Raw genomic sequence first — 55,708 nt, forward strand, 5'->3', positions numbered from 1 at the left:
CTGGTGGAACGCACACGCGGCAGGCGCAGCCCGGCGCCGAACACGTCGCGCAGCAAGGTTTGCACGGGGCCCGCAAAATCCAGCAGTCCCACGAAAACGAAGGCCAACACGTAGGCCGGAATTGCAAAGGGCAGCATCAGTGCCCAATCCAGCCAGCGCCGCCCGGGGAATTCGCAGAGGCTGGTCAGCCAGGCCAGGCTTACGCCCAGCAACGTCACGCCAAGGCCGACGCCGAGCACCAGAGTCAGGGTGTTACCCAACAACCGGGGCATCTGGGTGTCCCAGAGGTGGGACCAAATCTGGTGGTCGACGCTTTGCCAGGACAGCAACAGCACGCTCAGCGGCAGCAGCACCAGGGCGGCGACGCTGAAGACCGGCAGGTACCAGCGGCGTTGGGCGGGATGGGCCAAGAGCAAATTCCCTGGGAATTGAGTATCTGAAAGCAGACATAAAACAGTGTGGGAGGGGGCTTGCCCCCGATGGCGGTGAATCAGCCACTGATGATTAGACTGACACTCCGCAATCGGGGGCAAGCCCCCTCCCACATTTTGATCTGCGGCGATTTACAAAATCAGTTCCAGCCGGCGCGATCCATCAAGCGGATAGCCTCGGCCTGGCGCTTGCCCGCCACTTCCACCGGCAAGGTGTCGGCCACGAATTTGCCCCAGCTCGCCACTTCTGCCGACGGCGGTACCGCTGGGTTGGCGGGGAACTCCTGGTTCACATCGGCGAAAATCTGCTGCGCCTCGGGCGTGGTCATCCACTCCACCAAAGCCTTGGCCGCCGCCGGGTGTGGCGCGTGCTTGGTCAGGCCGATGCCCGACAGGTTCACATGCACGCCACGGTCGCCCTGGTTCGGCCAGAACAGCTTCACCGCCAGGTCCGGCTTCTGCTTGTGCAGGCGACCGTAGTAGTACGTGTTGACGATACCCACATCGCATTGCCCGGCATTGATCGCCTCCAGCACCGCAATATCGTCGGAGAATACGTCGGTGGACAGGTTATTCACCCAGCCTTTGACGATTTCTTCAGTCTTGCTCACGCCATGGGTTTCGATCAGCGTGGCGGTCAGTGACTGGTTGTAGACCTTTTTCGCCGTGCGCAGGCACAGCCGGCCTTCCCACTGCTTGTCGGCCAGGGCTTCGTAGGTGGTCAGGTCGCCCGGTTTTACCCGGTCGGTGGAATAGGCGATGGTGCGCGCGCGCAGGCTCAAGCCGGTCCAGGCGTGGGCCGAAGAACGGTATTGCAGCGGAATGTTCTTGTCGATCACCTCGGAGGTGAACGGCTGCAGGATGCCCATCTGCTCGGCCTGCCAAAGGTTGCCGGCGTCGACAGTGAGCAGCAGGTCGGCGGTGGCGTTTTCGCCTTCGGCCTTGATGCGCTGCATCAGCGGCGCTTCTTTATCGGTGATGAATTTGACCTGTACACCGGTCTTGCGGGTGTAGGCGTCGAACACCGGCTTGATCAGTTCGTCGATGCGCGAGGAGTACACCACCACTTCGTCGGCGGCCTGCACGACGGTGCTGCCGATCAGGGTGAGTGCCAGGGCAGTCAGGAGGCGCTTGGGTGCCAACATGGGTGCGGTCGCTCATTTGCAAAAAGAGCGCAAATGATAAGGACTCACATTTGGTACCGCTTGCTGGAGGCGTTACCAGATGTTGCACGGCCGGAGGTATGCGTGAGGGCTGGCGGCCTCATCGGGGGCAAGTCGAATCGTCGCACCGCCCCTCCCACATGGGGCAGCATTTCAATTTACGGTTTGGCCAGGTCCGGGAGGTCGCCGGTCAAGCCCAAGGCCTGGCGTACAAACAATGCCTTGGCTTCCGGCAGTTGGTCGACGATTTTCAAGCCGGTATTGCGCAGCCAGCGCAACGGCAGTTGATCGGCCTGGAACAAGCGCTCGAAGCCTTCCATTGCCGCCATCAGCGCCAGGTTATGCGGCATGCGCCGCCGCTCGTAGCGGCTCAGCACCTTCACGTCCGCCAGACGCTCGCCACGTTCGTTGGCCGCCAGCAGCACTTCGGCCAGCACCGCAGCATCGAGAAACCCCAGGTTCACGCCCTGCCCCGCCAGCGGGTGGATAACGTGGGCCGCATCGCCAATCAATGCCAGGCCTTCGGCCACATAGCGTTTGGCGTGGCGCTGACGCAACGGCACGCAGACGCGCGGGTCGGCGCTGATCACGTTGCCGAGGCGCCCTTCAAAGGCGCGCTCCAATTCATCACAAAAGCGTTCATCGTCCAGGGCCATCAGGCGCTCGGACTCCGCCGGCGTGGTCGACCACACAATCGAGCACCAATCCTCTTGCCCATCGCGCACCAGCGGCAAAAACGCCAGCGGGCCGTTATCGGTGAAGCGTTGCCACGCCGTGCGCCGGTGCGGCTGGCTGCTGCGTACGCTGGTCACGATGGCGTTATGCAGATAATCCCATTCACGGGTGGGCGTGCCGGTCAGGCGGCGCACCGCCGAGTTGGCGCCGTCGGCGGCGACCACCAGCGGCGCGCGCAGCTTGCGCCCATCGGCCAGGGTCAGCAGCCAGTCATCGCCGGAACGGCGCATCTGCTCCAGGCGCGCATTGGCCAGCAGCCCCAGGTCGCAATCATGCAGGCGGTCCAGCAAGGCATCCTGGACCACGCGGTTCTCGACGATATGCCCCAGCACTTCGGCATGTACGCTGGCCGCCGAGAAGTGGATCTGCCCAGTGCCGCTGCCGTCCCACACGTGCATCTCGCCATACGGGCTGGCGCGGCGCTGGACGATGCCGTCCCACACGCCAAGGCGCTCCAGAATGCGCTGGCTGGCGGCGGACAGCGCACTCACCCGCGGTTCAAACGGCGCTGCCGGTTCGAACGGCTTGACGCTCAACGGACTGCCGTCAAGCAGCAACACCTGCAGGCCACTGCCCTGCAACGCCAGCGCCAGGGCGCTTCCGACCATTCCGGCCCCGACAATCAGCACATCTGCGTGCATGTCCATAGTCAAGCCTGTCTCGCTGGCGGCTTGCGCCGCACGTAAAGGGTTTTGTCGACCCGCGCCACCAAGGTGCCGCAGCCGTCATGAATCTGGACCTTGTCGCAGCCCGGGTTCTCCATCAGCCACTTACGCATCGGAGCGCGTGCCCAGGCCCATGGCCTGGCGGGCGAACCAGCGTTTGGCCGGCGGTAACAGGTCCAGGCCGAGCAGGCCCATGTTGCGCCCCAGCGCCACCAACGGTTGCCCGCTGCCGAACAGGCGTGTGACCTGGTCGGAGAAACCCACGGTCAGATGCTGGTCCAGGCGCTGACGCTCGCGATAACGTTGCAGTGTCGCCAGGTCACCCGGCACTGACGGCCCGGCCAGCAAGGCTTCGGCCAGGGCGTTGGCATCACGCAGGGACAGGTTGAAACCCTGCCCGGCGATCGGGTGCAGGCTATGCGCGGCATTGCCGAGCACCACCAGGTGCGAGCGCACTTGTTCTTCCGCTTCCACCAGGGTCAGCGGATACAGATGCCGCGCGCCCACTTGTTTCAGGGTGCCCAGGCGATAGCCGAACACGCCCTGCAATTCGCTCAGGAAACTGCGCTCATCCAGATTGGCCAGGCGCTGGGCGTCCATGCCGATGCGGGTCCAGACCAGCGCACAGCGGTTGTCGGGCAGCGGCAGCAAGGCCATCGGCCCCTCATCGGTGAAACGCTCGAACGCTTCGCCATTGTGGGCTTCGCTCGGGGTGATATTGGCGATCAGCGCGCTCTGGTTATACGGGCGCGTCTTCACGCCGATGCCCAGTTGTTCGCGCAGGCCCGAGCGGCCGCCGTCGGCCAGTACTGCGAGGTCGCATTCGAGCACGGTTTCATCGTTGAGGGTCAGGCGGTAGCCGTCGGGCAGCGGCTCCATGCGCGTCACTTCCGCCGGGCAGCGCCAGCTCACCACGTCCTTGTCCAGGCCTTGCCACAGGCATTGGCCCAGCCAGGCGTTTTCCACCACGTAACCGAGGGCCGGCACCCCCTCTTCCAGGGCTGACAGACGCGCGGTGGAGAAGCGTCCACGGTCGGACACATGAATCTGCTTGATCGGCTCGGCGCGACGGGAAATATCCTGCCACACGCCCAGGCGCTGATAGATCTGCCGGGCACCAAAGGACAACGCCGAAGAACGCGCATCGTAGCTCGGCTGATAGCTGTCACCCGGCGCGAAGGGTTCGATCAGTGCGATTTTCCAGCCGCGCGCCTTGGCCCCGGCCTGCAACGCCAGGGCAAGGCTCGCGCCCACCAGACCGCCGCCGATGATCGCCAGGTTGACCCGGCTCATCGGGCAGCCGCCATCAGTGCTTCGATCTCGGCCACCGTCTTGGGCACCGCGCCGGTCAGGATTTCACAGCCTTGCTTGGTCACTATCACGTCGTCCTCGATGCGTACGCCAATGCCACGCCACTTCTTCGCTACGTTCTGGTTGTCCGGTGAAATATAGATCCCCGGCTCCACGGTCAAGGCCATGCCGACTTCCAGCACGCGCCATTCACCGCCCACTTTGTACTCGCCCACGTCATGCACATCCATGCCCAGCCAGTGGCCGGCGCGGTGCATGTAAAAGGCGCGGTAGGCTTCGCTGGCGATCAACTCGTCAACGTCGCCTTGCAGCAACCCCAGCTTGACCAACCCGGCAGTGATGACCTGCACGGTCGCCTCATGCGCCTGGTTCCAATGCTTGTTCGGCGCGATCTGCTTGAAGGCGGCTTCCTGGGAAGCCAGCACAATTTCGTAGATCGCCTTCTGCTCGGGCGAAAACTTGCCATTGACCGGCCAGGTGCGGGTGATGTCACTGGCGTAGCAGTCGATCTCGCAACCGGCGTCGATCAGCACCAGGTCACCGTCCCTGAGCAGCGCGTCATTCTGCTGGTAATGCAGGATGCAGCTGTTGCGCCCGGACGCGACGATGGAGCCATAGGCCGGCATTTTCGCGCCGCCCTTGCGGAACTCGTAATCCAGCTCGGCTTCCAGGCTGAACTCATGCAGGCCGGCACGGCTGGCCTGCATTGCCCGCACATGAGCCGCGCAGGAAATCCGCGCCGCCTCGCGCATCACCTTCACTTCCGCCGCCGATTTATACAGGCGCATGTCGTGCAGCAGATGATCCAGGGCAACGAATTCGTTCGGCGGCTGGGCACCCAGGTGCGCTTTGGAGCGGATCACGTTGATCCACTCCATCACGTGCCGGTCGAATTCGGCATTGCTGCCCATGGCTGAATACACCCGGTCACGGCCTTCGATCAGGCCGGGCAGGATGTCGTCGATGTCGGTGATGGGAAACGCGTCGTCAGCCCCGTAATCACGGATCGCGCCTTCGGTGCCGGCGCGCAGGCCATCCCACAGTTCGCGTTCGGCATTGCGCTCGCGGCAGAACAGCACGTACTCGCCATGCTGGCGACCGGGCATCAGCACGATCACCGCTTGCGGTTCGGGAAAACCGCTCAGGTACTGGAAGTCACTGTCCTGGCGGTAGACATGCTCCACATCACGGTTACGGATCGCCACGGCGGCGGCCGGCAGGATCGCGATGCTGTTGGGTTCCATCTGCGCCATGAGCGCCTTGCGGCGACGGGTGTATTCCGCTTTGGGGATATGGATCATGGACAGATGGGCTTCCTCGTTTAGTGCAGCGACGGCCTTAGTGCAACGACGGCTTAGCAGCGACCGGTTCAGCGGACTTCTTGGTCTCGGTGAACAACAGCAACGGCGCGACGCGCAGGTATTCCATGACTTCCATGTAGTCGCCCTCGCCGTCCTCGGACTCTTCCAGGGCGTCTTGCACCTGGGAGATGGCGGCCAGGTCCTGCAGCACCTCCTTGGCGTCGGTGCTCAGCTCCAGGCCACCGGCGTTCACGCCGAAACCGTGAAGGAAACCCTGGCACCACTGGCCCAGCGCGGCGGCGCGTTCGGCCAGCGGCGCATCGTCGGTGGGCAGCAGCAGGACCACGGTGACGTCATCACCGGTCAGCTCGCCCTTGACCATCTCTTGCAGGCCGATCAGCGCATTGCGCACGTTTTCTTCGGGTTCTTTCTCCAGCAGCTCGGCCACATCGGCCAGCCAGTTGTCGGCATCGAAGCCGACACCGGTGCAGCTGCGGCCCAACAGCACGCCGTGCAGTTCGGCAGGCGAGCAAGGATGGCCGCTGGTGCTCAGCAGTTTGGAAAAAGCGTCGTACGGGGAGTTCTGAATGGGCATGGTGAGCTAGGCGCCAGACGGCGCAATGTCTAGAATGGAGCGCTGTATCCTAGCACCGGCAGACGTACCAAGACTATCGAGGGCGTCAGATCGTTTATCCTGCAGTTGCCATTCATCAGACAATCCAGTGGAACCCAATGGAAGACACCGACCTGCAAGCGCTGATGGCCAGACTCGAACTGCTAATTGATCGGGTCGAGCAACTTAAGAGTCAAAACGGACTCCTACTAGCTCAGGAAAAAACCTGGCGCGAGGAACGCGCTCACCTCATTGAAAAAAACGAAATCGCCCGGCGTAAGGTCGAATCGATGATTTCGCGCCTGAAGGCCCTGGAGCAAGACTCATGAGTTCAAGCAATAGCGTTACCGTGCAGATCCTCGACAAAGAATATTCGATCATCTGCCCCCAGGAAGAGCGCAGCAACCTGGTGAGCGCTGCCCGCTACCTGGACGGCAAGATGCGCGAAATCCGCAGCAGCGGCAAAGTGATCGGCGCCGACCGCATCGCCGTGATGGCCGCGCTGAACATTACCCACGACCTGCTGCATAAGCAGGAGCGCCCTGACGTGCAGGCCAGCGGCTCGACCCGCGAGCAAGTGCGTGACCTGCTCGAACGCGTTGATCTGGTGCTTTCCACCGATTCAGACGCACCCAAGGGCTGATTGCCGAGTCTGTTTAAGGTATACTCGCCCCACTCCCTGGCGTGCTTGCCAGTCGGCGATGTCCCGGAGCCGATTCGCACTACCCTGGAAGTTGCACGTTGGGCTGGTGTGCATGTCCGCTAGACGGAAAGCCTTAAAGCCTACTGCTTCTTCCACCTTGAACTTTCGGGTTCAAGGGCTTAGTCGACAGCGGTTCTGTCGGGGAGCCTGAATTCCCAAACTCAATGCCAGTCCCAGGACTGGCATTGTTTTATGAGCCGAAAAGCCATGACCGAACCTGCGCCGCTTTCCCGTCCGCAACTTCGACGCATGTTGCGCAACGCCCGCCGCGCCCTCACGCCCCGCGAGCAGCGCCAGGCCGCCTGCGGCCTGTATCGGCAACTGGCACAGCACCCGCTGTTTCGCCGGGCCAAACATATTTCCTTATATTTACCGACGGACGGCGAAATCGATCCGCGCCTGCTGCTGCGCGCTGCCCAGCGCCAGGGCAAGGCCACCTATCTGCCCGTACTGAGCGCGTGGCCACGGACCAAGATGGTGTTCCAACGCGTGCGGCCTGGGGATAAGTTGTTGCCCAACCGCTTTCGCATTCTGGAGCCGCAGGCCAATGCCCGGCGCCAGCGCAAGGTATGGGCACTGGACCTGGTGCTGCTGCCGCTGGTGGGGTTCGATAACGAGGGTGGGCGATTGGGCATGGGGGGCGGGTTCTATGACCGCAGCCTGGCCTACCTCGCCAGGCGAAAAACCTGGCGCAAGCCGACGCTGCTGGGGCTGGCCCATGAATGTCAGCAAGTCGATCGCCTGGCGCAGGCGAGCTGGGACGTGCCGCTGGCGGGCACTGTCACCGATAAGCAATGGTTTGTCGCAGAAACGTCGCAGGAACCGCGACGCGTTTAAAACCGTGTTAACGCTTGAATTGCTGTTGCACAGGCGAGAGTTCAACTGGCGCATCGGTCTTGTTCGACCACAGGCTCTGGGCATACCCGGTGGTCACGACGCCCAGACCAAACAAAATTACCAAAATCCATAGTAAATCCGGTTTACGTTGCATCGATTGCCCCCCTTCAGGCACCTCGTACACGATGACAACAACGTTCCAAAGTAGTCCGTTGCAGCTGCACCAAGCTTAAAAGCCGGCATTCTGCGGTAACGTGAACCAACACGCAAACCTTGACGCCAACCGACTGTCGGTTTGTCATGGCATTGCCCGACAACTTGCCCAATGCCTTTCTCAGGAGCCCCGAAATGGCCTACTGGCTGATGAAATCTGAGCCCGACGAGCTCTCCATCAACGACCTGGAAAAGCTCGGCGAAACGCGCTGGGACGGGGTTCGCAACTACCAGGCGCGCAATTTCCTGCGCGCCATGGCGGTGGGCGATGAGTTTTTCTTCTATCACTCCAGCTGTCCGGAGCCTGGCATTGCCGGTATCGGCAGAATTATCCAGGCCGCCTACCCCGACCCCACCGCGCTGGAACCGGACAGCCATTATTTCGACGCCAAGGCCAGTCCAGAGAAAAACCCGTGGAGCGCGATCACCGTGGCCCATGTCAAAACCTTCCCCAAGGTACTTGGCCTGAGTCACTTGAAACAGCAAACCACGCTCGTCGAGTTGCCACTGGTGCAGAAGGGCAGCCGGCTTTCGGTGATGTCGGTCACGCCGGAGCAGTGGGCAGCTATTCTTCAACTGCTTTAGCTGTCCGATGCCATTGGGCATTCATCTAACATGATAAAAGTACCCGTTATAAAAAGCGAAACAGTTATCAAAATCCAGTATAAACAACTGTCATTTATGACAGTAGTCAACATTATCTCCCCCAGTGAATGATAGTCACTGAACACGGACTTATCTCACTCGATACTCCAAGGAGAGCAAAAATGGCTGACTTATCAGACTCAGATAAAAATGGCTCGAGCGACGCTGCCGCCATAGAGGAAATAGAGATTAAGATCCACCCGGATAACCTCACAGGAATAACGATGGTGACGGGGGCGTACCCATTACATGGATATAAAGGCTTTATCGAGGTTGAACACACGTGGAGAAATAATACTTACATGATCCATGCGCTCAGGTATCAGTTCGAGCGAGGTGCGGTAACGGGGAAAAACCCGCGCTTCGAAATCAGCGCCATGGCCGTAAACGGCCCTACATTGACGGTCGTGCCTCCACAGGATGGCCAATGGCACTTCTGGGGTTCGTCAACAAGCTACCGAACAGCGAACACAGCAATGGACTTCAAATTTTACTTTGTCTTCGACGCGCCTGAGGGGGTATGGAGAACAGATACAAAAATATTAAGACTGATTGCCAATTAGCTCCTGACTACACTACAGCCAGCAACTAAGTTGCTGGCCTCCCAAAACCCTTGAAAGTCCGCTTTTTCGGACTTATTGAATGATCAAGTTGTTGAACAGCAAGTCTTCCACCATCGGCTTGCCGGTTTCATCGTTCATCACTTGCTGGGTTTGTTTCAACGCTTCCTGACGCAGCTTTTCCTTACCTTCGACGCTGCTCATGGCTTCGTTGGTCTGCTGGGTAAACAGCGCCACCAACTGGTTGCGAATCAACGCATCGTTGGCTTTGACCGCTGCGGCGGCTTCGGTACCGGTGACGCGCAGGGCGATGTCGGCCTTGTACACCTTGAGCTTGGCCGTGCCATCCAACCCGTAGTTGCCCACGAACGGCGGGGTAAGGCTGATATAGCTGACTTTCGGCGCCTCGCCCTCTTTGGCTTCTTCGGCCTGGGCCGCCATAGGCAAGGTCAGGGCCAGCATCAACAGGATCCACGCTTTCACAGTTCATTCCTCGAATTCGGTTGCCGGGTAGCATAACGCTAGCAAGGCTGAGCACAAGCTTATGGGGGCTTATCAGGCGCGGGCATGCTCGTTGACCCACGGGCGTACCCTCCTACACTTATCGGCCACGACGCCAAAAGGAATAGTCCGATGAAAGCTGTGCTGTGCAAAGCCTTCGGCCCCGCCGAAAACCTGGTGCTGGAAGAGATCGCCAGCCCGGCGATCAAGCAGAACGAAATCCTGCTGGACGTGCACGCGGCCGGGGTGAATTTCCCGGACACCCTGATCATCGAAGGCAAGTACCAGTTCAAGCCGCCCTTTCCGTTTTCGCCAGGTGGCGAAGCGGCGGGCGTGGTGAGTGAGGTCGGGGAGAAGGTCAGTCACTTGAAAGTCGGTGATCGTGTGATGGCCCTGACCGGCTGGGGCAGCTTTGCCGAGCAGGTCGCGGTGCCGGGCTATAACGTGCTGCCGATCCCGCCGAGCATGGACTTCAACACCGCCGCCGCTTTCAGCATGACCTACGGCACCTCGATGCACGCGCTGAAACAGCGGGCCAACCTGCAACCCGGCGAAACCCTGTTGGTGCTCGGCGCTTCCGGTGGCGTGGGCGTGGCCGCCGTGGAAATCGGCAAGGCCATGGGCGCCCGGGTGATCGCCGCCGCCAGCAGCGCCGACAAGCTCGCGGTGGCCAAGGCGGCCGGCGCCGATGAGCTGATCAACTACAGCGAAGCCAGCCTGAAGGACGAGGTCAAGCGCCTGACCGGTGGCAACGGCGCCGATGTGATCTACGATCCCGTGGGTGGCGACCTGTTTGACCAGGCCATCCGCTCGATCGCCTGGAACGGCCGCTTGTTGGTGGTGGGCTTTGCCAGCGGGCGTATCCCGGAACTGCCGGTGAACCTGGCACTGCTCAAGGGCGCGGCGGTGGTGGGGGTGTTCTGGGGTTCGTTTGCCCAGCGTCAGCCTCAGGACAATGCGGCGAATTTTCAGCAGTTGTTCACCTGGTATGGCGAGGGCAAGTTGAAGCCGTTGGTGTCGCAGGTGTATCCGCTGGAACAGGCTGCGCAGGCTATTAACGACCTGGGGCAGCGCAAGGCGGTGGGCAAGGTGGTCGTTCAAACCCGCTGACCATGTGAAATGCAGTCAAATGTGGGAGGGGGCTTGCCCCCGATGACGGTCTTTCACTTGATATATTCACAACTGATCCACCGTAATCGGGGGCAAGCCCCCTCCCACATTTGGATCTCCAGGGTCCCGCAGACTCCAATCCCGACCACAACTTATCTATTCGCGACATGTTCATAAGAGAACATGCAATTGCTCCCATTTCCTGTGTTTGCAGATAAGAGGCGATGCTATTTTCGGTAACGAAACTGTAACATTCGCATCCGCAGTCAAAACAAGAAATCTGGAGCTCTTGAATGTTTGCTTTCTTTCGCCCTGCCGCACATCAGGCGCCCCTGCCTGAAGAAAAAATAGACACAACCTACCGACGGCTGCGCTGGCAGATCTTCGCCGGTATTTTCTTCGGTTACGCCGGCTACTACCTGCTGCGCAAAAACTTCTCCCTGGCCATGCCCTACTTGATCGACGAGGGCTACACCCGTGGTGAACTGGGCCTGGCGATGTCGGCCATCGCGATTGCCTACGGCCTGTCCAAGTTCCTCATGGGCCTGGTGTCCGACCGCTCCAACCCGCGCTACTTCCTGCCCTTCGGCCTGCTGGTTTCAGCCGGGGTGATGTTCATTTTCGGTTTCGCGCCGTGGGCAACGTCCAGCGTGACCATGATGTTCATTTTGCTGTTCATCAACGGTTGGGCCCAGGGCATGGGCTGGCCACCGAGTGGGCGGACCATGGTGCACTGGTGGTCGCAGAAGGAACGCGGCGGCGTGGTATCGGTGTGGAACGTGGCGCACAACGTCGGCGGCGGCCTGATCGGCCCGCTGTTCCTGTTGGGCATGGCCTGGTTCAACGACTGGCATGCGGCATTTTACGTGCCGGCCACGGTGGCGCTGGCAGTGGCGGCGTTTGCCTTCATCACCATGCGTGACACCCCGCAATCGGTCGGCCTGCCGCCCATCGAAAAATACAAGAACGACTACCCGGAAGGCTACGACGCCAGCCACGAAGACGAATTCAGCGCCAAGGAAATCTTCGTCAAGTACGTGCTGCGCAACAAAATGCTGTGGTACATCGCGTTCGCCAACGTGTTCGTCTACTTGCTGCGCTACGGCGTACTGGACTGGGCGCCGACCTACTTGAAAGAAGCCAAGCATTTCACAGTCGACAAGTCGTCGTGGGCGTATTTCTTCTACGAGTGGGCCGGTATCCCGGGCACGCTGCTGTGTGGCTGGATGTCGGACAAGATCTTCCGTGGCAATCGCGGCCTGACCGGCATCGTGTTCATGGCGCTGGTGACCGTGGCGACCCTGGTTTACTGGCTTAACCCGCCGGGCAATCCTACGGTCGACATGATCGCTCTGGTTTCCATCGGCTTCCTGATCTACGGCCCGGTGATGCTGATCGGCCTGCAGGCGCTGGAACTGGCACCGAAGAAAGCCGCCGGTACGGCTGCGGGTTTCACCGGCCTGTTCGGCTACCTGGGCGGTTCGGTGGCCGCGAGTGCGGCGATGGGCTACACCGTGGACCACTTCGGCTGGGACGGTGGTTTCGTGCTGCTGATCGGCGCATGCGTCTTGGCGATTGCCTTCCTGATCCCAACGCTGTGGCACACCAACAGCGTCAGCTCGGCGCGTTAACCGCCTGAGCAATCCTTTGCACAACGCTTGAGCCGCGCCTCCAGGTTTTTATCTGGCATGGCGTGGCTACGCAGGGCGTTCACGGTCTGCTCGACATAATCACGAGTGGTGCCGTAACGCCCGCAAGCGCTTTGCAGCACATGGTTGAGCACGATATCGGGCAAGTTGCCGGCATAGCTGGGCAAGTGCCGCTCCAGCACAAACCCCAACGCCTGTACCTGGCTGCCATCTTCCAGCCGGCAACTGAGCCAGTGCGGTCGATAGGACGGGTAAGGCATCTCGCGTTGCCACAACGCATAAAGCGAAGCCTCCAGCTGATCTTCCGGCAAGCGGTAAGCAAACCCGCTGCACGAGCCGCCTCGATCCAGCCCGAACACCAAGCCCGGCAACTCCGGCGTGCCCCGGTGCTCGTGGGACCACAAGTACAAGCCCCGATGATAACCATGGACCCGCGCTCGCACCCGCTCGGTGGATGAACATTCCGGGCGCCAGATCAGCGAACCATATGCAAATAGCCAGACCGGCCCACCCTTGTGCCGAGCCATGGTGGCCTGCATTGAGCTCATCAATTGTTCGTGAGTGAGTTGCGGCCCCAAGTCGAGCCGCGGAGGGTAAGCCAACTGCAAAAGATCGGTTTCAATGGCGGTCATGGCGAAAAGCGATGCGCCTCCTATGTATTACCAGTTGTAAGCGACTTTACCGTAATAAAACGCGCCGCTGTAACCGTACGGCGAAAAAGTGCTGTAGGCGAGATTGCCACCACTGCTGGCGTAGGCATTGACCTTCTCGGGGTATTTGTCGGTGACGTTGTCGCCACCAAGGGTGAAAGTCCAGTTCTTCAATTTGTAATCCGCCGACAGGTCGAGCACCCAGGCCGCCTTGAAGGTCTGGTCGTTGACCTTGTCCGCCTGGTAGCTGGTGAACTCACCATAGCGCACCAGGTTGCTGTGCAGCGCCCACTGGCCGAAGGTGAAATCGTTGCCCAGGCTCAGCTTGTGCTGGGGGGTGGTGTCACCGAGCAAACCGATGCGCTCGCGACGGTCCACCCGCACCAGGTTGGCGCCCAGACTGTCGAGGACCGCCGGGTTGGCTTTCACGTCGGTGACTTTGGTGTGGTTGTAGTTGTAGCCCACGGTGCTGTTCCAGCGGATACCGTTATCGAACTGATAGCGATAGTTGGCCACCAGGTCGATGCCGTCGGTGCTGGTGTCGGTGGCATTGGTGAAGTAACGCGCGGTGGTGTAGTTGATATTGCCGACCCCGTTGGCTTGCAGGTAGGCAACCGTCGCCGGGTTGAGCGCGAGGTTGGACGACAGGCTGATGCGGTCACGTATGTCGATGCGATACACATCCAGCGTCACCGTCAGGTCGTCGGCAGGCTCCAGCACCAGGCCAAGGCTGTAGTTGCGTGACTTCTCGGCCTTGAGGTCTTCGGCGCCGAGCAGTCGCGCCACCTGGCTGTTAGCCGGGAACGTGCCGGCCTCCTGGATCGTGTTGCCGATCAACTGCGACGAGGTATAGGCGAAATTCTGCTGAGCCAGGGACGGCGCGCGAAAGCCGTTGGAAATGCTGCCGCGCAACGCCACTTGCGGGGTGAAGTCATAACGGGCCGACAGCGAACCGCTGAAATTGGAGCCAAAATCGCTGTAGTCCTCATGGCGCACGGCAGCCGAGGCGCTGAGTTTTTCGGTGAAGTTGGTTTCCAGGTCCAGATATTGCGCCCAGTTATGCCGGGTGCTGGTGCCCGCATCCGCATCGCGGAAGCCGCCGAGGCCCGAGCTGCCGGTCTGGTAGTAGGACGCGGGCTCCCCTGCTTCGATTTGATAGCTCTGATGCAGGTATTCACCGCCAAACGCCACGGAAACCGGGTACGGCAGAAAGCCCAGGTCAAACTCCCGGGACAGGTCCAGGCTGACTTGCTTCTGATCGTTGCTCAAGGTGCCGTTGTTGAATTTGCGCGGCGTGCCCAGGCCCAGGGACGTATTGATGGTTTCAGTGCCCAGTTCATACTGGTTCTTGCCGTAGTTGGCCGACAAATCGTAGTGCCAGTCGTAAGCCAGCAGACCACGCAAACCGGCCACCAGTGAGGTGTCTTCCAGGTTACCCTTGATCAGCGGCAGGTAGCCGTTAGGGTTGAGCGCCGCAATATTGTTGGACGCATTGCTCGCCCGATAGAACGCTGCCGTTTCGCCACGCCGCTTGCTGTAGCCGCCGAAGGTGTAGAACTCGGCCGCATCGTTGAAGGCATATTCGGCGTTGAACTGGAACTTGCCTTCATTGGTGGCAGGCTCGCCCTGACGGAACACACGCTGACCGTAGGTGGTAGAGCCGATGCTGCCGGGGCGGTAATCATTACCTGCGCGATTGGTGTAATCGTTGTCGGCGCCTTCGGCCGAGAGGTTGATAAAGCCATTGTCGCCCAATGCGAGGCCGGTGTTGCCACTGACAGTGCGCTGGATTCCGTCGCCCTTCTTGTATTCACCGAACTTGGTGGAGACGGAGCCGCCATGGTCGGCATGCTTGAGGATCACGTTGATCACCCCGGCGATCGCATCGGAGCCGTAACGTGCAGAGGCGCCATCACGCAGCACTTCGATGTGGTCGACTGCCGAGAGCGGGATCGCGTTCAAGTCTGCCGGTGCAGAACCACGGCCCACCGCTCCGCCGAGATTGACGAAGGCACTGGTGTGACGGCGCTTGCCGTTAACCAGCACCAGCACCTGGTCCGGCGACAGGCCGCGCAACTGCGCCGGGCGCACCAGTTCGGCGCCATCGACCAGGCTTGGCCGGGGAAAGTTGATCGATGGAATCAGGCGCGCCAACACGGCGCCCAATTCGTCGGAGCCGGTGCTGCGCAGGGTTTCGCCGGAGATCACGTCGATAGGCGACAACGAAGCGCTGGCAGTGCGCTCCTGAGCGCGGGTACCGGTAACGATCACAGCGTCGAGCCTGGGCGCTTCGGCGGCAGGCGTTTCGTCTGCCAGGACGGGATTGAACCCCACAGCGGTCAGCAAATTGGCCGACAAAATCGCTGAGTACAGCGCGTGTTTCTTGTAACTCCCCATACCGCTCCCCTTGAATCAGGAATCAGAACTTCACTGCTCTGAATTCGTACGATCGGTCCGGCTGGCGGGCGGTGGCGGTCAATGTGTTGGTGATTGACAGAAGATCGGTAGTCCGTTGAGATATAGCTTAATGATATTTATGTAACAAATTAAATACCTTTAAAGAATAAGCGAAAGCATAAGCAAGCAGGTCCACTTGTCAAGATTGAGGGCAACAATCCGCTACTTTCAGCCCCGGTTCAGCCTGGGAATACGCCAAGCCGTCAATATGGCGCGCACAGAACGACCCACTTAGCCGCCCTTTACACCGACTATCGAGGTCGCCCCCCATGAAGAAATTTCGATTGCCTGGCCTGTTACTCCTCGCCCAAGCCAGCACGGCATTGGCTGGCGAAAGGTTGGCTGCCGAGGACGACAAAGGCTTTTGGTACGCCCAGACCAGCGTCTATACCCGGCATTTCGCGCCGGACCCGGAGCACAACAATAACCAGGACCTGATCGGCCTGGAGCGCAACGACGCTTCTGGTTCCGTGTATGGCGGGGCGACGTTTCGCAACTCATTCCGCCAGCGTTCGTACTACGCCTATGCGGGCAAGCGCTATGACATGGCTGAGTACCCGGTGTACCTGAAGGTCACGGGCGGAGCGATCCAAGGTTATCGCGGCAAATACCGCGACAAGATCCCACTGAACCGTTACGGCGTGGCGCCAGTGATCATTCCGTCCTTGGGCGCGTATTACGGGCCAGTGGCGGCGGAAGTGGTGCTGCTGGGGTTCAATGCGGTAATGGTGACGACGGGGTTACAATTCTGAGCGGGCAAGGGCCATGCGCGCTGGTTTGCTCACGAATGCGCTGTGTCAGTCGACCTATTTGTAAACCGATCCATTGCAATCGCGGGCAAGCCCACTCCCACAGGTTGATCGGCTGTTTACCCTGATGGTGTGATTTGCTCAAGGCCTCGGAGCATAGGCAAACACGTCAGCGCGCATCTGGTGCGCATCCATACCGGCGTCGACCAATGCATCCAGCGTGCCGTAGATCATCGCCGGTGATCCACTGGCGTACACATGCACGGCCTTAAGGTCGGCAATGTCTTCGCACACGGCTTCATGCAGCAACCCGCAACGTCCTTCCCAACCGCACAGGTCACTGACGACTTTGTGCAGGAACAGGTTGGGCAGTTGCCGCCACTGATCCCAGTGCTCGATCTCGTAGAAGTCTTCTGGGCGACGCACGCCCCAGTACAGGTGCACCGGGTGCTTGAAGCCCGAAGCCCGGCAATGCTCGATCAGGCTGTGCATCTGAGCCATGCCGGTGCCAGCGGCGATCAGCACCAGCGGCCCGTCCGGCAACTGGGCCAGGTGAGTGTCACCGAACGGCAGTTCGATGCGGGCCATCTGATTGCGCTGGAGCTGGTCCAGCAGGTTGCGTGCGCTGTCTTCGCGGGCCAGTACGTGCAGTTCCAGCTCGCGTCCACAGTGAGGCGCCGAGGCCAGGGAAAACGCCGACTTCTCGCCGTTCTCACGTTCGATCATCAGGTATTGCCCGGCGTGGTAGCGCACGGCCTTGCCCGCCGGAGCGCGCAGGCGCACGCGCCATACATCGCCGCCGACTTCCACGCATTCGCTCAATTGGCACGACAACTTGCGCAACGGCAGCTCTCCCGGCGCCAGCACGCCATCCCACAAGACAATACAATCTTCCAACGGCTCGGCGATGCAGGTGTAGAACTCACCATGGTCACGCACCTCTCCCGCCTGCTGCACCCGGCCCTCCACCAGCAGCGCCGCGCACACGTGGCAGACGCCGTTGCGACAGGCCTGCGGGCATTCGTAGCCGAGGCGGCGCGCGCCGTCGAGAATTCGTTCGCCAGGGTCCAGTTCCAGGACCGCGCCGGAAGGTTGCAAGGTTACACGCATCAATCTATTCCCAATTCTTTCCAGATTGCATCGACGCGAGCAGTCACTGCGTCATCCTTGACGATCACCCGGCCCCACTCGCGGGTGGTTTCACCCGGCCATTTGTGAGTGGCATCCAGGCCCATTTTCGATCCAAGGCCCGACACCGGCGAGGCAAAATCGAGGTAATCGATTGGCGTGTTGTCGATCATTACCGTGTCGCGCTTGGGGTCCATGCGCGTGGTAATGGCCCAGATCACGTCATTCCAGTCGCGGGCATTGATGTCGTCGTCGGTGACGATAACGAACTTGGTGTACATGAATTGTCGTAAAAACGACCACACGCCCAGCATTACCCGCTTGGCATGGCCCGGATACGACTTCTTCATGGTGACGATGGCCATGCGGTACGAGCAACCTTCCGGCGGCAGGTAGAAGTCGGTGATTTCCGGAAACTGCTTTTGCAGGATAGGCACGAACACTTCGTTCAGCGCCACGCCGAGAATGGCCGGCTCGTCTGGTGGCCGGCCGGTGTAGGTGCTGTGGTAGATCGGTTTGATCCGATGGGTGATGCGCTCGACGGTGAACACCGGAAAGCTGTCGACTTCGTTGTAATAACCCGTGTGGTCACCGTAAGGCCCTTCATCGGCCATCTCACCGGGGTGAATCACACCCTCGAGGATGATTTCGGCGGTGGCTGGCACTTGCAGGTCATTACCACGGCACTTCACCAATTCGGTGCGGTTGCCGCGCAGCAGGCCGGCAAAGGCGTATTCGGACAGGCTGTCCGGCACTGGCGTCACGGCGCCCAGGATGGTGGCAGGGTCGGCGCCGAGGGCCACGGACACCGGGAACGGCTGGCCCGGATGCTTTTCACACCACTCGCGAAAGTCCAGGGCGCCGCCACGGTGGCTCAGCCAGCGCATAATCACTTTATTGCGGCCGATCACTTGCTGACGGTAGATGCCGAGGTTCTGGCGGTCCTTGTTCGGGCCCTTGGTGACGGTCAGGCCCCAGGTGATCAGCGGGCCGACATCGCCGGGCCAGCAGGTCTGCACCGGGAGCATGGCCAGGTCGACGTCATCGCCTTCGATGATTACTTCCTGGCACACCGCGTCCTTGACCACCTTGGGCGCCATGGCAATGATCTTGCGAAAGATCGGCAGCTTCGACCAGGCGTCCTTCAAGCCTTTGGGCGGCTCGGGCTCCTTGAGGAAGGCCAGCAGCTTGCCGATCTCGCGCAGCTCGCTGACCGCCTCGGCGCCCATGCCAAAGGCGACGCGTTCGGGGGTGCCGAACAGGTTGCCGAGCACCGGGATGTCAAAGCCGGTCGGGTTCTCGAACAGCAGCGCCGGGCCCTTGTTGCGCAAGGTGCGGTCGCAAATCTCAGTCATTTCCAGTACCGGTGAAATCGGCATCTGGATACGTTTCAACTCTCCGCGCTGCTCAAGTTGCTGCACGAAATCCCGAAGATCCTTGAATTTCATTAACCATGCCACCCGTAAAATAGGCGTACATCCTACCTGCTCTAGAGGCGGCTGGCAGCTTAATTGGCCGTCAACCCCCGTGATTGCAGCGATCTGAACAGCGGCTCCAGGAAGGCCTCGATGTGCCGCGCGCCTACGTCGGAAAGGTGGTTATCGTCGGTGTACAGCGCGCGGCCATTGAGTTCCACCCGGCACAAGCCGTCGATGCCGCACAGCAAGGGCGCGGGGTCCAGCACCCTGACACCGCTGTCGGCCGCCGCCAGCTCGTCAAACAGCTGGGTAATAAAGGCCTGGCGCTTCACATGCTCGGCCACGGCAAGCCCTTCACCGTCCACCGGCCGGTTCATCATCGCCAGGCGACTGAGGCGGTAAGGCACGATGATTTCCTGCAGCGGCACCTCCTTGACCAGCCAGACCTTATGCCCGGCGGCGCGCAGCGCCTGGATGCGTTCCCGCAGGCCCTGGGCAAAGCGCTGCTCGGCGACAGCACGCACATACTTGCCAGTGCTGGGGTCCTTGAGCGCATGCTCTTTATCGCCCGACATTTGCCCATAGACATACAGGCTCCAGCGCGCCGCCAGCACCACATCGCTGAATTTTTTCTCGGCCATCGCCTTCTCGACGCGACGGTTGAAATGCGCGCACCGGGTAATATTCTCCAGGCCATCCAACGGAATACACCCCGCGAAGCTGGCTTCAACCAAGCTGATATCGTGGCGATCAGCGCCCTCTTTGAGTGCCGGAATCAGCGCGGTAGCATGGCTGTCACCCCATACCAGCGCCGAGACGGACTGGGTTGGCGGACCAAAGTGGCAGAACAACCGCTCGTCGGGTGTGTCTTTGTCAGCCATGCACGCCAGCAGGTCCGGGCTCCATTTTTTCGCCTGAGCAAAACGCAGCGCCTGTTCGGACAAACGTGATGGCACACCGTCGAATTCACGTATCGCAAGGCCCGTAAAGCCCAGCCCCAGGATGCCGACCACGGCTGCCGCCAGAATTGCCTTGCGGGCGGCCAACAAGCGCTTTTCCCGGAACGGCGTTTCCACGAAGCGCCAGGACAAGTAGCCCAGCACCAACGAGAGCAGCATCAACCCGGCCAATTCCAGGGTGCTCAAGCCATCCACCGCAGCATAGTTGGCGTACACGAACACCGGCCAATGCCAGAGGTACCAGGAATAGGAAATCAGCCCGATCCCGACCATCAGCCGCGTACTCAACAGGCGTCCGACCCAGGTGTGTTGCTGCCCGTTGGCCCAGATCAGCCCGACCACACCTAGCACCGGCAATAGCGCGGTCGCTCCGGGGAAAGGGGTTTTCGCGTCGTAACCCAATACGGCGATCAGAATCAGTGCCAGGGAGGCCAGGCTGACCCCTTGCGCCAGGGCGGGCGAGGCGCGCCACTCATATTTGGGCAGCACCGCCAGCATCGCGCCGGCCAACAACTCCCAGGCCCGCAGGTGCAGCAGGAAAAACGCTTTTTGCGGCTCATGCTCAACCGCCCAGACGCTCATGCCAAAGGAGCCCAGCAACACCGCGAACAGCGCCAGGCGCCAGTGTTTCAGGCGGCTTGAAAGCAACGTGAGCAGCAGCGGGAAGACAATATAGAACTGCTCTTCTACCGCCAGCGACCAGGTATGCAGCAGCGGCTTGATGTCAGAGGACGCATCAAAGTAGCCATGCTGGCGCGCGAACAGCAAATTTGAGGTAAAGGTCACCTGATAGTGCGCGGACCGCCCCAACTCCTCATAGTCCTTGGGCGCCAACAGGAACCAGCCCACCGCCAGTGTCGCTGCAATCATTACAAACAGCGCCGGCAGGATGCGCCGTGCGCGACGGGCCCAGAAATCAATGAAACTGAAGCGTCCGGCCTGGCGCTCGCGCCAGATAATGGACGTGATCAGAAAACCGGAAATAACGAAGAAGACGTCAACGCCAACGAAACCGCCGGTAAGGCCAGGAACACCGAAGTGAAACAACACGACGGCGAGGACAGCGATGGCACGCAGGCCATCGATGTCTCTGCGGTAAGCAAGAGTGGTCATAAGAATTGTGGTCAGTCTGTGACGAAAGGAGTGAGCGTAGTCGCGCGTACAATTTTTGTTACTTAACGGACACTTATGCCATAAAACCCGATGAATCTCGACGCAAAAAAAATGGCGCCCCCTTGGGGCGCCATTTTTCGGACCTGAAACGCGGTGTTACTTGCGCTTCATCGACAGGAAGAACTCGTCGTTGGTCTTGGTGGTTTTCAGCTTGTCGATCAGGAACTCGATGGCGGCCACTTCGTCCATCGGGTGCAGCAGCTTGCGCAGGATCCACATGCGCTGCAGTTCGTCGTCGGCGGTCAGCAACTCTTCGCGGCGCGTGCCGGAACGGTTGATGTTGATGGCCGGGAACACACGCTTTTCAGCGATACGACGGTCCAGGGGCAGTTCCATGTTGCCGGTACCCTTGAACTCTTCGTAGATCACTTCGTCCATCTTCGAGCCGGTTTCAACCAGCGCGGTGGCGATAATGGTCAGCGAGCCGCCTTCTTCGATGTTCCGCGCGGCGCCGAAGAAACGCTTTGGCTTCTCCAGGGCGTGGGCATCGACACCACCGGTCAACACCTTGCCGGAGCTCGGGATCACGGTGTTGTAGGCACGGGCCAGACGGGTGATGGAGTCGAGCAGGATCACCACGTCTTTCTTGTGCTCGACCAGGCGCTTGGCCTTCTCGATCACCATTTCGGCAACCTGCACGTGGCGGGTTGGCGGTTCATCGAACGTTGAGGCAACCACTTCGCCACGCACGGTGCGCTGCATTTCGGTCACTTCTTCCGGACGCTCATCGATCAACAGCACGATCAGGTGAACTTCAGGATTGTTACGCGCAATGTTCGCTGCAATGTTTTGCAGCATGATCGTTTTACCGGCTTTCGGCGGCGCAACGATCAGGCCACGCTGGCCCTTGCCGATGGGGGCGCACAGGTCGATCACACGACCGGTCAAGTCTTCGGTGGAACCGTTGCCGGCTTCCATCTTCATGCGCACGGTCGGGAACAGCGGGGTCAGGTTCTCGAAGAGAATCTTGTTTTTCGCGTTCTCTGGACGATCGAAGTTGATCGTGTCGACCTTGAGCAGAGCGAAGTAACGCTCGCCTTCCTTCGGAGGGCGGATCTTGCCCACGATGGTGTCGCCGGTGCGCAAGTTGAAGCGACGGATCTGGCTCGGCGAGACGTAGATATCGTCTGGGCCGGCAAGATAGGAAGCGTCTGCGGAGCGGAGGAAGCCGAAGCCGTCCTGGAGAATCTCCAGCACGCCATCACCGGAGATTTCCTCGCCGCTTTTCGCGTGCTTCTTGAGCAGGGAGAAAATCACGTCCTGCTTGCGCGAACGGGCCATATTTTCTATGCCCATTTCTTCGGCCAGTTGGAGCAGGTCGGTAATCGGCTTTTGCTTGAGTTCAGTCAGATTCATATAGGAATGACGTAATCATTTATGGAGGGGGGAAATTAAGCTTTTGGCTTAATGAGGCCGCGCCGCAGAGAAGGCGACAGGATCGCGTACTAATCGAAAAGGAATGCGTCGGCGACGGCTTGCAGGGGGCAGTGGAGAAACCAGTGCGGGGCCGAATGTACCACCTGAATTTCGGAGCGTCTAGCCCTGTTTTACGAAAAAGCCCCGAGATTTTCGGGGCTTTTTTAGCGACGCTTAGATGTTGGCGTCGAGGAAAGCTTGCAGCTGGGACTTCGACAGCGCGCCTACTTTAGTGGCTTCGACGTTGCCGTTCTTGAACAGCATCAACGTCGGGATACCACGTACGCCGTGCTTGGCCGGGGTTTCCTGGTTCTCGTCGATGTTCAGTTTGGCAATGGTCAACTTGCCGTCATAAGTGGTTGCAATGTCGTCCAGGACCGGAGCGATCATTTTGCAAGGGCCGCACCATTCGGCCCAGTAGTCAACCAGCACCGGGCCGGCAGCCTTGAGTACTTCGGCCTCAAAGGTCGCGTCGGTGACGTGCTTGATAAGATCGTTGCTCATGGATGTCTCCGGAATGTAAGCAAAAAAAACGTTGCCCATCATAGCCGCCCTTCCCCCGTTCAGGAAGCCGCCTCTGATTGAGTCTTGCTATGGCGACGCATGACTTTGCATATCGCCGGTTCACGGCGCGACAGGTGTGACGAAGGCAATACCCGTGCGCAATGCGGCATTACGTACATGTTCCTGCATGGTTTTCTGCGCCGCCGCACTGGTGCGCCGGGCCAGGGCACGCAAAATCCTGCGATGCTCCTGCCAGGTTTCCATGGCGCGCTCTGGCCGGATGAACGGTAGTTTCTGGCTTTCCAGGAATACATCGGCGCTGGCGCTCAGAATGCTCACCATCGCCTGGTTGCCGCTGGCCAGCAGGATGCGCTGGTGAAACTTGAAGTCCAGACGGGCGGCAGCTTCAAAGTCACCCGCTTTGAGCACCTTGCGCATCGCCTCGACATTGTCTTCCAGGCTGTCGAGCTCGTCGGTGGTCAATGTGACCGCCGCCAACCCTGCCGCGAACCCTTCCAGGGCGTAACGCAGTTGGAAGATCTCCAGCGGCGTGGCCTGCGCCGCAAACGGCCAGGCGAGTTCGGACGGTGGGTCCGGCGCCTGCACAAACACGCCCTTGCCCGGCTGCACACTCACCACACCCAAGGCGCTCAAGGAAGATAACGCCTCACGCAACGATGCCCGGCTCACGCCCAACCGCACCGCCAGATCGCGTTGCGAGGGCAATGCATCGCCCGGCCCGAAACCCTGCTCCTTGATCAGTTTGCGGATGGCCTGCAGGGCCGCTTCCGGTACGGCTTGGGCGATGGAATTCATAAAAACTCAAGGTTCCAGTCAACTGAGCGACTAGTTGTAAAGCTATTCACGCCTGCCGGCAAGCCACGCCCCAAAGGGGCTCGCGGGGTTTTTATGGCGCTCGAAAAGGGTGCGAAAAGTTTAATGACTGTTCAGACCAGTAAGACCATCCCACCTCAACGGATCCGTGCCTTACAGACAATTCCATGAGCGCTGGCATGGGCTGTGCACTGGGCAAACTCAGAAAATTCCTTCGCCCTTCTCGGAGAGTTGCCATGACCAAGCGCTACAGCGCCCTGCTCACTGCCCTGTTTGCCAGCCTGATGCTGAGCCAGGCACCCGCCCAGGCCAACGGTTTGGACGACATTGTTGCCCGAGGCACCCTCAAGGTCGCCGTGCCGCAGGACTTCCCGCCGTTCGGCTCGGTGGGCCCCGACATGAAACCCCGCGGCCTGGACATCGACACCGCCAAGCTGCTGGCCGACCAGCTCAAGGTCAAGCTGGAGCTGACTCCGGTCAATAGCACCAACCGCATCCCCTTCCTCACCACCGGCAAGGTCGACCTGGTGATCTCCAGCCTGGGCAAGAACCCCGAACGCGAAAAAGTCATCGATTTCTCCAAGGCCTACGCGCCTTTCTACCTCGCCGTGTTCGGCCCGCCTGACGCGGCGATCAGCACCACCGACGACCTCAAGGGCAAGACCATCAGCGTGACCCGTGGCGCCATCGAGGACATCGAGCTGACGGCTGTCGCGCCCAAAGAGGCGACCATCAAGCGCTTTGAAGACAACAATTCGACCATCGCCGCCTACTTGGCCGGCCAGGTCGACCTGATCGCCAGCGGCAACGTGGTGATGGTGGCGATCAGCGAGCGCAACCCGAAACGCGTACCGGCGCTGAAGGTGAAACTCAAGGACTCCCCGGTGTACGTGGGTGTGAACAAGAACGAGCCGGCATTGCTGGAGAAGGTCAACCAGATACTGGTCGCGGCGAAGGCTGATGGCAGCCTGGAAAAGAACGCTATGCAGTGGCTCAAAGAGCCGCTGCCGGCTGATCTGTGACGCGACGGAGCTGACTGATGGCGTATCAATTCGACTTTGTACCGGTGCTGGCCAACACCGACCTGTTGTTACGCGGCGCCCTGTTTACCCTTGAGCTGACGGCTATCGGCGCACTCCTGGGAGTGGCCCTGGGCACCGTCGGTGCGGTCGTGCGGGCGTGGAAGATTCAGCCGTTCGCCTGGTGCTTCGGCGTGTATGTCGAGTTGATCCGCAACACGCCCTTTCTGGTGCAGCTGTTTTTCATCTTCTTCGGCCTGCCGTCCCTGGGCTTGAAAATCACCGAATGGCAAGCTGCCGTACTGGCGATGGTGATCAACCTGGGGGCCTACTCCACGGAGATCATCCGTGCCGGCATCCAAGCCATACCGCGCGGGCAACTGGAGGCTGCGGCGGCATTGGCCATGACGCGTTTCGAAGCGTTTCGCCATGTGGTGCTGCTGCCGGCACTGGGCAAGGTGTGGCCGGCCCTGAGCAGCCAGATCATCATCGTGATGCTGGGCTCGGCAGTCTGTTCGCAGATCGCTACCGAAGAGCTGAGCTTTGCCGCCAACTTCATTCAGTCGCGCAATTTCCGCGCCTTTGAGACCTATGCCCTGACCACCCTGGTGTACCTGTGCATGGCGTTGATGATTCGCCAGTTGCTCAACTGGATCGGCCGCCGCTATGTGATGAGGAACAGCCGATGAGTGATTTTTCCTTCTGGGACATCGTGCGCAACCTGCTCACCGGCCTGCAATGGACGCTGTTGCTGTCGCTGGTGGCGTTCATAGGCGGCGGTGTGATCGGCCTGCTGGTGATGGCGATGCGCATCAGTCACAAGGCATTCCCGCGCAACGTCGCCCGCACCTATATCGAACTGTTCCAGGGCACGCCGCTGCTGATGCAACTGTTCCTGGTGTTTTTCGGTGTGGCATTGCTCGGGGTGGATATTTCGCCCTGGCTGGCGGCGGCCATCGCCCTGACCCTGTTTACCAGCGCCTACCTGGCCGAAATCTGGCGCGGCTGCGTTGACTCTATTTCCCATGGGCAGTGGGAGGCATCGGCCAGCCTGGCGCTCAACCCTCTTGAACAACTGCGCTACGTGATCCTGCCCCAGGCCCTGCGCATTGCCGTGGCGCCGACCGTGGGGTTTTCGGTGCAGGTGGTCAAAGGCACCGCCGTGACTTCGATCATCGGCTTTACCGAACTGACCAAGACCGGCGGCATGCTCGCCAACGCCACCTTCGAACCCTTCATGGTCTACGGCCTGGTGGCCCTCGGTTATTTCCTGCTCTGCTACCCCTTGTCCCTCAGTGCGCGCTACCTGGAAAGGAGACTGCATGCCTCTGCTTAGAATTTCTGCCCTGCATAAGTATTACGGCGATCATCACGTACTCAAGGGCATCGACCTCACCGTTGAAGAAGGCCAGGTGGTGGCGATCATCGGCCGCAGTGGCTCGGGTAAATCCACCTTGCTGCGTACCCTCAATGGCCTGGAGTCGATCAACGACGGCGTGATCGAAGTCGATGGCGAATACCTCGATGCCGCCCGCGTCGACCTGCGCAGCCTGCGGCAGAAGGTCGGGATGGTGTTCCAGCAGTTCAACCTGTTCCCGCACCTGACCGTCGGCGAGAACGTCATGCTCGCCCCGCAAGTGGTGCAGAAGGTGTCCAAGGCCAAGGCCGCGCAGTTGGCCAGGCAGATGCTGGAGCGGGTCGGCCTGGGGGAAAAGTTCGACGCTTTTCCGGACCGGCTGTCCGGTGGGCAGCAACAGCGCGTCGCCATAGCCCGCGCCCTGGCCATGTCACCCAAGGTGCTGCTGTGCGACGAAATCACCTCGGCCCTGGACCCGGAATTGGTCAATGAGGTGCTCAGCGTGGTGCGCCAACTGGCTAAAGATGGCATGACGCTGATCATGGTGACCCACGAAATGCGCTTCGCCCGGGAAGTCGGTGACAAACTGGTGTTCATGCACCAAGGCAAGGTGCATGAAGTGGGCGACCCCAAGGTCCTGTTTGCCAACCCGCAAACGCCTGAGCTCGCCAACTTCATCGGTTCAGTGGAACAGCCGGGCTGACCAGTTCAAAACGACCCTGCCCCTCCAGCGACGTCTGGCTTCGCACTTGCAGCGCCTCGGCGGGCAGGTCGGTGTCGATGTCGACCTGGGCGGTCAAGCGCTGACCTGTTACCGGCCTCCCTGCGACGCGTGCCGTCAGGACCTGGCCCGGTAATAACTGCCCAGCCGCACCACCGCCGGGCGGGTCCCAGTCGACGGCACGCCCATCCACCTGTGCATGCTTGAGGCTAAGCCGCAACCGCCCCTGTCGGCCAAAACGAAATGCTTGCCCATCGGCGGCACCGATAAAACGCAACGCCATCACCGACGGCTCGACGCACAACACGTTGAGCTGCAGCGTGCGCGTGGCGAGCGTCACCGTAGGGCTTTCCACCAGCGCCTCCCTGCGAATGACACCGTAGTCGATACGCGGTTGGCTCACGGACAACCGGCAGTTTTCGGCCCGCGCCCCCTGAACCAGCAACACCGTGCAAAACAGTGCACAGCCGAGGCTTTTAAACTTACCGCCCATGGCACACCGCCGCTGTTGTATCAAAGAACTTGTCATGATCAGGCTGGCCCCCGGATGGAATGTTCAGCAGGCAACTGGCAGAGTCCGGCAATGAAACCCTCAGGTCTTGCACCTCGTTCACGTCGTTCAGGAAGATCATGCCCTCGCCCACTACGCTGGTCAGAAAACGATCGCCCTTGCCGAACACCGCGGCCCCTTGAGGCAGTGGCCGGCCTTGGTCATCACTGGCGTTGACCAGCATGCGGCGCACGCTCACCACATCGAATGCCACGGTGTTGACGGAACCGCGGCCTGCGGCGAGCACACGGGTGCCGTTCTTCAGGTCAACGCGCTTTGGCAAGGACTGGGTTTGCACCTCGATATGGCTGTTGGTGTAGGCAGGCAAGCCTGGAAGCACCGCCTGGCCGGTAAAGTCAGTCCACACCGGGCCCTGCGGGGTGTCGATTTTTGCAGAGCCAATGTCGCCCACCGACGCAATACCAAACGTGTCCTGCACCGTGTAGGGCGAGAAGGTAATCCCACCTTCATGAGCGACCACGCCACCTTGCAGCTGCCCGGTGTAACTGGTGCCTAACGGGTCGCGACTGACACCCAGACCGACTCGGGTGTAACGCGGCGTGAGGTCTATCTGGCCGCGCATCGATTGCTCCTGCGCACTGAGGTCGCGCTCGACGCCCACTTCATAGTTCACATACTCATTGACCCGTTCAGTGAGCGCCGTGCCGGCACGGGACTGCCCCCCACGGCGGCTGATATAGTTGTTCACACGACGATCACCGCCCAGGGGCACGCTGACCTGCAACCGCAAGGACAAATCATCATCGAGCACGGTGTCGCGCCGGTTTCGATTCCGAGTGGCGTCGCGGCGTGCCTGAGTGCTGCCTACCTGCGAGTCGGCAATCAACGCAACATCGGCATAGCGAAACGATTTGTTCCATGAGGCGAACACGTGTTCGCTCGATTGCCCGTCAAATTGAGCGCTACGGGTATAACCCAGGGAGAAGGCACCCAGGGTGGGTTCGACCCATGTCACGCCCGCCGTGTATTGATTCTTGAAGCGTGACGCCAGCACGTCGGCCGTCGTCGGGCGGCCGGCCTCGATCACCTCGCGATAGCCGCGGGTCTGGCTGGTTGCGCTGAGGTTGAGCTCGACGTCGGCGGATACCGGGCTGCTTACGGACACGCTACTGCGTGAGCCGGACACGGCATGACGGCTGTCGCGGGACACGTTATGACGCGCGCCCACCGACACTCGCTGGAAAAACACGCTGCTCAACGTGCCACCTGCCGACCAATACTCGTCGGTACTCAACAAGCCGAAACCACCCGTTGAGTCGCGCCCCAGGCCCCACGTCCCGCTGCCCATGGCGACGACGGGCGACGGCCCCTCGCCCTGCGTCTCTTCACGTAGTTTGCCGAGGGACAAGTAATAACCGGGTGCCGCCGGCGCGGCGCCGGCGAACGAAGCCGCCGGCACCACGAAGCTACGTCGGCCCCCGCGTACATCGATCACACTGACCTCAAGGTCGCTTGTGCCATTGAGCAGCGGCAAACCGGTCAGCCGGAAAGGCCCTTCGGGCACCAGCGTACTGTGGATCAACACACCGGACTGACGCACCTCAATCCGCGACTGGCTGTGTGCCAGGCCTTCCACCACCGCGTTATTGCTGCCCGCCGGCACGCGCGACTGGCCGTCGGGGGAAAACTGCACACCCGACAGCTGGATGCCACCAAACAGCGGATTGTTGCTGGACAGCTGGCCCGCCTGGAAAGTCGAGCGCAACGCGGCGATATCCCGCTGCGCATAGGCATACAGGTGCTCGTTGTGCGTCACGCCGTTATCGGAGACATGGATTTGACGACTGCGAAGAATCCAATCTCCCAGGTTGAAACCCGCTTCGGTGTAAGCCGACACGAACCGGTTGTTCCCACTGCGCGAATGGCTGTCGAAACCCTGCACATCATAGTTGAACAAGCCCGCCGCACCGCCCCGGGCGAACTCCCCGGCCTCCCACTGCGGCTCGCGCAGTGATGAGGTGGGCACCACCAGCGCCACTTCATCGTTGCCAGGGCGCAGCCGCACCATGGTCGTGGGAAACTCCCCCAGAAAGTCATGGCATGCCTGGTCGGCAGTGGCGCCTTTGCGGACGATGGCAGTGGGTTTGACCAACCCGGCTTTGTCCAGCAATGCCGGGGTAAAGCACAATTGCCCAGTGGCATCGAACTGGGCGTCCACCAACCCGAGCGGGTTGCCGTTGACTTTCAACCCCACCACCTGGGTGCCCTCGCGAAAGCGCGCCGCCGTGCGGAAGTAGTCCGAGACTTTCGGGTCAATGCCATGCGTGGTCAGTGCCGCTAGGTCAAAGCCCTCGCCCAGTTCCAAGGCAGGGGCAACGCCAGGCAAGCTCCACAGTGTTGCCATCCCCATGAGCAACGTGGGTCGGCGGGTCCATAAAAAAGCTCCGGTTCGGTGACTCGACAGGTTTGTCATGGGTCGATCAACCCCCGTCGGTATTGATCGGGGCCTGGTAGTTTTCTACCGAAAAGCCGTAGATCGTGGCCGGCTGAATCTCTATATCAGTCAGTTCCTCCAAGGGTCCTTCAACCTTCACCGCCAGCGCTTCGCCCGGCAAAATGTAGGTGCGCGGCAGCGTAGCCAGGGCTCCCTGTGGCAATAACCGAACCTGCGGAGCCATGCGCACCACATAAGCGCTATCGTTGTGGACCGTCAAACGTTGCCCTGTACGTCGCCACTTCAGCAGCTCCCAGGGCGCGTGATGAACCGGCAGGCCTTGGGGATGCAGGATCAGCGGCAAATTCTGCCGCAAGGTGATACCAATGGTCGCACCGCCCGCAGCACGCGCCTGGGGAATGCCCTCGAAAGACACGCGTTTGAGCCGCTGAGTCTTCAACGGGGCCTTCAACGTGCTGATGAAACGCACCAGTTGCGTTTCGCCCCCTTCCACCCGCGCTATAGGCGGCGTCACGATCAAAAGCGGTTCCACATCTTCCGGTATGTTTTCTATTACCGAATGCAGCAGCGCTGGAGCCGCGTCGGTATTCTTGATGTTTATCGTCGCTTCACCCTGCTCTTCGTTCAATACAATGACCGTGGTTTCCGGCAACATACCATCAGCCACCGCAACACCGACAAAGCACAAGAGCAACAGTGCATATAACAAACGCGTACTCTTTCTTACGGGACGACTAAGCACTCTGTGTTCCCCACAACCTTGAAGTTGACTATTGAGCGTCGGGCGCGCTTATAAAACAGCCGACCAGAAACACATGTTTCTTGATCGACTGTTGTTATGTCGCTTAGATGTAACTCAATTCAAGTGTTGCGCGCCCATCAAGGGTAACGTCACGACTCAGGTCCAGGTCCTGGCCTTTATTGATCACCGCGCGCACAGCAATCGTCCCGGTCAACTGGTTGATAGAGGCGGGTGTGGCGGCCGTGCTGCTGCGCCAGGAATATTGGCTAGGCGATTGTGCGACTTTGCCATCACTGTTCTGCCAGGCGCCGGCGCTGATCCGCATGATCGGAAACAGTGTTGCGGTCGGCGAGCGCAGGTCCCTGAGGGTAACGGCAAAGCCACCCGTTCTCCGGCCGGCCACAGTCCCCAACCCGAAGTTGTTCGCCTCGGTGTAACCACCCCCGAGCGCAGTGAGGATGCCCGTTACCTTGCTGCCGGCCTGCAGGTCGACAAATTTGAGCCCGAACTGGGCAGGCGTATTGCCACAGCTGACGGTGATAGGCGTGGTTTTTTCGGTGAGCGCGTTAAACGCCGTCTGGGACAGTTGGCCCGAAGGAATATCGCCGTAGTTGATAATGCCCCCGCCGCTCATACTGAGGTTACAGGCGGCGGGCTTGATGACCCCCCTGACGATCAGTTCTGCGCTGGTGGCAGCATGTGCGCCAATGTTTGCCGCCAGGCAAACGAGACCCAGGGTCAATCCAACAATTTTTTTCATATTCGACCTGTCACTTGAAAGTTATCAGGTGCTCTCTACGTTCGTCTTGGCGGCTCCATCGCCAAACGGTTTATCTTCCTGGATGTCTACAACGACACATAAATAACACCAAGGCAAAATTGCCGGGTGACAGTGTGTCGCCTTGGTGCTTCATTAAAGAATCAGATAACGCCTGGGTTAATGTGAGAACTGTAAAACCTGCTGGTCATTTAAACCCAATTTAAAAGTAGGCTAAAACAAAATACCCGATGACATAATCAAACGCGCCCTGTAGGGAAAATCAAAACGCGGCTTTACTACGAGGCAAAGTTAAAACTCCTACAAAATTAATTCACTACTCCCCGCTTGTCATTCGATGCCATCCTACATATCTCACAAATTACCCCCACAGACAGCCGCAGAAAAATTACCGAAGCACAACGCGTTGGCTCCAGCGGTCGATCGTGGCACGATGGCAAGGTTATCGACCGAGACCCCAAACCATGCCGCAATCCCAAGCCAAGAATCTGTCCCTGATCGCTGCCATCGACCTGGGCTCCAACAGCTTTCACATGGTCGTGGCCAAGGCCCAGAACGGTGAAATCCGCATCCTTGAGCGGCTCGGCGAGAAAGTGCAACTGGCTGCCGGGATCAACGACGAGCGCCAGCTCAATGAAGAGTCCATGCAGCGCGGCCTCGACTGCCTCAAGCGCTTTGCGCAACTGATCAACGGCATGCCGCCTGGCGCTGTACGAATAGTGGGCACCAACGCCTTGCGTGAAGCCCGTAACCGCAACGAATTCATCCATCGCGCCGAGGAAATCCTCGGGCATCCGGTAGAGGTTATTTCCGGTCGCGAGGAAGCACGCCTGATTTACCTCGGGGTCTCCCATACGCTGGCTGACACCCCGGGCAAACGCCTGGTGGCGGACATTGGCGGTGGCAGCACCGAATTCATCATCGGCCAGCGTTTCGAACCCCTGCTGCGCGAAAGCCTGCAGATGGGCTGCGTCAGCTACACGCAGCGTTATTTCAAGGACGGCAAGATCACCCCGGCGCGCTATGCCCAGGCCTACACGGCGGCGCGGCTGGAGATCATGAGCATCGAACACGCCCTGCACCGCCTGAGCTGGGATGAAGCCATCGGCTCTTCCGGCACCATCCGTGCCATCGGCCTGGCGCTCAAGGCCGGCGGCCATGGCACCGGCGAGGTGAATGCCGAAGGCCTGGCGTGGCTCAAGCGCAAGCTGTTCAAGCTGGGGGATGCCGAGAAGATCGACTTCGACGGCATCAAGCCTGACCGCCGCGCCATCTTCCCCGCCGGCCTGGCGATTCTTGAAGCCATTTTCGACGCCCTCGAACTGCAACGCATGGACCACTGTGACGGCGCCCTGCGCGAAGGTGTGCTCTATGACCTGCTCGGTCGCCATCACCATGAAGATGTGCGTGAGCGCACCCTCAGCTCGTTGATGGAGCGTTACCACGTAGACGTGGAGCAAGCGGCGCGCGTAGAGCGCAAAGCCCTGCACGCCTTCGACCAGGTGGCCGACGACTGGGACCTGCAAAACGGCGTATGGCGTGAACTGCTGGGCTGGGCCGCCAAGGTGCACGAGGTGGGCCTGGACATCGCCCATTACCATTACCACAAGCACGGCGCCTACCTGATCGAACACTCGGACCTGGCCGGGTTCTCACGGGAAGACCAACAGATGCTCGCGCTGTTGGTGCGCGGCCACCGCCGCAATATTCCCAGGGACAAATTTGCCGAGTTCGGCAAAGACGGCATCAAGCTGATTCGCCTGTGCGCGCTGTTGCGCTTTGCCATCCTGTTCCACCACATCCGTGGCACCCAGGAAATGCCCCAGGTGAAGCTGCGCGCCGACGGCGACAGCCTGGAAGTGATGTTCCCCAAAGGCTGGCTGGATGAAAACCAGCTGACCCAGGCGGACTTCGCCCAGGAAGCGGAGTGGCTGACGCGGGTGGGGTTCAGCCTGAACCTGCATTAACCCGATCTAAACAGCACAGCAAAACAAAATGTGGGAGGGGGCTTGCTCCCGATAGCAGAGTATCAGTCAACAGATTCATCGACTGACCCACCGCTATCGGGAGCAAGCCCCCTCCCACATTTTTGACTGCGTTGGGTTTCAGTTCACCGTCAGGATCGGGCTGCCCAGCTTCTCCAGCAACGTGGCCTGCGCACTGCGCGGGTTCTGGTTGCCGGTCGGTGTGTTGCGCACATACCGCCCATCCGACTGCAGGCTCCAGCTGTGGGTATTGTCGGTCAGGTAGCTTTCCAGCTCCTTCTTGACCCGCATGACCAGCTTCTTGCCCTCCACCGGGAAGCAGGTCTCCACGCGTTTGTCGAGGTTGCGCTCCATCCAGTCGGCGCTGGAGAGGAACATCTGCTCTTCGCCACCGTTGAGGAAATAGAACACCCGCGTGTGCTCCAGGAAGCGGCCGATGATCGAGCGCACATGGATGTTATGCGAGACGCCGACAATGCCCGGGCGCAGGCAGCACATGCCACGGACCACCAGGTCGATGCGCACGCCCGACTGGCTGGCCTTGTACAGCGCACGGATGATCTTCGGATCGGTCAGCGAGTTGAATTTGGCGATGATGTGCGCCGGCTTGCCCTCGAGGGCGAACTGGGTCTCGCGGGCAATCATGTCGAGCATGCCCTTCTTCAGGGTGAACGGCGCGTGCAGCAACTTCTTCATGCGCAAGGTCTTGCCCATACCGATGAGCTGGCTGAACAACTTGCCGACGTCTTCGCACAGGGCGTCGTCGGACGTCAGCAGGCTGTAGTCGGTATAGAGCTTCGCGTTGCCGGCGTGGTAGTTGCCGGTGCCCAAATGGGCGTAACGCACGATTTCACCGGCTTCGCGGCGCAGGATCAACATCATCTTGGCGTGGGTCTTGAAGCCGACCACGCCATAGATCACTACCGCACCGGCTGCTTGCAGGCGGCTGGCCAGTTGCAGGTTGGACTCCTCATCGAAGCGCGCTCGCAGCTCGATCACCACCGTGACTTCCTTGCCGTTACGCGCAGCGTCGACCAGGGCATCGACGATTTCCGAGTTGGCGCCGGAGCGATACAGCGTCTGGCGCACAGCCAGGACGTGCGGGTCCTTGGCGGCCTGGCGCAACAGGTCGACCACCGGGGTGAACGACTCGAAGGGGTGCAACAGCAGAATGTCCTGCTTGCTCACCACGCTGAAGATGTTCTCGCTGTTTTGCAGCAGTTTCGGGATTTGCGGTGTAAACGGCTTGTATTGCAGCTCCGGGTGGCTGTCCAGGCCGGTGATGCTGAACAGGCGCGTCAGGTTCACCGGGCCATTGACCTGGTACAGCTCGGATTCGGCCAGGTTGAACTGCTTGAGCAGGTAGTCCGACAAGTGTTTCGGGCAGGTATCCGCCACTTCCAGGCGCACCGCATCGCCGTAGCGCCGCGAAAACAGCTCTCCGCGCAGGGCACGGGCCAAGTCTTCGACGTCTTCGGAGTCCAGCGCCAGGTCGGCGTTGCGGGTCAGGCGGAACTGGTAGCAGCCCTTGACCTTCATGCCCTGGAACAGGTCATCGGCGTGCGCATGGATCATCGACGACAGGAATACATAATTATCGCCAGCGCCCCCTACTTCTTCGGGTACCTTGATGATTCGTGGCAACAGGCGCGGCGCCGGGATGATCGCAAGGCCCGAGTCGCGGCCGAAGGCGTCGATGCCTTCGAGCTCGACGATGAAGTTCAGGCTTTTGTTCACCAGCAACGGGAACGGGTGCGTCGGATCGAGGCCGATCGGGGTGATGATCGGTGAAATCTCGTCACGGAAGTAACGGCGCACCCAGGTCTTGATCTTGGCGGTCCAGTGACGGCGACGGATGAAGCGGACCTGATGTTTTTCCAGTTCCGGCAGCAGGATATCGTTGAGGATCGCGTATTGGCGGTCCACATGGCCGTGCACCAGCTCGCTGATGCGCGCCAGGGCCTGGTGCGGTTGCAGGCCGTCGGCACCGGCTTGCTCACGGGCGAAGGTGATCTGCTTCTTGAGACCGGCGACGCGGATCTCGAAGAACTCGTCCAGGTTGCTCGAGAAGATCAACAGGAACTTGAGCCGCTCCAGCAACGGATAGGACTCATCCAGCGCCTGTTCCAGCACGCGAATGTTGAATTGCAGTTGGGACAGCTCGCGGTGGATGTACAGGCTGCTGTCATCCAGGTTGGTAACCACGGCCACTGGCGCCGGCGCCGGCGCTTCGGCGGCCACCACAGGCGGGGCAGGCTCAAGCTCCGGCGGGGTCTCGGTGACTTGTTCAACCACCGGATGAGCGTCTTTTACGGCAACGTCTGTAAGTCCTTCGGTATTCATCGAGTGTTCCTGTGAGGGCTATGGTTGCTCTCTAAGCAATTGGGCAGCGCCGGGATTCCCAGTTCCACCCAATGGGCGGCTTCTTCGAGCAGCAGGTCAATGCTCAAGCGCTCCACCCCCGGCATCGAGGCCACCGCTTCCCGGCGATTTTCACCGTCCAGCACGAATACCGGCAGGATCAGATCATTCGTCGTCAGTACATTTTCACGTACCAGACGGCGAGAAAAATCATCACGGCGGTTGCGACGCAGACGTGTGGCGGGGAATAGCCGGTTGGCGGGGGTAAAGCTCACGACAGACTCCTGAGCCCGCGTTTACGGGCGGGCGGTGCAGTTATAAGCGGCCATTATGACGAATGAATGACAGTTGTGCTTATCGATGCGACCTGAAGTCGCATTCGGCATTTGCGTAGGAATTGTTCACTTCGTGACACATCTCGATACTTTCATGAATCTTCGTGAAGGCGTAGGCTGCGCGTTCATTTCGCCAGCACCCTAGACCATGCTTCAACAATTTCTGCATGACTTCGGCTACTTTGCCCTCTTCCTCGGCACGTTCTTCGAAGGCGAGACCATCCTCGTGCTCGCAGGCTTCCTGGCGTTCCGTGGATACATGGATATCAACCTGGTAGTGGTCGTTGCCTTTTTCGGCAGCTACGCCGGCGACCAACTGTGGTACTACATGGGGCGCAAGCACGGCCGCAAATTGCTGGCGCGCAAACCGCGCTGGCAATTGATGGGCGACAAGGCGCTGGAACATATCCGCAAGCATCCGGACATTTGGGTGCTGAGCTTTCGGTTCGTCTACGGTTTGCGCACGGTGATGCCAGTAGCGATTGGCCTGTCCGGCTACCCACCTCTGCGGTATTTGATCCTCAACGGTATCGGTGCGGCGATATGGGCGGCTGCGCTAGGGGCTGCGGCCTATCATTTCGGCGCGGTACTCGAAGGCATGCTCGGCAGTGTCAAGAAATACGAGCTGTGGGTGCTGGGCGCCTTGCTGGTGCTGGGCTTGGGCCTGTGGCTGCGACGCCGCGTCAAGAATGCCCGCATCGCCCGCGTGGCGTGTGCCGAAGCCAAGGCCCGGCTCGCTGCCGAACCCGCCCCGGTCGAACCCCCTAAGACGCCAGGCGAGTAACCCGGCTTCTGCAGCAGTAGAGGCCCATCACGCTGAGCAGGCTGTAGCTCAGCAGCGCCAGCCAGCCCAGCGTGCTGGCCGGCCATAGCCCGACCCACGGGGCCAGCCCTACCAACGGTAGATTCAGCCCCAGGCGCACCCCTTCCGCCTTCAGCGCCCACGGGCGATTCTCCAGTGCGATCCCCAATGTGAACAGCCCCAGGGCCATCGCGCTCCAGCCCACGACCAGCGCCGCCGTGGGCAGACCTTCTGCGAAATTCATCAAATAACTGCCAAACCCCACATAAGCCGCAAACTGCACGGCAACGTAGACCTGCTGGCGCGTATCCAGCGGCACCTCGAATTTGCGGAACTGGGCCAAGTCCGGCTTGGTCATCGGGTACCTGGCTTTCACGTCGGCAGGGCGCCAGCCAGTGCGCATGAACCAGATGCGCAGCTTGTCCCAGCGGTTCTCAGTACGACGGGCATCGCTCCACAACTGCGCATAAAACTGCAGGTTCGCCCACAGCGGATTCCAACTGGCCAGGGGCGTGGTCACGCCGAAGATCACCGGTTCGTTGTCGTCCTCTTCCTGGAATGTGCCGAACAGCCGGTCCCAAAAAATGAACACCCCGCCATAGTTGCGATCCATGTAGAGGGCGTTCTGCGCGTGGTGGGCACGATGATTGGACGGTGTAACGAAGAACACCTCGAACCAGCCGAGCTTGGGCACGTGACGTGTATGCACCCAGAATTGATACAGCAGGTTGAGCGAAGCCACACTGACGAACACCACCAACGGCACACCGAGCACCGCCAGGGGCAGGTAGAAGATCCAGCTCAACAAAAAGCCGGTACTGGTCTGACGCAATGCGGTGGTGAGGTTGTAGTCCTCGCTCTGGTGGTGCACTGAGTGCGCAGCCCACAGGATATTGCGCTCATGGCCCAGGCGATGCAGCCAGTAGTAGCAGAAGTCGTAGAGCACAAAGGCGCACACCCAGGTCCACACGCTTTGGGCCGACCATTCGATCAGCGCCAGGTGCTTGAGGGCGAATGCATAGGTAAGCAAACCCACGCCTTTGGTCAGTAACCCGGTGGTGGTAGACAGCACGCCGGTGCTGAGGCTGTTGATAGCGTCGGCGACTCGATAGTTGCGCGCACCGCGCCAGCGGTCAGCCAGCAGCTCCACCACGATCAAGGCAATGAAAAACGGTACCGCGTAAGGCACGAAGTCCATGGGCTAGTCCGGTCTATTTTTGTTACATCAGATTAGTGCAGTCCCATGAGATCCCATTGGCAACAGGTTACAAATTAGTAGACATTTAACGCCATGAATCAGGAGAAATGCCCATGAGCAAAAAGATTGCAGTGATCCTTTCCGGCTGTGGCGTGTACGACGGTGCAGAAATCCATGAAAGCGTGATCACCTTGCTGCGCCTGGACCAGCGCGGCGCTCAGGTGGAGTGCTTTGCGCCAGATATTGCGCAACTGCATGTGATCAACCACCTTACCGGCGAAGAAATGCCCGAATCGCGCAATGTGTTGGTGGAGTCAGCGCGCATCGCCCGAGGCGCGGTGAAAGATATCCGTGAGGCCAACGTGGCTGACTTCGATGCGCTGATCGTGCCGGGCGGGTTTGGCGCGGCGAAGAACCTGTCGAATTTCGCAGTGGAAGGCGCCGGCTGCAGCGTCAATCCGCAGGTGCTGGAGCTGGCGGAAGCCTTTGCCGAAGCGGGCAAGCCGGTGGGGCTGATCTGCATTTCCCCGGCCCTGGCCGCAAAAATCTACGGCCCGGGCGTGATCTGCACCATCGGCAACGATACCGACACCGCAGCGGCCTTGGACAAAATGGGCGCTACCCACCAGGAATGCACGGTGGAAGATATCGTCGAGGACAAGGCACGCAAGTTGGTGAGTACACCGGCGTATATGCTGGGCAAAAATATCAGCGAGGTGGCGTCGGGCATCAACAAGCTCGTGGACCGGGTGCTTGAACTGACCCACGAAGACGACTAACGCCCTCTTTCTGTAGGAGCGAGCTTGCTCGCGAAGAACCTGAGAGCGCCGCGTTCATCCAGAGTGCCCGCGTTATCGTTGCTGTTCTTCGCGAGCAAGCTCGCTCCTACACAGGCTTCATCAAACGGGTAAGCAGGCGGTCCAGCGCGTTGGCGAACGCCTGTTTGTCCTTCTCGCTGTGCGGCGGTGGCCCGCCGCCCATCTGGCCTTGCTCGCGCAAGTCGGTGAACAGGTTACGCACTGCCAGGCGCTCACTCATGTTCGCCGGGCTGAACTCTTTGCCGCGCGGGTCGAGGGCCGTGACACCCTTCTTGACCAGGCGGTCCGCCAGGGGCACATCGCTGCAGATCACCAACTCGCCCGGCATGGCGTGCTCCACCAGGTAGTCATCGGCCGCGTCAGGGCCGCTGGGCACCACGATCAGCTTCACACAGGCAAAGCTGGGTTTGATCTGGCTCTGGCCGGCCACCAGCACCACGTCAAACTGGCGCTTGAGGGCGAACTTCACCACCTGATCCTTGGCCGCCCGCGGGCAGGCGTCCGCATCGATCCACACCCGCATGACTATGCCGCCACCCGCTTCTCGGCCAGGCGACTGCGGCCATACAGCACCACAATCGCCAGGATCGCCACGGCCTGCGCACTCAACGAATACGCATCGGCGTGGATGCCCAGCCAGTCGAAGTCAAAGAACGCCACCGGTCGCGTGCCGAAGACGCCCGCTTCCTGCAATGCTTTGACGCCATGCCCGGCGAACACCACCGACAGTGCGCACAGCAGCGCGGCGTTGATACCGAAGAACAGCGCCAACGGCAACTTCGCCGAACCGCGCAGGATCACCCAGGCCAGGCCCACCAGCAGCACCAATGCGGTGGCGCCACCCGCCAGCACCGCGTTGTGCCCAGCAGGGCCGGCTTGCAGCCACAGGGTTTCGTAGAACAGGATCACTTCGAACAGCTCGCGGTACACCGAGAAGAAGGCCAGCAGCGCAAAGCCGAAACGCCCACCACCGCCCACCAGGCTGCTTTTGATGTAGTCCTGCCAGGCCGCCGCGTGACGCCGGTCGTGCATCCATACGCCCAGCCACAGCACCATCACGCTGGCGAACAGCGCCGTGCAGCCTTCCAGTAATTCACGCTGGGCGCCGCTGACATCAATCACATACGCCGCCAGCGCCCAGGTAGCCAAGCCGGCCAACAGCGCCAGGCCCCAGCCGACGTTGACGCTGCGCACCGCCGATTGCTGGCCGGTGTTACGCAGGAAGGCCAGGATCGCGGCCAGCACCAGGATCGCTTCCAGGCCTTCGCGCAGCAGGATCAACAAACCGGAGATGTAGCTCAACGACCAGCTCAAGCCATCGCCGCCGAGCAAGCCGGCCGACTCGCTGAGCTTGCCCTTGGCCGCGTCCAGGCGCTGTTGCACCTGTTCGATCGGCAGCCCGTCCTGCAAGGACTGGCGGTAGGCCATCAGCGCCTTCTCGGTGTCTTTGCGCACGTTGGCGTCGACGTTATCCAGCGAGCTTTCCACCAGCTCGAAGCCTTCCAGGTAAGCGGCTACCGACAAGTCATAGGCTTGTTCGTGGTCGCCGTTACGGAACGCGGCCAGGCTTTTGTCCAGGGTGGCAGCGGTGTAGTCGAGCAACTGTGCCGGACCACGCTTGACCTGCGGCGGCTGTGCGCGTTGGGCGCGGAAGGTCGCTGCCACTGCCGGGCCATTTGCGGCCAGTACTTCGTTGGGCGTCTGGCGCGCCAGGTCGGCCAGGTTGAAGGTGTGCTCGCTGTTGACCGCAGCCGGGTCAGCCGTGAAACCTGCGATGTAGGTGGCGAGGTCCCAGCGCTGGCGGTCATCCAACTGATCGGCAAAGGACGGCATGTCGGTGCCTTCGACACCCAGGCCCAGGGTGTTGTAGATCGCGTAGAGGCTCAGGCGATCCAGGCGCGTGGCATCGCGCAGGTTAGCGGGCGGCGGAGTCATGCCCATGCCGGCCGGGCCATCGCCAGCGCCGGCCGTGCCGTGGCACACCGAACAATGCTGGGCATACAGCGGCGCACCGCGCGTAGGGTCGGGAGTGATCGCCGGCGCTTGGCTGACTTCATACGCCACCGCCAGCCTGGCGCCCAACTGACGGGCCTGGTGGGCGACAGTTGCGCCGTCTGCATGGGCGGTGACTGCCGCGAGCAGCTCATCGACGCCCTTGATCAACTCGATGCGTTCGGGTTTTTCCGGCAGTTGCGCAACCAGACCCTGCAACACGCCCAAGAACTCCACCTGTTCGCGAAATTCCGATTCGTCCACCACCTTGCCCGCCTCCACAGTGGGCGGATAGTCGGCGCCAATGTAGTCAAGCAGATGCAACGCCTGGGGTGCGCCTTCGGCCGTCGCGGCCAACAGATTGAAGCTGCACGACATCAACGCCGGCAGCACCAGCCAGGCGAGAAAACGGAAGGGGGCAGTCATGAATGAATCTCAAGTGGAAATACGAAGTAACACTATTGTTCAGCTTTAACAGATTTGACTCAAGATGTTATTTGGCATTGCCACAAAACCAATGTGGGAGGGGGCTTGCCCCCGATAGCGGTGGTTCAGCTAGCGATGAGCTGACTGATACCCCGCCATCGGGAGCAAGCCCCCTCCCACATTTTGATCCGGTTTCGCCAATTACGCCGTGGCGCGATGCAGGCTGGCGAGGAAACCGGCGGCGCCGACGAACAACCCGGCGAATGTGCGGTTCACACGCTTCTGCTGCTTAGGCGAGCGCAACAGGCGCAGGACTTTCGAGGCCAACCCCGTATAACCGGCCATCACGATCATATCGACGCTGATCATCGTTGCACCAATGATCAGGTACTGGACCGCCAACGGTGCCTGTGGATTCACGAACTGCGGCAATACCGCGAGCATGAACACCAACGCCTTCGGGTTGCTGGCGTTGACCAGAAAACCACGGAACATCATGGCCATCGGCTTGCCAATCGGGCGTACTGCGGCGTCATCGGTCATGTCCATGGGCAAGGCGCGCCATTGCTTGATGGCCAGGTAGACCAGGTACGCCACGCCAAACCATTTGATCGCATAAAACGCGGTGGAGGACGTCGCCAGGATGGCACCCAAGCCGCCCGCCACCACGGCAATCTGCATCGCCAGGCCCAGCTGCAGGCCAATGGCGTTCCAGTAACCGCGTACGAAACCGTATTGCAGGCCGCTGGACATCGAAGCGATGGCGCCCGCGCCGGGGGAAAGGGAGATGATCCAACTGGCCAGGAAAAAGGCCAGCCACGTGTCGAGTGCCATTGCACACCTCGGAAAGGAGTTTGCGGTTGTGCCTTAAGCTAACGCTGGCGGCCAAAGGCTGGCTATCAATTTTTGCAGGCGGTGATTTCTAACGGTCGCCAGGGAACACATGGGTACCGGGCCAACGCCGCACCGAGCGCTGGAAGAACAGGCTGTTGGGCACTTGTACCATCGCGCTGTCCGTACCGGCCTCTGCCACCTCGACCAGCGTGGTATAGAGCAGGTTGATCGCCACGACGCGCCCTTTCACACCGGGCTTGTCGACAGTGTCCACCAATTCGACGATGTCGCCGAGGCGGAACGGCCCCACAGTGAAGATCAAGATCGCGCACAGCAGATTGGACAGCACCGACCACATGGCGAAGAACGCTACCGCCGCCACCGCCACAAAGCCTGACAGCGCCGTCCACAGCACCGTGGCGGAAACGCCCAGACGGCCCAACACGAAGATCAGCGCGCTGCCCATGATCAGCCAGCGCAGGCCACCGCGCAGCGGCATCAACAACTGCGGCGGAAACGGATAGCGCTCACCCAGTCGAGTCAGGCCCTGGGCGACAAAACGCTGGGCAAGGTAACCCGCCAGCAGGATCAGCAGGATTTGCACGCCGATCCACACCGGCTCGATCCATTGCTCCGGCAAGGGCAGCTGCAACGCTTCCATCAGGACAGCGCCTCCAGCTCCGCTTGCAGGGTTTCAAGCACTTCGAGGGCTTCCATCCAGGATTCCTCCAGTTGCCCTTCTCGCACCTTGAGCCGGGCCTGTTCGGCCAGCAGGTCGCGCAGTTCATCCTTGCGCGCGGCCTCATACACAGCGCTGTCGCCAAGGCTGGTCTCGATCTTGGCCAGGCGCTCGTGCACCTTGCCCAACTCGATCTCCAGCTTGTCGGCTTCGCGCTTGTGCGGCGCCAACTGCTGACGCAGTGCGGCGGCAGCCTGGCGCTGGGCTTTCTTGTCGGTCTTGTCCGGGTTGACCGGTGTGTTGCTGGCCGGCGCATTGCGCAGACGGTAGTCGGTCAGCCAGCGCGCATAGTCGTCCAGGTCGCCGTCGAATTCCTCGACCTTGCCGTCGGCCACCAGCAGGAAGTTATCAGTGGTGCTTTTGAGCAGGTGGCGATCGTGAGACACCACCAGTACCGCGCCACTGAATTCCTGCAGGGCCATGGTCAGCGCCAGGCGCATTTCCAGGTCCAGGTGGTTGGTCGGCTCGTCGAGCAGCAGCAGGTTCGGGCGGTCCCAGGCGATCAGGGCCAGGGCCAGGCGGGCCTTTTCGCCACCGGAAAAATTCAGCACCGGCTCATCGATACGCGCGCCACGGAAGTCGAAACCCCCGAGGAAATCACGCAGGGTCTGTTCGCGCTCGGTGGGCGCCAGGCGTTGCAGGTGCAACAGCGGACTCGCCTTGGAATCCAGCGAGTCCAGTTGATGCTGGGCAAAGTAGCCCACCACGGTGTTCTCGCCGCGCGTCAGACGGCCGGCCAAGGGCTCCAGTTCGCCCGACAGGTTCTTGATCAGCGTCGACTTGCCCGCGCCGTTAGGCCCCAGCAAACCGATGCGTGCGCCAGGCGTGAGCTGCAGCTTGACCTTTTCGAGGATGGTCTTGTCGCCATAACCCAAGCGTGCATCCGACAGATCGAGCAAGGGGCTGGAGATTTTCACCGACTCACGGAACACGAAGTCGAACGGCGAATCGACATGGGCCGCCGACAGCTCTTCCATGCGCTCCAGCGCCTTGATCCGACTCTGGGCCTGCCGCGCCTTGGTGGCCTGGGCCTTGAACCGGGCGATGTAGCTTTCCATATGCGCGCGCTGCGCCTGCTGCTTCTCGAAAGCTTGTTGCTGCTGGGCCAGGCGTTCGGCACGGGCGCGCTCGAAGGCGGTGTAGCCGCCCCGATAGAGCGTGATTTTCTTCTGTTCGACATGGGCGATATTGTCGACCACGGCGTCGAGGAAATCCCGGTCGTGGGAAATCAGCAACAGGGTGCCCTGATAGTTCTTGAGGAAGTCTTCCAGCCACAGGATCGCATCAAGGTCCAAGTGGTTGGTCGGCTCGTCGAGCAGCAACAGGTCCGAGGGACACATCAGCGCCTGGGCCAGGTTCAGGCGCATGCGCCAGCCGCCAGAGAAGTCGGCGACCGGGCGATCCATCTGTTCGTTGGTAAACCCAAGGCCTGCGAGCATCTTGCGGGCGCGGGCGTCGGCGGTGTAGCCGTCGGCGCTGTCCAGCTCCGAATGCAGACGGGCCTGGGCGGCGCCGTCCTGGGCTTGCTCTGCGGCGGCGAGGTCGTGTTGCACCTGACGCAGGCGTAGGTCGCCATCGAGCACGTAGTCGATCGCGATGCGGTCCAGGGTGTCGATCTCCTGGCGCATATGGGCGATGCGCCAGTCGGCCGGCAGCAGGCAGTCCCCGGAATCCGGGGTCAGCTCACCCAACAACAGGGCGAACAACGTGGATTTGCCGGCGCCATTGGCGCCGATCAGGCCGGCTTTGTGACCGGCGTGCAGGGTCAGCTCGGCATCTTCAAGAAGACGCTGCGGGCCACGCTGTAATGTTAGGCTTTGAAGTCGGATCATAATGGCGGCGGAGTCTACCAGCTTCGTTGGCCGCTGGCTTGGGTGTGAATATGTGCGCTGACCTGTGGAGCTTCGCCCTCTCGACTTACGCCCGGCCCGGCGTGGAGGCTGCTTGCCTGCGGTTGCAGGCGCAAGGCGCGGATGTGTGCCTGTTGCTGTGTGGTGCGTGGCTGGAGCAACGGGGGGTGGCGCGGTTGCCCGAACGCGTGGTGGCGCTGCAGCAGCTTGCGCGGCCATGGCGCACGCGTGTCGTCGAACCCTTGCGCGAAGTCCGCGTGCAATGGCGGGCGCTGGCACAGCAGGATGCGCAGTTGGCTGAATTACGGCGTCAGGTCAAAGCATTGGAACTGGAGGCCGAGCGAGCATTACTGACACGCCTGGAAGCGCTGGCGAAGACATGGCCGACCAACGAGGGGAAAGGCCAATACGAATGGCTTGAGGACCTGGCAAGCGAAGCCGCCGACCTTGACCACAACGCGCTGCAGCAGCTGCGCGTTGGGGTCACCCGCACTTAGGAAGCGCTGGTTGGGGTGGTGCTTGGCGCTACCGGTGCAGAGGTGCTGCTGGCCGATGCGGTCGGAGCGGAGGACGTTGCCGGGGTAGCGGCAGGTGCTGCAGGAGTTGCTGGCTTTGCAGGGGCTGGTTTTGCCGCAGCTGGCTTGGCAGCAGTGGTTTTAGCAGCTGGCTTCGCGACTGGTTTCGCAGCAACGGTTTTAGCGGCTGGCTTGGCGGCTGGTTTCGCAGCAGCGGTTTTGGCAACTGACTTGGCAGCTGGTTTCGCAGCAGCGGTTTTGGCAACTGGCTTGGCGGCTGGTTTCGCAGCAGCAGTTTTGGCAGCTGGCTTGGCGGCTGGTTTCGCTGCAGCAGTTTTAGCCGCTGGCTTGGCGGCTGGTTTCGCAGCAGCGGTTTTGGCAGCTGGCTTGGCGGCTGGTTTGGCTGCAGCAGTTTTAGCCGCTGGCTTGGCGGCTGGTTTCGCAGCAGCGGTTTTGGCAGCTGGCTTGGCGGCTGGTTTGGCTGCAGCAGTTTTAGCCGCTGGCTTGGCGGCTGGTTTCGCTGCAGCAGTTTTGGCAGCTGGCTTGGCGGCTGGTTTCGCTGCAGCGGTTTTGGCAGCTGGCTTGGCGGCTGGTTTCGCAGCAGCGGTTTTGGCAACTGGCTTGGTGGCTGGTTTCGCAGCAGCAGTTTTAGCAGCTGGCTTGGCGGCAATTTTAGCCGGCGCCTTCGCTGCAACAGCTTTGCTGGCTGGCTTTTTGGCCGCGCTGGCGGTGACGGCTTTTGCCGGCGTACGCGCGCCAAGGGCCTTGGAGACGGCTTCTTTCACACGACCAATGCCCTGGGCCAGTTTCAGGCTTTCCTGAGCGTCTTTTTTGAGCTGGGAAATGTAGGTGCGGGTTTCGGTTTGACGGTCCTTGAGGGCGTCCAGCAGGTCCTCAAGTTCGTTAACTGCGTCTTTGGCCTTGGCTTGTGCCTTGGCTTTACCGGCAGTGGCGGCGTCTTGCAATTTGGTGCGGGATTTGTGCAGCTTTTCTTGCGCTTTGCCGCGTTGTTTTTCCAGTTTGGCGAGCAGTTTTTCTGCATCGGCCAAGGCCTGGGAACAAGCGCTTTCCAGATGTTCGAGCAAGCTGCCCGACAATTGTTGGAGTAAGTGCAACGGGGTATTTACAGGCTTCTGTTTGGCCGACATGGTTTACCTCCTGGCTGACGTGGGTGCGGCTCATACTAGCCCTCTGCTCTTACCGCCGCTAGGCCATGTTGACAGTATCGTTTGCGTTGCGTTGCAACGTACGAAAATTCTTATCGATATAACAGAAAACCACCCCACTGCTCAGCCACTCGCGCTGGCATAATCCGTCGCACTTTCGGCGGAGAACACCCATGTCGCGTTACCTTTTCCTAGTGCTTGGCCTGGCGATTTTCAGCGCCGACGCGAGCGAGCAATCGCCGCCAAAAACCGCTGCGCAAGACCAGCACGACCTCGCCTACAGCCTGGGCGCCAGCCTCGGTGAGCGTCTGCGCCAGGAGGTGCCCGACTTGCAGATCCAAGCCTTGGTCGACGGCCTCAAACAAGCCTACCAAGGCAAACCATTGGCACTGGATGACACCCGCATCGAACAGATTCTTGCTCAGCATGAGGCACAGAACGCCACCGACGCCCAAGTGCCGCAGAGCGAAAAAGCACTCGCTGCCGAACAGCAATTTTTGTCGAAGGAAAAAGCTGCAAAGGGTGTGCGCGAATTGGCGGACGGCATCCTGCTCACCGAGTTGACGCAGGGTACCGGCAACAAGCCGTTGGCAACTGATGAAGTGCAGGTGAAATACGTGGGTCGACTGCCCGATGGAAGCGTGTTCGATCAGAGCGCACTACCCCAATGGTTTCGCCTGGACAGCGTGATCAGTGGCTGGAGCAGTGCATTGCAACAGATGCCGGTGGGCGCGAAATGGCGCCTGGTCATTCCCTCGGCCCAAGCCTATGGCGCGGACGGCGCAGGCGAATTGATTGCGCCCTACACACCCCTGGTCTTCGAAATCGAGTTACTCGGAATCCGCCACTGACGCATAAAAAAACGGTGCGTCAAGCGCACCGTTTTTATCTCATTGCCCCAATCAGACCTGAGTAGCAGGCTCTTCTTTGTGGGCGTTGTGCAGTACTTCGATCAGGCAATCTTCAAGCTCGAAACGCTCATGCAACAGACCACCCAGCTCTTTGAATTTTTCCGCGACACACTTGCCTTCATCGCACAGATCGTTAAAAGCCAGCAGCTTTTCGGTAATCACATCAATGCGCGGGTAAATGGTCTCAGCGAACTCAAGACCACGCTTGTCCTCGAAGGCTTCCGCCTCCTTGGTGAGTTGAGTGTAAATACTCAGGTGACCGGCAGAAACGTAATCGACCAATACAACGCAGAAATCCTGCAACGGCTCACGCTTCTCGGCCAGCGCTCCAGGCTCGGCGCCCAATTCATCAAAAGCCAGAACCAATTTGCGACGTGCATCCAACCATTTGTCGATCAGTGTGTGCACGCCACCCCAGCGTTCGCGAGCATTCTTACAACGTTCCAACATGATGATCTCTCTTCCCTATAGGGGACGCTGCTGCCCCGTGCCCGCGCAACACTTCAAGGTTAAAGCGGCAGCCGGACAAGGCCACGTCTGACAAGCGGTTTCGATAACGCGTGCGGGCCAGATTATGCCCGCATCACTATGGCTTCAAGGTACGCAGGAGAGAAAGTTCATACAAGCGTTTAATCCCGTCCTACGACATGAACCGTATTTTCCTCGCTTTACGCTAGATAACGCCGACTGAGCAACAAGCGAGAAAGCGGCGTGGCACCCAGAATCAGCATCGCCACGAAAAACAACAGACTCCACTCCGGCAGGCTGAGGTCAAATAGCGTCCAATTGATTTCGACGCAATCGACAGTACCCTTGAAGACTGACCGAGCAGCCTGCCAAAACGACAGGTTTTCAATCATGTAATCAAGGGTTGGCCAGCACTTCGGCATTTGGTCCGACGCAGTGTTCTGCAGCAGCACCTGGCGCCCGGCGGTGACGGCGCCAAACAACGCACACCCCATGCTCGCCAGCCCATACACATACACGCCGGAGCGGCCAGGGTTATGAAGGGCCGCGATCAGGTTGATCAGTACAAAGGCGGCGAGCAACAACCGTTGCACCTGGCACAAAAAGCATGGCTGCAACAGTGCGCCATATTCCAGATAGAAAGACACGCCCAACGTCAGCGCACCGGCCATGAACGCCAGGAAAAACAAGGAGCGTAAGGGGGCCAAAGACATTGTTTATCCGCACCGCAAGAGATAGGTCGCTACGGTAGAGGAAAGGCCCGACCCCTTTCAATACGCCTTGGAGCAGACAATTCCGCTAAAACGCGGGGAGATCCCGCTAGCACACTGAGGAAATCGCCCTTCAAGACGTAAGAATTGGTTACGAGCCCACTTAAGCCGAATGTTTACATAGGGTTAAGGGGTTGGCCTCTAGATCCGTCTGAGCCAACCCGTTGGTCCTTTCCTACTTCAAGCTTGGGCGGGGGCTGGCAACGGTGAGGCCAGCAGACGATTGTCGAGTAACCCCAAGCCTTCCTGGAACAGCTGGTTGCTGCGCTCGGTATCACCCAGTTGGGCCAGCAGGCGGGCCAATTCGGCACAGGCTTCGGGATTGCGCTGCACCTGCAGGCTGCTTTCCAGATAATCACGTGCCTTACCCCACAGGCTGTTCTGCAGGCACAGACGGCCCAGCGTCAGCAATAGGCTGGCATCGCCCGGATGATCCTTCAGCCAGCCTTCGGCAAACTTCAACTGACGGGCCGGGTCGCTGCCGCGCAGCAGGCCGTAGAGCCGAATAAGATGGCTGTCGTAACTGCGCTTGAGCGCACCGCGCAGTGCTTCCTCGGCCTTGGCGTCCGCGCCCAGTCGACGCAGTTGGTCAGCATACGCCAACACCAGTTGCGGCTCCTGGCGCTGGGCTGAAGTCAGTTGCTCCCAGGCGCGGTCAAGAGACCGCAAGCCGGCCTCGCCCGGCTCCTCACGGTGTGCGGCCAGGCTGAGGTTTTCTCCCCAGGCCCGGCGCTCCAGTTCGGCCAGCTCACCGGTCGGCAGCACCTTGTCCTTACGCAGTTCAGGCAACAGGCGAATCACCGCCGACCAATCACCGCGCTGCTGATGCAGCCGCTGCAGCTGACGCAGGACCTGGGCATTGTGAGGATGGCGCTCATGCATCGCCTGCAGGGTGACCAGGGCACCTTCAGTATCGCCACGGTCCATCTGCAATTGTGCATGGCTCAAGGCAACGGCCAGTTCCGCCTGGGGCTGGCGAGCCAGCGCGCGCTCCAGCAAACCATCCGACTCTGCATAACGTCCCAGCTCATTGGCCGCACGCGCCGCACCAAGGTAGTACAGCAGTGGTTGGCGCTCCGCTTCCGCGGCACGGTGCAGGTGGCGTTCGGCACTGGCCCAGCGGCCTTCGGCCAGGTCCATCTGGCCTTGCTCGATTGCAATCTGCACACGGCGGCTGCGATTGCGCCGCGACCAGGGGTTGACCACGCCACCCGAGGCAGTGACCAGGCTCAGCAGGACGCGAATCAGATAGATCGCCAGGCCTATGGCAAACACCGCCACCAATGTGGCCCACAGGCTCGATTCGTAATGCAGCAGATGGGGGTAGGTAATCAGCACGTAGCCGGTGTGTTTCGAAATACCCACGGCCAACGCCAGGGCGATCGCAATTGCCAGCACCAGGATCACATAGAAACGCTTCATCGGTTCTACTCCTGGGCCGCAGGCTTGGCAGCCGAAGCCTTGGCTTCGTCGGCAGACAGATGACGACGCTCAAGGTACGCCTGCACAGCCGCGAGGCTCGCGGCCAGGTCAGGCGTCACCACCGACACGGCCTTGGGCTCGAGCTCGGCGATACGCGCTAGCATCGCCTTGCTCTGCGGGTTGTCCTGGTTGAAGTTATCCTGCAGTACGCTGCGCGCTTCACCCAGCGAGCGGCTATACACTGCCGATTCGCCGTTGAGCGCAGCCCACTGTGCCTGCTCCAGCGCCAGGCTCAGGGCCAGGCGCACCTGATTCAACCCTTGGCCCGCCAGCAGCGGACGAATGTTGTCATCGGGATTGAAGTCGATACGGAAATAACGGGATACCTGCTCCCACCATTGGCTCAATTGATTGCCCGTATCGCTGGTCGGGCGACCCTGGGAAGCGGGCTCAGTGAGTTGATACTCCGGGGCGATCGCCGCCAGTTGCACCACTTGGTCGCGCAACGCGGCCAACTGCAGGTACAACCCGGTGCGGTCCGGCTGTTCGGTGCTGCGCAGCGCCGCCAAGCTCTTGGCCAGTTGCTCGCGCGCCGCGAACGCGCCGGGGTCGCTCTGCTCACGCAGAATCTCGTCGGCACCCTGAACCAGCGACTGAGCGCTGTTGATGTCCTGCAAGGCCGACAGACGCAAGCTGGCCAGACGAATCAGATGCTCGGCCTCGGCCAGGCGCCAATCCTTGCGGCTGGCACCCAGTACGGTTTCCAGGCGCTGGTTCAGGCGTTGCTGGTCACCCTGCAACTGGGCGACCAGGCGTCGGCGCTCTTCCAGCTCATCGGCGCCGGGCAACTGCGCCAGGCGGGCGGCCAACTGTTGCTGGCTCTGCTTGAGGCTCTGGGATTGGTCATCCAGGGTCTGTACCTGACCCAGTTGCTGCTGGCTGCTGGCTTGCAGGGCACGCACCTGCCAGATTCCCCAACCGCCGGCGGCAACGCCCGCAGCGCCAAGCAGCAAAGCGACGACTGCCAGGCCATTGCCACGGCGTGGCGCGGCGACCGGCGTTCCGACCGGCGCATCAAGCGCGGGCTGAGCTTCATCTTTAGGCAAGGCTGTTTCGCTCACGTATCCGTCCTTTGCGTATCAGAGAGTGGGAACGGGATGACTCCCTAACGCCACTAACAAAGCCGCAGCACTCGCGCCGCGACAATCCACAACTTTTTCTGCGCCAGCGGCCCGCGCCATCTCGTAGACGCGCGGGCTGGGCACGAACAACGGCAGCTGCGCCACCTCAGGCCAATCGGAGCCGGCTAGGGCCTGCAAGTGTAAAAAACCTTGCCCACTGCTGACCACCACGCCGTTCAAGCGTTCCAACTGGATGCGCTGCGTCAGTGCGCCTGGGTCGTAGGCCGCAAGCAAACGGCGATACAATTCCAGATAGTCGACACTAACACCTCGCTCGCGCAAACGCTCCGCGAGCAGCTCCCGACCGCCCTCGCCGCGCAGGATCAACACCCTGGCGCCAGGGAGTGCGATAGCCTCGCGCAACGCCGGCAATTGAAGCAAGGCCTCGCTGTCGTCACCCGTTGGCGGATAGTGCACGTCCAGACCCTGCTCGGCCAGTATCTGTGCAGTTGCGGCACCGACACTGAACCACGGCAATCGCGGCCAGGGCGCGCTCAATTGTTGCAGGGCAAGACGCGCCGCCGGCTTGCTCACCACGATCACCGCGCAGTAGCGCTGCAGCGCCCCGAAGACTGCCCGTTGTTCAGGCGTGACCGGCAAGGCTTCGATCTCCAGCAAGGGCAGCTGGCTGCTGAAAACACCCGCATCGGCCAATGTCGCCGCCAAGGCTGCCGATTCTTCGGCAGGCCGCGTCAGCAGCAATCGCCACTGGGTCACTGCGGGCCGGCCTCGCCGTAGACTTTTTGCAGAATGGCGCCGGCGCCCTTGCTCAGCAGTTCCTCGGCGACCTGGATGCCCAGCGCCGTGGCCTCACGTTGCGGGCCGCGCACTTGCGCGGTCAGCAGCGTGCCGCCGTCCGGGTCCCCGACCAGGCCACGCAGCCACAGGTTCTCACCTTCGAGCACGGCATAGCAGGCGATCGGTACCTGGCAGCCACCGTTGAGGTGCTTGTTCAGGGCACGCTCGGCTGTGACGCGAACCTCGGTGTCCGCATGATCCAGCGGTTTGAGCAGTGCATGAATTTCGCTGTCGGCGGTACGACATTCAACGCCGACTGCACCCTGCCCTCCAGCAGGCAAGCTGTCCTCCACGCTGATTGCATGGGTGATGCGGTCTTCGAAGCCCAGGCGGATCAGGCCGGCCGCTGCGAGGATGATCGCGTCGTACTCACCCGCATCCAACTTGGCCAGGCGCGTGTTGACATTGCCGCGCAGGAAGCGGATCTGCAGGTCGGGGCGACGGGTCAGCAACTGGGCCTGGCGACGCAGGCTGGAGGTGCCCACGATGCTGCCCAGGGGCAAGTCATCCAGGGAGGCATAGGTGTTGGAAACAAACGCGTCGCGGGGGTCTTCGCGCTCACAGATGCAAAAAAGGCCCAGGCCTTCAGGGAAGTCCATGGGCACGTCTTTCATCGAATGCACGGCGATGTCGGCTTCGTTCTCCAGCAGCGCGGTTTCCAGTTCCTTGACGAACAAGCCCTTGCCGCCAATTTTCGACAGTGGCGAGTCCAGCAATTTATCGCCGCGACTGACCATGGGTACCAGGGTCACCCTGAGGCCAGGGTGGGCCTGCTCAAGGCGTGCTTTGACGTATTCGGCCTGCCATAAGGCCAGGGCACTTTTACGGGTGGCGATGCGGATTTCGCGAGAAGACATGGATCAATCCGTACTGAATAGATACGGCAGATAATAACAGCTCAGGCAAATACGCTTTGATTTGAATCAGCAAGTGCGGGGCCTCCCTGGCCGCGTCGCACCGGGATAAGGACTGCGCAGCTCGCCAGGGCCTCGGGGTTAAAGCTGCTGCATCATCTTGCGCACGCCGGCGACATGGCGCCGACTGACGATCAAGGCATCGCCATTGAGCCCCTTGAGGAACAGCTGAAAGTGCCCCAGGGGCGTGCGTTGCAAGCGTTCGATACGCTCACGGGCTACCAGCGCATTGCGATGGATACGCACGAAGCGGTCGCCGAATTCATCTTCCAGGGCTTTGAGCGGCTCATCGAGCAACACTTCGCCGGCTTCGTGGCGCAAGGTTACGTATTTATGGTCGGCGATAAAATAAACCACCTGACCGAGGGGAATCAGCTCGATGCCCTTGCGGGTGCGTGCACTGATATGGCTGCGGGGGCCGTTACCACTCTGAGCGGCAGGCTGGGTCAGGGCTGCGAGCTGAACACGGCTGGGGCGCTCGGCTTTCTTCAAGGCCTTGAGCAATGCTTCGCCAGTCACCGGCTTGACGAGAAAACTGACACCGCTGTCTTCCAGCGTCTGTGCAGAAAACTCTTCCTCGGCCGCGCATAACACCACCGCAGGGGGCGACTCGCGTTCGCTCAGGCGGGCGGCAACTTGCAGACCATCGAGGCCCGGCATACGGATATCGAGCAACACCACATCCGGCTTGAGGCTATCGATCAACGTCAACGCCTCCTCGCCGCTGGTGGCGCTCGGCTCAAGAACTGTATAACCCTCGAGTTCACTGACCAGACGGCTCAGTCGCTCGCGGGCTTGGGGTTCGTCATCAACGATCAGGACATTCATATAGCGCTGGATTCCTGCGTGAGTCTCGCACAAGGATAGCGTAGACAGGTGCGGTGACTTGCGTCACAGCGATCCACGCTAAGACTAGCGCGAGCGGCAAAAAGTGCCCTGGGAGCGGCACCCAAATTTACCCGGACCTGTTCAATAGCGCCCAAGACCCGCTGCATTCGCGCAGCGTCGTAGGGTTTGCTGATACACAATCCGAATACCCCCCTTTTTTAATGGATAGTCTGGGCTCTGACCGCATGACCCGACTTTGGTGCATTCACACACGCTCAGTCCAACTGTAGACGCTCGCTGAGACGATATTGCTCAATCGTCAAATATCGTTTCAATAAGAACCTGCTCCCAGTCTCGTCCCGGACGCGGTCGGCGGCAAGGCACTTAGCCATCCTTTGCACAAATAAAATTGCCGTCCGCCCACAGCACCGCGTCTGCGGACAACCCTGTTATTATCGGCGGCACACCTCCACGCCTCTTTTAAGCAGATCACGAGCGAATCCATGAGCACCGACAAGACCAACCAGTCCTGGGGCGGCCGCTTCAGTGAACCCGTCGACGCCTTCGTCGCGCGCTTCACCGCCTCCGTCACCTTCGACCAGCGCCTGTACCGCCACGACATCATGGGCTCCATCGCCCATGCCACGATGCTGGCCAAGGTCGGCGTACTGACCGACGCCGAGCGCGACAGCATCATCGATGGCCTGACCACCATCCGTAGCGAGATCGAAGCCGGTACGTTCGACTGGCGCGTCGACCTGGAAGACGTGCACATGAACATCGAGGCTCGCCTCACCGATCGCATCGGTGTGACCGGCAAGAAGCTGCACACCGGTCGCAGTCGTAACGACCAGGTGGCCACCGATATCCGCCTGTGGCTGCGCGATGAAATCGACTTGATCCTGGCTGAAATCACCCGCTTGCAGAAAGGTTTGCTGGAACAGGCCGAGCGTGAATCGGACACCATCATGCCCGGCTTCACTCACCTGCAGACCGCTCAGCCCGTGACCTTCGGCCACCACCTGCTGGCCTGGTTCGAAATGCTCAGCCGCGATTACGAGCGCCTGGTGGATTGCCGCAAGCGCACCAACCGCATGCCGTTGGGCAGCGCCGCGCTGGCGGGCACCACCTACCCGATCGACCGTGAGTACACCGCGCAGCTGCTGGGTTTCGACGCCGTCGGCGGCAACTCCCTGGACGGCGTGTCGGACCGAGATTTCGCCATCGAATTCTGCGCCGCCGCGAGCATCGCGATGATGCACCTGTCGCGCTTCTCCGAAGAGTTGGTGCTGTGGACCAGCGCGCAATTCCAGTTCATCGACCTGCCGGACCGTTTCTGCACCGGCAGTTCGATCATGCCGCAAAAGAAAAACCCCGACGTGCCCGAGCTGGTGCGTGGCAAGAGCGGCCGCGTATTCGGCGCACTGATGGGCCTGCTGACCCTGATGAAAGGCCAGCCGCTGGCCTACAACAAGGACAACCAGGAAGACAAGGAGCCGCTGTTCGACGCCGCCGACACCCTGCGCGACTCACTGCGTGCGTTTGCCGACATGATCCCGGCGATCAAGCCCAAGCACGCGATCATGCGCGAAGCAGCCTTGCGCGGTTTCTCCACCGCGACCGACCTGGCCGACTACCTGGTGCGGCGTGGCCTGCCGTTCCGTGACTGCCATGAAATCGTGGGCCATGCCGTGAAATACGGCGTGGACACTGGCAAAGACCTGGCTGAAATGAGCCTGGAAGAATTGCGCCAGTTCAGCGACCAGATCGAGCAGGACGTGTTCGCCGTGCTGACCCTGGAAGGTTCGGTGAATGCCCGTGACCACGTGGGCGGCACCGCGCCAGCGCAGGTGAAGGCAGCAGTGGCACGCGGCCAGGCTCTGCTCGCCAGCCGCTAAACCGAATTATCACAGACAACTCGGTCAAAAATGTGGGAGGGGGCTTGCCCCCGATGGCAGAGTGTCAGGCAGCACATGTGCTGGCTGACCCACCGCTATCGGGGGCAAGCCCCCTCCCACACTTGATTACTTTTTGGCCGCAATCATTGCCATAAACCCAGGCATCGCCGCCTGCCGGTCCGCCTCGAC

54 protein-coding genes, 1 other RNA gene and 2 pseudogenes (2 of these 57 only partly in view) are annotated in these 55,708 nt (G+C 60.7%); 19 read left to right on the plus strand and 38 right to left on the minus strand.

What is annotated here, in order from left to right:
• The 7 genes and pseudogenes from C4J90_RS25555 to C4J90_RS25585 all read right to left on the minus strand — a co-directional run.
• A protein-coding gene (locus C4J90_RS25555) for an iron ABC transporter permease (RefSeq protein WP_124421089.1) crosses the window boundary here: on the minus strand, positions 1–410 show its start. The gene continues 1,207 nt to the left of window position 1, outside the view; only the first 410 of its 1,617 coding nucleotides appear in the window; the start codon lies at positions 408–410; its stop codon lies off the left edge, out of view.
• A 161-nt stretch (positions 411–571) separates the two neighbouring features.
• Positions 572–1,576 carry an extracellular solute-binding protein gene (locus C4J90_RS25560; protein ID WP_124421090.1) on the minus strand — a complete coding sequence of 335 codons (1,005 nt, stop codon included), beginning with the start codon at positions 1,574–1,576 and terminating at the stop codon, positions 572–574.
• 176 nt (positions 1,577–1,752) lie between these two features.
• On the minus strand, positions 1,753–2,970 hold the full coding sequence (locus C4J90_RS25565) for a 2-octaprenyl-3-methyl-6-methoxy-1,4-benzoquinol hydroxylase (RefSeq protein WP_164488045.1): 1,218 nt from the start codon (positions 2,968–2,970) through the stop codon (positions 1,753–1,755).
• Between the two features lie 8 nt (positions 2,971–2,978).
• Positions 2,979–3,071 (minus strand): annotated as a pseudogene (locus C4J90_RS25570) (tetrameric acyl-CoA thioesterase); the annotation flags it as partial.
• A gap of 28 nt (positions 3,072–3,099) precedes the next feature.
• Entirely contained in the window at positions 3,100–4,287 is a 1,188-nt protein-coding gene (ubiH, locus tag C4J90_RS25575) for a 2-octaprenyl-6-methoxyphenyl hydroxylase (RefSeq protein ID WP_124421092.1), read from the minus strand.
• Positions 4,284–5,606, minus strand: coding sequence for a Xaa-Pro aminopeptidase (gene pepP / locus C4J90_RS25580; protein ID WP_124368762.1), 1,323 nt, complete (start codon positions 5,604–5,606; stop codon positions 4,284–4,286). Before pepP ends, ubiH begins: the two co-directional genes overlap by 4 nt.
• A 37-nt stretch (positions 5,607–5,643) precedes the next feature.
• Positions 5,644–6,201 carry a YecA family protein gene (locus C4J90_RS25585; protein WP_124415872.1) on the minus strand — a complete coding sequence of 186 codons (558 nt, stop codon included), beginning with the start codon at positions 6,199–6,201 and terminating at the stop codon, positions 5,644–5,646.
• A 137-nt stretch (positions 6,202–6,338) separates the two neighbouring features.
• Between C4J90_RS25585 and C4J90_RS25590 the strand changes: the two genes are divergently transcribed.
• The 4 genes from C4J90_RS25590 (at position 6,339) to C4J90_RS25605 (ending at position 7,759) form a co-directional block, all read left to right on the plus strand.
• Positions 6,339–6,548: a TIGR02449 family protein gene (locus C4J90_RS25590; RefSeq protein ID WP_003177365.1), complete on the plus strand. Its 210-nt coding sequence runs from the start codon at positions 6,339–6,341 to the stop codon at positions 6,546–6,548.
• Positions 6,545–6,862, plus strand: coding sequence for a cell division protein ZapA (locus tag C4J90_RS25595; RefSeq protein ID WP_005792389.1), 318 nt, complete (start codon positions 6,545–6,547; stop codon positions 6,860–6,862). Before C4J90_RS25590 ends, C4J90_RS25595 begins: the two co-directional genes overlap by 4 nt.
• A gap of 30 nt (positions 6,863–6,892) precedes the next feature.
• A non-coding RNA gene (ssrS, locus tag C4J90_RS25600) (6S RNA) lies at positions 6,893–7,071 on the plus strand.
• 58 nt (positions 7,072–7,129) lie between these two features.
• Positions 7,130–7,759, plus strand: coding sequence for a 5-formyltetrahydrofolate cyclo-ligase (locus C4J90_RS25605; protein WP_124421248.1), 630 nt, complete (start codon positions 7,130–7,132; stop codon positions 7,757–7,759).
• Between the two features lie 7 nt (positions 7,760–7,766).
• On the opposite strand, the gene C4J90_RS26965 is transcribed toward C4J90_RS25605, so the two are convergent.
• The gene (locus tag C4J90_RS26965; RefSeq protein WP_015886446.1) at positions 7,767–7,913 is read right to left on the minus strand and encodes a hypothetical protein; all 147 of its coding nucleotides are present in this window, start codon (positions 7,911–7,913) and stop codon (positions 7,767–7,769) included.
• 194 nt (positions 7,914–8,107) lie between these two features.
• Here C4J90_RS26965 and C4J90_RS25610 point away from each other — a divergent pair, with 194 nt between their 5' ends.
• Entirely contained in the window at positions 8,108–8,557 is a 450-nt protein-coding gene (locus C4J90_RS25610; protein ID WP_124364897.1) for an EVE domain-containing protein, read from the plus strand.
• A gap of 182 nt (positions 8,558–8,739) precedes the next feature.
• Positions 8,740–9,180 (plus strand): hypothetical protein, encoded by a 441-nt coding sequence (locus C4J90_RS25615; RefSeq protein ID WP_124421093.1) that lies wholly within the window; start codon positions 8,740–8,742, stop codon positions 9,178–9,180.
• A 72-nt stretch (positions 9,181–9,252) separates the two neighbouring features.
• Here the strand turns inward: C4J90_RS25615 and C4J90_RS25620 are convergent, their stop codons facing one another.
• Positions 9,253–9,660: a flagellar basal body-associated protein FliL gene (locus tag C4J90_RS25620; RefSeq protein ID WP_124421094.1), complete on the minus strand. Its 408-nt coding sequence runs from the start codon at positions 9,658–9,660 to the stop codon at positions 9,253–9,255.
• A gap of 150 nt (positions 9,661–9,810) precedes the next feature.
• Between C4J90_RS25620 and C4J90_RS25625 the strand changes: the two genes are divergently transcribed.
• Both C4J90_RS25625 and glpT read left to right on the plus strand, forming a co-directional pair.
• Positions 9,811–10,788, plus strand: coding sequence for an NADPH:quinone oxidoreductase family protein (locus tag C4J90_RS25625; RefSeq protein ID WP_124421095.1), 978 nt, complete (start codon positions 9,811–9,813; stop codon positions 10,786–10,788).
• A 293-nt stretch (positions 10,789–11,081) separates the two neighbouring features.
• Positions 11,082–12,419, plus strand: coding sequence for a glycerol-3-phosphate transporter (glpT, locus tag C4J90_RS25630; RefSeq protein ID WP_124368768.1), 1,338 nt, complete (start codon positions 11,082–11,084; stop codon positions 12,417–12,419).
• Here glpT and C4J90_RS25635 read toward each other — a convergent pair.
• Both C4J90_RS25635 and C4J90_RS25640 read right to left on the minus strand, forming a co-directional pair.
• Positions 12,416–13,069 (minus strand): gamma-glutamylcyclotransferase, encoded by a 654-nt coding sequence (locus C4J90_RS25635; protein ID WP_124364902.1) that lies wholly within the window; start codon positions 13,067–13,069, stop codon positions 12,416–12,418. The two genes, glpT and C4J90_RS25635, sit on opposite strands and share 4 nt — an antisense overlap.
• Before the next feature lie 27 nt (positions 13,070–13,096).
• Positions 13,097–15,484 (minus strand): TonB-dependent siderophore receptor, encoded by a 2,388-nt coding sequence (locus C4J90_RS25640; protein ID WP_124415877.1) that lies wholly within the window; start codon positions 15,482–15,484, stop codon positions 13,097–13,099.
• Between the two features lie 329 nt (positions 15,485–15,813).
• Here C4J90_RS25640 and C4J90_RS25645 point away from each other — a divergent pair, with 329 nt between their 5' ends.
• Entirely contained in the window at positions 15,814–16,296 is a 483-nt protein-coding gene (locus C4J90_RS25645; RefSeq protein WP_124421096.1) for a sn-glycerol-3-phosphate transporter, read from the plus strand.
• A 138-nt stretch (positions 16,297–16,434) separates the two neighbouring features.
• On the opposite strand, the gene C4J90_RS25655 is transcribed toward C4J90_RS25645, so the two are convergent.
• From C4J90_RS25655 to C4J90_RS25680, 6 genes are all read right to left on the minus strand, one after another.
• Positions 16,435–17,403 (minus strand): CDP-6-deoxy-delta-3,4-glucoseen reductase, encoded by a 969-nt coding sequence (locus tag C4J90_RS25655; RefSeq protein WP_124364906.1) that lies wholly within the window; start codon positions 17,401–17,403, stop codon positions 16,435–16,437.
• Entirely contained in the window at positions 17,403–18,869 is a 1,467-nt protein-coding gene (ubiD, locus tag C4J90_RS25660; protein WP_124364907.1) for a 4-hydroxy-3-polyprenylbenzoate decarboxylase, read from the minus strand. The genes C4J90_RS25655 and ubiD overlap by 1 nt, the downstream gene beginning before the upstream one ends.
• Before the next feature lie 59 nt (positions 18,870–18,928).
• The gene (locus tag C4J90_RS25665) at positions 18,929–20,911 is read right to left on the minus strand and encodes an acyltransferase family protein (protein ID WP_124421097.1); all 1,983 of its coding nucleotides are present in this window, start codon (positions 20,909–20,911) and stop codon (positions 18,929–18,931) included.
• Between the two features lie 156 nt (positions 20,912–21,067).
• Positions 21,068–22,327: a transcription termination factor Rho gene (rho, locus tag C4J90_RS25670; protein WP_003176825.1), complete on the minus strand. Its 1,260-nt coding sequence runs from the start codon at positions 22,325–22,327 to the stop codon at positions 21,068–21,070.
• A gap of 234 nt (positions 22,328–22,561) precedes the next feature.
• Positions 22,562–22,891, minus strand: a complete 330-nt coding sequence (gene trxA, locus C4J90_RS25675) for a thioredoxin TrxA (RefSeq protein WP_124364909.1) — start codon at positions 22,889–22,891, stop codon at positions 22,562–22,564.
• A gap of 120 nt (positions 22,892–23,011) precedes the next feature.
• Positions 23,012–23,707: a FadR/GntR family transcriptional regulator gene (locus tag C4J90_RS25680; protein ID WP_124364910.1), complete on the minus strand. Its 696-nt coding sequence runs from the start codon at positions 23,705–23,707 to the stop codon at positions 23,012–23,014.
• Positions 23,708–23,961: 254 nt separating this feature from the next.
• On the opposite strand from C4J90_RS25680, the gene C4J90_RS25685 reads away from it, so the two are divergent.
• Genes C4J90_RS25685 through C4J90_RS25700 form a run of 4 tightly spaced genes read left to right on the plus strand, consistent with a single transcriptional unit; the run spans position 23,962 to position 26,804 of the window.
• Entirely contained in the window at positions 23,962–24,747 is a 786-nt protein-coding gene (locus tag C4J90_RS25685; RefSeq protein ID WP_064454657.1) for a transporter substrate-binding domain-containing protein, read from the plus strand.
• Positions 24,748–24,764: 17 nt separating this feature from the next.
• The gene (locus C4J90_RS25690) at positions 24,765–25,433 is read left to right on the plus strand and encodes an amino acid ABC transporter permease (RefSeq protein WP_124364912.1); all 669 of its coding nucleotides are present in this window, start codon (positions 24,765–24,767) and stop codon (positions 25,431–25,433) included.
• The gene (locus C4J90_RS25695; protein ID WP_124372243.1) at positions 25,430–26,080 is read left to right on the plus strand and encodes an amino acid ABC transporter permease; all 651 of its coding nucleotides are present in this window, start codon (positions 25,430–25,432) and stop codon (positions 26,078–26,080) included. The genes C4J90_RS25690 and C4J90_RS25695 overlap by 4 nt, the downstream gene beginning before the upstream one ends.
• Complete coding sequence (locus tag C4J90_RS25700) at positions 26,067–26,804, plus strand: amino acid ABC transporter ATP-binding protein (protein WP_124415881.1); 738 nt, start codon at positions 26,067–26,069, stop codon at positions 26,802–26,804. The genes C4J90_RS25695 and C4J90_RS25700 overlap by 14 nt, the downstream gene beginning before the upstream one ends.
• Here C4J90_RS25700 and C4J90_RS25705 read toward each other — a convergent pair.
• The 4 genes from C4J90_RS25705 to C4J90_RS25720 all read right to left on the minus strand — a co-directional run bounded on the left by C4J90_RS25705 (position 26,776) and on the right by C4J90_RS25720 (position 31,290).
• The gene (locus C4J90_RS25705; RefSeq protein WP_124364915.1) at positions 26,776–27,315 is read right to left on the minus strand and encodes a hypothetical protein; all 540 of its coding nucleotides are present in this window, start codon (positions 27,313–27,315) and stop codon (positions 26,776–26,778) included. The two genes, C4J90_RS25700 and C4J90_RS25705, sit on opposite strands and share 29 nt — an antisense overlap.
• Complete coding sequence (locus tag C4J90_RS25710) at positions 27,305–29,806, minus strand: fimbria/pilus outer membrane usher protein (RefSeq protein WP_124421098.1); 2,502 nt, start codon at positions 29,804–29,806, stop codon at positions 27,305–27,307. The genes C4J90_RS25705 and C4J90_RS25710 overlap by 11 nt, the downstream gene beginning before the upstream one ends.
• Before the next feature lie 7 nt (positions 29,807–29,813).
• Positions 29,814–30,497 (minus strand): fimbria/pilus chaperone family protein, encoded by a 684-nt coding sequence (locus C4J90_RS25715; RefSeq protein ID WP_218567459.1) that lies wholly within the window; start codon positions 30,495–30,497, stop codon positions 29,814–29,816.
• A gap of 136 nt (positions 30,498–30,633) precedes the next feature.
• Positions 30,634–31,290, minus strand: coding sequence for a DUF1120 domain-containing protein (locus tag C4J90_RS25720; RefSeq protein ID WP_124415883.1), 657 nt, complete (start codon positions 31,288–31,290; stop codon positions 30,634–30,636).
• Positions 31,291–31,772: 482 nt separating this feature from the next.
• On the opposite strand from C4J90_RS25720, the gene ppx reads away from it, so the two are divergent.
• Positions 31,773–33,275: an exopolyphosphatase gene (gene ppx, locus C4J90_RS25725; protein ID WP_124364918.1), complete on the plus strand. Its 1,503-nt coding sequence runs from the start codon at positions 31,773–31,775 to the stop codon at positions 33,273–33,275.
• A 138-nt stretch (positions 33,276–33,413) separates the two neighbouring features.
• Here the strand turns inward: ppx and ppk1 are convergent, their stop codons facing one another.
• Both ppk1 and C4J90_RS25735 read right to left on the minus strand, forming a co-directional pair.
• Positions 33,414–35,636, minus strand: a complete 2,223-nt coding sequence (gene ppk1 / locus C4J90_RS25730; protein ID WP_124364919.1) for a polyphosphate kinase 1 — start codon at positions 35,634–35,636, stop codon at positions 33,414–33,416.
• A 44-nt stretch (positions 35,637–35,680) separates the two neighbouring features.
• Positions 35,681–35,929, minus strand: a pseudogene (locus C4J90_RS25735) (porphobilinogen synthase); the annotation flags it as partial.
• Positions 35,930–36,137: 208 nt separating this feature from the next.
• Between C4J90_RS25735 and C4J90_RS25740 the strand changes: the two are divergent.
• A complete protein-coding gene (locus tag C4J90_RS25740; protein WP_124421099.1) occupies positions 36,138–36,773 on the plus strand; it encodes a DedA family protein in 636 nt (211 codons plus the stop codon).
• On the opposite strand, the gene C4J90_RS25745 is transcribed toward C4J90_RS25740, so the two are convergent.
• Complete coding sequence (locus C4J90_RS25745) at positions 36,754–37,989, minus strand: sterol desaturase family protein (protein ID WP_124421100.1); 1,236 nt, start codon at positions 37,987–37,989, stop codon at positions 36,754–36,756. The two genes, C4J90_RS25740 and C4J90_RS25745, sit on opposite strands and share 20 nt — an antisense overlap.
• A gap of 113 nt (positions 37,990–38,102) precedes the next feature.
• Here C4J90_RS25745 and elbB point away from each other — a divergent pair, with 113 nt between their 5' ends.
• Complete coding sequence (gene elbB / locus C4J90_RS25750; protein WP_124364922.1) at positions 38,103–38,768, plus strand: isoprenoid biosynthesis glyoxalase ElbB; 666 nt, start codon at positions 38,103–38,105, stop codon at positions 38,766–38,768.
• A gap of 106 nt (positions 38,769–38,874) precedes the next feature.
• Here elbB and C4J90_RS25755 read toward each other — a convergent pair whose 3' ends face one another.
• The 5 genes from C4J90_RS25755 to C4J90_RS25775 form a co-directional block, all read right to left on the minus strand.
• Entirely contained in the window at positions 38,875–39,330 is a 456-nt protein-coding gene (locus tag C4J90_RS25755) for a YaiI/YqxD family protein (protein ID WP_124364923.1), read from the minus strand.
• A gap of 2 nt (positions 39,331–39,332) precedes the next feature.
• Entirely contained in the window at positions 39,333–41,225 is a 1,893-nt protein-coding gene (locus C4J90_RS25760) for a cytochrome c/FTR1 family iron permease (RefSeq protein WP_124421101.1), read from the minus strand.
• Between the two features lie 201 nt (positions 41,226–41,426).
• On the minus strand, positions 41,427–42,059 hold the full coding sequence (locus C4J90_RS25765; RefSeq protein ID WP_124364925.1) for a LysE family transporter: 633 nt from the start codon (positions 42,057–42,059) through the stop codon (positions 41,427–41,429).
• 88 nt (positions 42,060–42,147) lie between these two features.
• Positions 42,148–42,720: a mechanosensitive ion channel family protein gene (locus C4J90_RS25770; protein WP_124421102.1), complete on the minus strand. Its 573-nt coding sequence runs from the start codon at positions 42,718–42,720 to the stop codon at positions 42,148–42,150.
• A complete protein-coding gene (locus C4J90_RS25775; protein WP_124421103.1) occupies positions 42,720–44,630 on the minus strand; it encodes an ATP-binding cassette domain-containing protein in 1,911 nt (636 codons plus the stop codon). Before C4J90_RS25775 ends, C4J90_RS25770 begins: the two co-directional genes overlap by 1 nt.
• 50 nt (positions 44,631–44,680) lie before the next feature.
• On the opposite strand from C4J90_RS25775, the gene C4J90_RS25780 reads away from it, so the two are divergent.
• Positions 44,681–45,145: a TIGR02444 family protein gene (locus C4J90_RS25780; RefSeq protein WP_177412760.1), complete on the plus strand. Its 465-nt coding sequence runs from the start codon at positions 44,681–44,683 to the stop codon at positions 45,143–45,145.
• On the opposite strand, the gene C4J90_RS25785 is transcribed toward C4J90_RS25780, so the two are convergent.
• Entirely contained in the window at positions 45,142–46,311 is a 1,170-nt protein-coding gene (locus C4J90_RS25785; protein WP_124415890.1) for an AlgP family protein, read from the minus strand. The two genes, C4J90_RS25780 and C4J90_RS25785, sit on opposite strands and share 4 nt — an antisense overlap.
• A 191-nt stretch (positions 46,312–46,502) precedes the next feature.
• Between C4J90_RS25785 and C4J90_RS25790 the strand changes: the two genes are divergently transcribed.
• Positions 46,503–47,180 (plus strand): FKBP-type peptidyl-prolyl cis-trans isomerase, encoded by a 678-nt coding sequence (locus C4J90_RS25790; protein ID WP_124421104.1) that lies wholly within the window; start codon positions 46,503–46,505, stop codon positions 47,178–47,180.
• Positions 47,181–47,231: 51 nt separating this feature from the next.
• Here the strand turns inward: C4J90_RS25790 and rsd are convergent, their stop codons facing one another.
• The 7 genes from rsd to C4J90_RS25820 all read right to left on the minus strand — a co-directional run bounded on the left by rsd (position 47,232) and on the right by C4J90_RS25820 (position 53,621).
• Complete coding sequence (rsd, locus tag C4J90_RS25795; protein ID WP_124364931.1) at positions 47,232–47,690, minus strand: sigma D regulator; 459 nt, start codon at positions 47,688–47,690, stop codon at positions 47,232–47,234.
• A gap of 218 nt (positions 47,691–47,908) precedes the next feature.
• Entirely contained in the window at positions 47,909–48,421 is a 513-nt protein-coding gene (locus tag C4J90_RS25800; RefSeq protein WP_124364932.1) for a disulfide bond formation protein B, read from the minus strand.
• A gap of 237 nt (positions 48,422–48,658) precedes the next feature.
• Entirely contained in the window at positions 48,659–49,900 is a 1,242-nt protein-coding gene (locus C4J90_RS25805) for a heme biosynthesis protein HemY (RefSeq protein WP_124421105.1), read from the minus strand.
• Positions 49,901–49,905: 5 nt separating this feature from the next.
• The gene (locus tag C4J90_RS27265) at positions 49,906–51,021 is read right to left on the minus strand and encodes a uroporphyrinogen-III C-methyltransferase (RefSeq protein WP_256658898.1); all 1,116 of its coding nucleotides are present in this window, start codon (positions 51,019–51,021) and stop codon (positions 49,906–49,908) included.
• 18 nt (positions 51,022–51,039) lie between these two features.
• Entirely contained in the window at positions 51,040–51,798 is a 759-nt protein-coding gene (locus tag C4J90_RS27270) for a uroporphyrinogen-III synthase (protein WP_256658899.1), read from the minus strand.
• Positions 51,795–52,736 carry a hydroxymethylbilane synthase gene (gene hemC / locus C4J90_RS25815; RefSeq protein ID WP_124364934.1) on the minus strand — a complete coding sequence of 314 codons (942 nt, stop codon included), beginning with the start codon at positions 52,734–52,736 and terminating at the stop codon, positions 51,795–51,797. The genes C4J90_RS27270 and hemC overlap by 4 nt, the downstream gene beginning before the upstream one ends.
• Positions 52,737–52,874: 138 nt before the next feature.
• Positions 52,875–53,621 (minus strand): LytTR family DNA-binding domain-containing protein, encoded by a 747-nt coding sequence (locus C4J90_RS25820; protein WP_124364935.1) that lies wholly within the window; start codon positions 53,619–53,621, stop codon positions 52,875–52,877.
• A gap of 503 nt (positions 53,622–54,124) precedes the next feature.
• Here C4J90_RS25820 and argH point away from each other — a divergent pair.
• Positions 54,125–55,519 carry an argininosuccinate lyase gene (gene argH / locus C4J90_RS25825; protein WP_124421106.1) on the plus strand — a complete coding sequence of 465 codons (1,395 nt, stop codon included), beginning with the start codon at positions 54,125–54,127 and terminating at the stop codon, positions 55,517–55,519.
• 126 nt (positions 55,520–55,645) lie between these two features.
• Here argH and C4J90_RS25830 read toward each other — a convergent pair whose 3' ends face one another.
• On the minus strand, positions 55,646–55,708 hold the 3' portion of the coding sequence (locus tag C4J90_RS25830) for a glutathione S-transferase family protein (protein WP_124421107.1). It continues 597 nt past the right edge of the window; only the last 63 of its 660 coding nucleotides appear in the window; the start codon falls outside the window, past its right edge; the stop codon is at positions 55,646–55,648.

The organism is Pseudomonas sp. R2-60-08W, from assembly GCF_003852335.1.
Lineage (GTDB): Bacteria > Pseudomonadota > Gammaproteobacteria > Pseudomonadales > Pseudomonadaceae > Aquipseudomonas.

Bases quoted from the DNA above. Each gene is read 5' to 3' on its own strand.
- C4J90_RS25560 (WP_124421090.1), bottom strand. From the start codon at position 1,576: ATGTTGGCACCCAAGCGCCTCCTGACTGCCCTGGCACTCACCCTGATC.
- C4J90_RS25565 (WP_164488045.1), bottom strand. From the start codon at position 2,970: ATGCACGCAGATGTGCTGATTGTCGGGGCCGGAATGGTCGGAAGCGCC.
- ubiH (WP_124421092.1), bottom strand. From the start codon at position 4,287: ATGAGCCGGGTCAACCTGGCGATCATCGGCGGCGGTCTGGTGGGCGCG.
- pepP (WP_124368762.1), bottom strand. From the start codon at position 5,606: ATGATCCATATCCCCAAAGCGGAATACACCCGTCGCCGCAAGGCGCTC.
- C4J90_RS25585 (WP_124415872.1), bottom strand. From the start codon at position 6,201: ATGCCCATTCAGAACTCCCCGTACGACGCTTTTTCCAAACTGCTGAGC.
- C4J90_RS25590 (WP_003177365.1), top strand. From the start codon at position 6,339: ATGGAAGACACCGACCTGCAAGCGCTGATGGCCAGACTCGAACTGCTA.
- C4J90_RS25595 (WP_005792389.1), top strand. From the start codon at position 6,545: ATGAGTTCAAGCAATAGCGTTACCGTGCAGATCCTCGACAAAGAATAT.
- C4J90_RS25605 (WP_124421248.1), top strand. From the start codon at position 7,130: ATGACCGAACCTGCGCCGCTTTCCCGTCCGCAACTTCGACGCATGTTG.
- C4J90_RS26965 (WP_015886446.1), bottom strand. From the start codon at position 7,913: ATGCAACGTAAACCGGATTTACTATGGATTTTGGTAATTTTGTTTGGT.
- C4J90_RS25610 (WP_124364897.1), top strand. From the start codon at position 8,108: ATGGCCTACTGGCTGATGAAATCTGAGCCCGACGAGCTCTCCATCAAC.
- C4J90_RS25615 (WP_124421093.1), top strand. From the start codon at position 8,740: ATGGCTGACTTATCAGACTCAGATAAAAATGGCTCGAGCGACGCTGCC.
- C4J90_RS25625 (WP_124421095.1), top strand. From the start codon at position 9,811: ATGAAAGCTGTGCTGTGCAAAGCCTTCGGCCCCGCCGAAAACCTGGTG.
- glpT (WP_124368768.1), top strand. From the start codon at position 11,082: ATGTTTGCTTTCTTTCGCCCTGCCGCACATCAGGCGCCCCTGCCTGAA.
- C4J90_RS25635 (WP_124364902.1), bottom strand. From the start codon at position 13,069: ATGACCGCCATTGAAACCGATCTTTTGCAGTTGGCTTACCCTCCGCGG.
- C4J90_RS25640 (WP_124415877.1), bottom strand. From the start codon at position 15,484: ATGGGGAGTTACAAGAAACACGCGCTGTACTCAGCGATTTTGTCGGCC.
- C4J90_RS25645 (WP_124421096.1), top strand. From the start codon at position 15,814: ATGAAGAAATTTCGATTGCCTGGCCTGTTACTCCTCGCCCAAGCCAGC.
- C4J90_RS25655 (WP_124364906.1), bottom strand. From the start codon at position 17,403: ATGCGTGTAACCTTGCAACCTTCCGGCGCGGTCCTGGAACTGGACCCT.
- ubiD (WP_124364907.1), bottom strand. From the start codon at position 18,869: ATGAAATTCAAGGATCTTCGGGATTTCGTGCAGCAACTTGAGCAGCGC.
- C4J90_RS25665 (WP_124421097.1), bottom strand. From the start codon at position 20,911: ATGACCACTCTTGCTTACCGCAGAGACATCGATGGCCTGCGTGCCATC.
- rho (WP_003176825.1), bottom strand. From the start codon at position 22,327: ATGAATCTGACTGAACTCAAGCAAAAGCCGATTACCGACCTGCTCCAA.
- trxA (WP_124364909.1), bottom strand. From the start codon at position 22,891: ATGAGCAACGATCTTATCAAGCACGTCACCGACGCGACCTTTGAGGCC.
- C4J90_RS25680 (WP_124364910.1), bottom strand. From the start codon at position 23,707: ATGAATTCCATCGCCCAAGCCGTACCGGAAGCGGCCCTGCAGGCCATC.
- C4J90_RS25685 (WP_064454657.1), top strand. From the start codon at position 23,962: ATGACCAAGCGCTACAGCGCCCTGCTCACTGCCCTGTTTGCCAGCCTG.
- C4J90_RS25690 (WP_124364912.1), top strand. From the start codon at position 24,765: ATGGCGTATCAATTCGACTTTGTACCGGTGCTGGCCAACACCGACCTG.
- C4J90_RS25695 (WP_124372243.1), top strand. From the start codon at position 25,430: ATGAGTGATTTTTCCTTCTGGGACATCGTGCGCAACCTGCTCACCGGC.
- C4J90_RS25700 (WP_124415881.1), top strand. From the start codon at position 26,067: ATGCCTCTGCTTAGAATTTCTGCCCTGCATAAGTATTACGGCGATCAT.
- C4J90_RS25705 (WP_124364915.1), bottom strand. From the start codon at position 27,315: ATGGGCGGTAAGTTTAAAAGCCTCGGCTGTGCACTGTTTTGCACGGTG.
- C4J90_RS25710 (WP_124421098.1), bottom strand. From the start codon at position 29,806: ATGACAAACCTGTCGAGTCACCGAACCGGAGCTTTTTTATGGACCCGC.
- C4J90_RS25720 (WP_124415883.1), bottom strand. From the start codon at position 31,290: ATGAAAAAAATTGTTGGATTGACCCTGGGTCTCGTTTGCCTGGCGGCA.
- ppx (WP_124364918.1), top strand. From the start codon at position 31,773: ATGCCGCAATCCCAAGCCAAGAATCTGTCCCTGATCGCTGCCATCGAC.
- ppk1 (WP_124364919.1), bottom strand. From the start codon at position 35,636: ATGAATACCGAAGGACTTACAGACGTTGCCGTAAAAGACGCTCATCCG.
- C4J90_RS25740 (WP_124421099.1), top strand. From the start codon at position 36,138: ATGCTTCAACAATTTCTGCATGACTTCGGCTACTTTGCCCTCTTCCTC.
- C4J90_RS25745 (WP_124421100.1), bottom strand. From the start codon at position 37,989: ATGGACTTCGTGCCTTACGCGGTACCGTTTTTCATTGCCTTGATCGTG.
- elbB (WP_124364922.1), top strand. From the start codon at position 38,103: ATGAGCAAAAAGATTGCAGTGATCCTTTCCGGCTGTGGCGTGTACGAC.
- C4J90_RS25755 (WP_124364923.1), bottom strand. From the start codon at position 39,330: ATGCGGGTGTGGATCGATGCGGACGCCTGCCCGCGGGCGGCCAAGGAT.
- C4J90_RS25760 (WP_124421101.1), bottom strand. From the start codon at position 41,225: ATGACTGCCCCCTTCCGTTTTCTCGCCTGGCTGGTGCTGCCGGCGTTG.
- C4J90_RS25765 (WP_124364925.1), bottom strand. From the start codon at position 42,059: ATGGCACTCGACACGTGGCTGGCCTTTTTCCTGGCCAGTTGGATCATC.
- C4J90_RS25770 (WP_124421102.1), bottom strand. From the start codon at position 42,720: ATGGAAGCGTTGCAGCTGCCCTTGCCGGAGCAATGGATCGAGCCGGTG.
- C4J90_RS25775 (WP_124421103.1), bottom strand. From the start codon at position 44,630: ATGATCCGACTTCAAAGCCTAACATTACAGCGTGGCCCGCAGCGTCTT.
- C4J90_RS25780 (WP_177412760.1), top strand. From the start codon at position 44,681: ATGTGCGCTGACCTGTGGAGCTTCGCCCTCTCGACTTACGCCCGGCCC.
- C4J90_RS25785 (WP_124415890.1), bottom strand. From the start codon at position 46,311: ATGTCGGCCAAACAGAAGCCTGTAAATACCCCGTTGCACTTACTCCAA.
- C4J90_RS25790 (WP_124421104.1), top strand. From the start codon at position 46,503: ATGTCGCGTTACCTTTTCCTAGTGCTTGGCCTGGCGATTTTCAGCGCC.
- rsd (WP_124364931.1), bottom strand. From the start codon at position 47,690: ATGTTGGAACGTTGTAAGAATGCTCGCGAACGCTGGGGTGGCGTGCAC.
- C4J90_RS25800 (WP_124364932.1), bottom strand. From the start codon at position 48,421: ATGTCTTTGGCCCCCTTACGCTCCTTGTTTTTCCTGGCGTTCATGGCC.
- C4J90_RS25805 (WP_124421105.1), bottom strand. From the start codon at position 49,900: ATGAAGCGTTTCTATGTGATCCTGGTGCTGGCAATTGCGATCGCCCTG.
- hemC (WP_124364934.1), bottom strand. From the start codon at position 52,736: ATGTCTTCTCGCGAAATCCGCATCGCCACCCGTAAAAGTGCCCTGGCC.
- C4J90_RS25820 (WP_124364935.1), bottom strand. From the start codon at position 53,621: ATGAATGTCCTGATCGTTGATGACGAACCCCAAGCCCGCGAGCGACTG.
- argH (WP_124421106.1), top strand. From the start codon at position 54,125: ATGAGCACCGACAAGACCAACCAGTCCTGGGGCGGCCGCTTCAGTGAA.